Source organism: Psychroflexus tropicus DSM 15496, assembly GCF_000378765.1.
GTDB classification, from domain to species: domain Bacteria; phylum Bacteroidota; class Bacteroidia; order Flavobacteriales; family Flavobacteriaceae; genus Psychroflexus; species Psychroflexus tropicus.
On record NZ_KB905346.1, the window covers coordinates 57,672 to 113,742 of the forward strand.

At 36.3% G+C, this 56,071-nt stretch carries 67 protein-coding genes (2 of these 67 only partly in view); 47 read left to right on the forward strand and 20 right to left on the reverse strand.

Annotated features, from left to right (window positions below):
• Positions 1–220, reverse strand: the start of a protein-coding gene (locus tag F598_RS0112735; protein WP_019039456.1) for an exodeoxyribonuclease III. 545 nt of this gene lie to the left of the window's left edge; 220 of the gene's 765 nt are visible here — the first part of the coding sequence; it begins with the start codon at positions 218–220; its stop codon lies off the left edge, out of view.
• A gap of 339 nt (positions 221–559) precedes the next feature.
• Positions 560–1,855 (reverse strand): tyrosine--tRNA ligase, encoded by a 1,296-nt coding sequence (gene tyrS, locus F598_RS0112740; protein ID WP_019039457.1) that lies wholly within the window; start codon positions 1,853–1,855, stop codon positions 560–562.
• A 74-nt stretch (positions 1,856–1,929) separates the two neighbouring features.
• Here tyrS and F598_RS0112745 point away from each other — a divergent pair, with 74 nt between their 5' ends.
• Entirely contained in the window at positions 1,930–2,928 is a 999-nt protein-coding gene (locus tag F598_RS0112745; RefSeq protein ID WP_019039458.1) for an NAD-dependent epimerase/dehydratase family protein, read from the forward strand.
• Here the strand turns inward: F598_RS0112745 and F598_RS0112750 are convergent.
• The 3 genes from F598_RS0112750 to F598_RS0112760 are packed head-to-tail and all read right to left on the reverse strand — an operon-like array spanning position 2,925 to position 5,451.
• Positions 2,925–3,380: a DUF4296 domain-containing protein gene (locus F598_RS0112750; RefSeq protein ID WP_019039459.1), complete on the reverse strand. Its 456-nt coding sequence runs from the start codon at positions 3,378–3,380 to the stop codon at positions 2,925–2,927. The two genes, F598_RS0112745 and F598_RS0112750, sit on opposite strands and share 4 nt — an antisense overlap.
• Position 3,381: 1 nt before the next feature.
• Positions 3,382–4,722: a dihydroorotase gene (locus tag F598_RS0112755; RefSeq protein WP_019039460.1), complete on the reverse strand. Its 1,341-nt coding sequence runs from the start codon at positions 4,720–4,722 to the stop codon at positions 3,382–3,384.
• A 3-nt stretch (positions 4,723–4,725) separates the two neighbouring features.
• Positions 4,726–5,451: a polyprenol monophosphomannose synthase gene (locus F598_RS0112760; protein WP_019039461.1), complete on the reverse strand. Its 726-nt coding sequence runs from the start codon at positions 5,449–5,451 to the stop codon at positions 4,726–4,728.
• A 97-nt stretch (positions 5,452–5,548) separates the two neighbouring features.
• Here F598_RS0112760 and F598_RS0112765 point away from each other — a divergent pair, with 97 nt between their 5' ends.
• Positions 5,549–6,196, forward strand: a complete 648-nt coding sequence (locus tag F598_RS0112765; RefSeq protein ID WP_026302716.1) for a DUF4271 domain-containing protein — start codon at positions 5,549–5,551, stop codon at positions 6,194–6,196.
• Between the two features lie 31 nt (positions 6,197–6,227).
• A complete protein-coding gene (locus F598_RS0112770) occupies positions 6,228–6,965 on the forward strand; it encodes a uroporphyrinogen-III synthase (RefSeq protein WP_019039463.1) in 738 nt (245 codons plus the stop codon).
• Positions 6,966–7,038: 73 nt separating this feature from the next.
• Here the strand turns inward: F598_RS0112770 and pckA are convergent, their stop codons facing one another.
• Together pckA and F598_RS0112780 are read right to left on the reverse strand one after the other, a co-directional pair.
• Positions 7,039–8,634, reverse strand: a complete 1,596-nt coding sequence (pckA, locus tag F598_RS0112775) for a phosphoenolpyruvate carboxykinase (ATP) (RefSeq protein ID WP_019039464.1) — start codon at positions 8,632–8,634, stop codon at positions 7,039–7,041.
• Positions 8,635–8,702: 68 nt separating this feature from the next.
• Positions 8,703–9,101 carry a DUF423 domain-containing protein gene (locus F598_RS0112780; protein WP_019039465.1) on the reverse strand — a complete coding sequence of 133 codons (399 nt, stop codon included), beginning with the start codon at positions 9,099–9,101 and terminating at the stop codon, positions 8,703–8,705.
• Between the two features lie 69 nt (positions 9,102–9,170).
• On the opposite strand from F598_RS0112780, the gene F598_RS0112785 reads away from it, so the two are divergent.
• Complete coding sequence (locus F598_RS0112785) at positions 9,171–10,538, forward strand: saccharopine dehydrogenase family protein (protein ID WP_019039466.1); 1,368 nt, start codon at positions 9,171–9,173, stop codon at positions 10,536–10,538.
• Here the strand turns inward: F598_RS0112785 and F598_RS0112790 are convergent.
• Together F598_RS0112790 and F598_RS0112795 are read right to left on the reverse strand one after the other, a co-directional pair.
• A complete protein-coding gene (locus F598_RS0112790; RefSeq protein ID WP_019039467.1) occupies positions 10,531–11,244 on the reverse strand; it encodes a phosphoglycerol geranylgeranyltransferase in 714 nt (237 codons plus the stop codon). The two genes, F598_RS0112785 and F598_RS0112790, sit on opposite strands and share 8 nt — an antisense overlap.
• A complete protein-coding gene (locus F598_RS0112795) occupies positions 11,237–11,869 on the reverse strand; it encodes a 4'-phosphopantetheinyl transferase family protein (RefSeq protein WP_019039468.1) in 633 nt (210 codons plus the stop codon). Before F598_RS0112795 ends, F598_RS0112790 begins: the two co-directional genes overlap by 8 nt.
• Before the next feature lie 54 nt (positions 11,870–11,923).
• Here F598_RS0112795 and ahcY point away from each other — a divergent pair, with 54 nt between their 5' ends.
• On the forward strand, positions 11,924–13,240 hold the full coding sequence (gene ahcY, locus F598_RS0112800; protein ID WP_019039469.1) for an adenosylhomocysteinase: 1,317 nt from the start codon (positions 11,924–11,926) through the stop codon (positions 13,238–13,240).
• Positions 13,241–13,437: 197 nt separating this feature from the next.
• Positions 13,438–14,793 (forward strand): UDP-N-acetylmuramate--L-alanine ligase, encoded by a 1,356-nt coding sequence (locus F598_RS0112805; RefSeq protein ID WP_019039470.1) that lies wholly within the window; start codon positions 13,438–13,440, stop codon positions 14,791–14,793.
• A 6-nt stretch (positions 14,794–14,799) separates the two neighbouring features.
• Here the strand turns inward: F598_RS0112805 and F598_RS0112810 are convergent, their stop codons facing one another.
• Complete coding sequence (locus tag F598_RS0112810; protein WP_019039471.1) at positions 14,800–15,381, reverse strand: FMN-binding negative transcriptional regulator; 582 nt, start codon at positions 15,379–15,381, stop codon at positions 14,800–14,802.
• Positions 15,382–15,506: 125 nt separating this feature from the next.
• On the opposite strand from F598_RS0112810, the gene radC reads away from it, so the two are divergent.
• The 4 genes from radC to F598_RS0112830 are packed head-to-tail and all read left to right on the forward strand — an operon-like array spanning position 15,507 to position 18,953.
• The gene (radC, locus tag F598_RS0112815) at positions 15,507–16,205 is read left to right on the forward strand and encodes a RadC family protein (protein WP_026302717.1); all 699 of its coding nucleotides are present in this window, start codon (positions 15,507–15,509) and stop codon (positions 16,203–16,205) included.
• Between the two features lie 3 nt (positions 16,206–16,208).
• Positions 16,209–17,492, forward strand: a complete 1,284-nt coding sequence (locus tag F598_RS0112820) for a polysaccharide deacetylase family protein (protein ID WP_019039473.1) — start codon at positions 16,209–16,211, stop codon at positions 17,490–17,492.
• Positions 17,493–18,167: a YjjG family noncanonical pyrimidine nucleotidase gene (locus tag F598_RS0112825; protein WP_019039474.1), complete on the forward strand. Its 675-nt coding sequence runs from the start codon at positions 17,493–17,495 to the stop codon at positions 18,165–18,167.
• Positions 18,168–18,953 carry a hypothetical protein gene (locus tag F598_RS0112830; RefSeq protein WP_019039475.1) on the forward strand — a complete coding sequence of 262 codons (786 nt, stop codon included), beginning with the start codon at positions 18,168–18,170 and terminating at the stop codon, positions 18,951–18,953.
• On the opposite strand, the gene F598_RS0112835 is transcribed toward F598_RS0112830, so the two are convergent.
• Positions 18,947–20,224 (reverse strand): replication-associated recombination protein A, encoded by a 1,278-nt coding sequence (locus F598_RS0112835; RefSeq protein ID WP_019039476.1) that lies wholly within the window; start codon positions 20,222–20,224, stop codon positions 18,947–18,949. The genes F598_RS0112830 and F598_RS0112835 overlap by 7 nt on opposite strands.
• A gap of 96 nt (positions 20,225–20,320) precedes the next feature.
• Between F598_RS0112835 and F598_RS0112840 the strand changes: the two genes are divergently transcribed.
• Positions 20,321–21,040: a rhomboid family intramembrane serine protease gene (locus F598_RS0112840; RefSeq protein ID WP_019039477.1), complete on the forward strand. Its 720-nt coding sequence runs from the start codon at positions 20,321–20,323 to the stop codon at positions 21,038–21,040.
• A gap of 9 nt (positions 21,041–21,049) precedes the next feature.
• Here F598_RS0112840 and rlmB read toward each other — a convergent pair whose 3' ends face one another.
• The 6 genes from rlmB to F598_RS0112870 form a co-directional block, all read right to left on the reverse strand.
• Positions 21,050–21,793 carry a 23S rRNA (guanosine(2251)-2'-O)-methyltransferase RlmB gene (rlmB, locus tag F598_RS0112845; protein WP_019039478.1) on the reverse strand — a complete coding sequence of 248 codons (744 nt, stop codon included), beginning with the start codon at positions 21,791–21,793 and terminating at the stop codon, positions 21,050–21,052.
• A gap of 68 nt (positions 21,794–21,861) precedes the next feature.
• Positions 21,862–23,709: a S8 family serine peptidase gene (locus F598_RS0112850; RefSeq protein WP_019039479.1), complete on the reverse strand. Its 1,848-nt coding sequence runs from the start codon at positions 23,707–23,709 to the stop codon at positions 21,862–21,864.
• 115 nt (positions 23,710–23,824) lie between these two features.
• Complete coding sequence (locus F598_RS0112855) at positions 23,825–24,784, reverse strand: hypothetical protein (protein WP_019039480.1); 960 nt, start codon at positions 24,782–24,784, stop codon at positions 23,825–23,827.
• An 11-nt stretch (positions 24,785–24,795) separates the two neighbouring features.
• Positions 24,796–26,463 carry a SusD/RagB family nutrient-binding outer membrane lipoprotein gene (locus F598_RS0112860; protein ID WP_026302718.1) on the reverse strand — a complete coding sequence of 556 codons (1,668 nt, stop codon included), beginning with the start codon at positions 26,461–26,463 and terminating at the stop codon, positions 24,796–24,798.
• 12 nt (positions 26,464–26,475) lie between these two features.
• The gene (locus F598_RS0112865) at positions 26,476–29,700 is read right to left on the reverse strand and encodes a SusC/RagA family TonB-linked outer membrane protein (RefSeq protein ID WP_019039482.1); all 3,225 of its coding nucleotides are present in this window, start codon (positions 29,698–29,700) and stop codon (positions 26,476–26,478) included.
• A 118-nt stretch (positions 29,701–29,818) separates the two neighbouring features.
• A complete protein-coding gene (locus tag F598_RS0112870; protein ID WP_019039483.1) occupies positions 29,819–31,414 on the reverse strand; it encodes a BamA/TamA family outer membrane protein in 1,596 nt (531 codons plus the stop codon).
• A 271-nt stretch (positions 31,415–31,685) separates the two neighbouring features.
• Between F598_RS0112870 and rpsL the strand changes: the two genes are divergently transcribed.
• The 33 genes from rpsL to carA all read left to right on the forward strand — a co-directional run bounded on the left by rpsL (position 31,686) and on the right by carA (position 49,741).
• Positions 31,686–32,060, forward strand: a complete 375-nt coding sequence (rpsL, locus tag F598_RS0112875; RefSeq protein WP_019039484.1) for a 30S ribosomal protein S12 — start codon at positions 31,686–31,688, stop codon at positions 32,058–32,060.
• A gap of 19 nt (positions 32,061–32,079) precedes the next feature.
• Entirely contained in the window at positions 32,080–32,556 is a 477-nt protein-coding gene (gene rpsG, locus F598_RS0112880; protein ID WP_019039485.1) for a 30S ribosomal protein S7, read from the forward strand.
• A gap of 3 nt (positions 32,557–32,559) precedes the next feature.
• Entirely contained in the window at positions 32,560–34,668 is a 2,109-nt protein-coding gene (fusA, locus tag F598_RS0112885; RefSeq protein WP_019039486.1) for an elongation factor G, read from the forward strand.
• 12 nt (positions 34,669–34,680) lie between these two features.
• On the forward strand, positions 34,681–34,986 hold the full coding sequence (gene rpsJ / locus F598_RS0112890) for a 30S ribosomal protein S10 (protein WP_019039487.1): 306 nt from the start codon (positions 34,681–34,683) through the stop codon (positions 34,984–34,986).
• A 164-nt stretch (positions 34,987–35,150) separates the two neighbouring features.
• Entirely contained in the window at positions 35,151–35,765 is a 615-nt protein-coding gene (gene rplC / locus F598_RS0112895; protein WP_019039488.1) for a 50S ribosomal protein L3, read from the forward strand.
• Positions 35,765–36,394 carry a 50S ribosomal protein L4 gene (rplD, locus tag F598_RS0112900; protein WP_019039489.1) on the forward strand — a complete coding sequence of 210 codons (630 nt, stop codon included), beginning with the start codon at positions 35,765–35,767 and terminating at the stop codon, positions 36,392–36,394. Before rplC ends, rplD begins: the two co-directional genes overlap by 1 nt.
• A 5-nt stretch (positions 36,395–36,399) precedes the next feature.
• Positions 36,400–36,690, forward strand: a complete 291-nt coding sequence (gene rplW, locus F598_RS0112905) for a 50S ribosomal protein L23 (RefSeq protein ID WP_019039490.1) — start codon at positions 36,400–36,402, stop codon at positions 36,688–36,690.
• A gap of 9 nt (positions 36,691–36,699) precedes the next feature.
• Positions 36,700–37,527 carry a 50S ribosomal protein L2 gene (gene rplB / locus F598_RS0112910; protein ID WP_019039491.1) on the forward strand — a complete coding sequence of 276 codons (828 nt, stop codon included), beginning with the start codon at positions 36,700–36,702 and terminating at the stop codon, positions 37,525–37,527.
• A gap of 3 nt (positions 37,528–37,530) precedes the next feature.
• On the forward strand, positions 37,531–37,809 hold the full coding sequence (gene rpsS / locus F598_RS0112915) for a 30S ribosomal protein S19 (protein ID WP_019039492.1): 279 nt from the start codon (positions 37,531–37,533) through the stop codon (positions 37,807–37,809).
• Positions 37,810–37,816: 7 nt separating this feature from the next.
• Complete coding sequence (rplV, locus tag F598_RS0112920) at positions 37,817–38,224, forward strand: 50S ribosomal protein L22 (protein WP_019039493.1); 408 nt, start codon at positions 37,817–37,819, stop codon at positions 38,222–38,224.
• A 7-nt stretch (positions 38,225–38,231) separates the two neighbouring features.
• Positions 38,232–38,942 (forward strand): 30S ribosomal protein S3, encoded by a 711-nt coding sequence (rpsC, locus tag F598_RS0112925; protein ID WP_019039494.1) that lies wholly within the window; start codon positions 38,232–38,234, stop codon positions 38,940–38,942.
• Between the two features lie 22 nt (positions 38,943–38,964).
• Positions 38,965–39,384, forward strand: coding sequence for a 50S ribosomal protein L16 (rplP, locus tag F598_RS0112930; protein ID WP_019039495.1), 420 nt, complete (start codon positions 38,965–38,967; stop codon positions 39,382–39,384).
• A gap of 6 nt (positions 39,385–39,390) precedes the next feature.
• A complete protein-coding gene (gene rpmC, locus F598_RS0112935) occupies positions 39,391–39,582 on the forward strand; it encodes a 50S ribosomal protein L29 (protein ID WP_019039496.1) in 192 nt (63 codons plus the stop codon).
• An 11-nt stretch (positions 39,583–39,593) separates the two neighbouring features.
• The gene (rpsQ, locus tag F598_RS0112940) at positions 39,594–39,851 is read left to right on the forward strand and encodes a 30S ribosomal protein S17 (protein ID WP_019039497.1); all 258 of its coding nucleotides are present in this window, start codon (positions 39,594–39,596) and stop codon (positions 39,849–39,851) included.
• Between the two features lie 2 nt (positions 39,852–39,853).
• A complete protein-coding gene (rplN, locus tag F598_RS0112945) occupies positions 39,854–40,222 on the forward strand; it encodes a 50S ribosomal protein L14 (protein WP_019039498.1) in 369 nt (122 codons plus the stop codon).
• Between the two features lie 9 nt (positions 40,223–40,231).
• Positions 40,232–40,543, forward strand: coding sequence for a 50S ribosomal protein L24 (gene rplX / locus F598_RS0112950; protein WP_019039499.1), 312 nt, complete (start codon positions 40,232–40,234; stop codon positions 40,541–40,543).
• A gap of 2 nt (positions 40,544–40,545) precedes the next feature.
• Positions 40,546–41,097 carry a 50S ribosomal protein L5 gene (gene rplE, locus F598_RS0112955; RefSeq protein ID WP_019039500.1) on the forward strand — a complete coding sequence of 184 codons (552 nt, stop codon included), beginning with the start codon at positions 40,546–40,548 and terminating at the stop codon, positions 41,095–41,097.
• A gap of 2 nt (positions 41,098–41,099) precedes the next feature.
• Positions 41,100–41,369, forward strand: coding sequence for a 30S ribosomal protein S14 (gene rpsN, locus F598_RS0112960; RefSeq protein WP_019039501.1), 270 nt, complete (start codon positions 41,100–41,102; stop codon positions 41,367–41,369).
• Between the two features lie 21 nt (positions 41,370–41,390).
• A complete protein-coding gene (gene rpsH, locus F598_RS0112965; RefSeq protein ID WP_019039502.1) occupies positions 41,391–41,789 on the forward strand; it encodes a 30S ribosomal protein S8 in 399 nt (132 codons plus the stop codon).
• 18 nt (positions 41,790–41,807) lie between these two features.
• Positions 41,808–42,350 carry a 50S ribosomal protein L6 gene (gene rplF / locus F598_RS0112970; protein WP_019039503.1) on the forward strand — a complete coding sequence of 181 codons (543 nt, stop codon included), beginning with the start codon at positions 41,808–41,810 and terminating at the stop codon, positions 42,348–42,350.
• Positions 42,351–42,352: 2 nt separating this feature from the next.
• Positions 42,353–42,709 (forward strand): 50S ribosomal protein L18, encoded by a 357-nt coding sequence (rplR, locus tag F598_RS0112975; RefSeq protein WP_019039504.1) that lies wholly within the window; start codon positions 42,353–42,355, stop codon positions 42,707–42,709.
• 3 nt (positions 42,710–42,712) lie between these two features.
• Positions 42,713–43,237 (forward strand): 30S ribosomal protein S5, encoded by a 525-nt coding sequence (rpsE, locus tag F598_RS0112980; protein ID WP_019039505.1) that lies wholly within the window; start codon positions 42,713–42,715, stop codon positions 43,235–43,237.
• 10 nt (positions 43,238–43,247) lie between these two features.
• Positions 43,248–43,430 carry a 50S ribosomal protein L30 gene (gene rpmD, locus F598_RS0112985; protein ID WP_019039506.1) on the forward strand — a complete coding sequence of 61 codons (183 nt, stop codon included), beginning with the start codon at positions 43,248–43,250 and terminating at the stop codon, positions 43,428–43,430.
• A 4-nt stretch (positions 43,431–43,434) separates the two neighbouring features.
• Positions 43,435–43,887, forward strand: coding sequence for a 50S ribosomal protein L15 (gene rplO, locus F598_RS0112990; RefSeq protein WP_019039507.1), 453 nt, complete (start codon positions 43,435–43,437; stop codon positions 43,885–43,887).
• Positions 43,888–43,898: 11 nt separating this feature from the next.
• Positions 43,899–45,239, forward strand: a complete 1,341-nt coding sequence (secY, locus tag F598_RS0112995; protein ID WP_019039508.1) for a preprotein translocase subunit SecY — start codon at positions 43,899–43,901, stop codon at positions 45,237–45,239.
• 2 nt (positions 45,240–45,241) lie between these two features.
• The gene (infA, locus tag F598_RS0113000) at positions 45,242–45,457 is read left to right on the forward strand and encodes a translation initiation factor IF-1 (protein WP_003442661.1); all 216 of its coding nucleotides are present in this window, start codon (positions 45,242–45,244) and stop codon (positions 45,455–45,457) included.
• 4 nt (positions 45,458–45,461) lie between these two features.
• Entirely contained in the window at positions 45,462–45,578 is a 117-nt protein-coding gene (gene ykgO, locus F598_RS14640) for a type B 50S ribosomal protein L36 (protein ID WP_015361145.1), read from the forward strand.
• Positions 45,579–45,580: 2 nt separating this feature from the next.
• Positions 45,581–45,955: a 30S ribosomal protein S13 gene (rpsM, locus tag F598_RS0113005; protein WP_019039509.1), complete on the forward strand. Its 375-nt coding sequence runs from the start codon at positions 45,581–45,583 to the stop codon at positions 45,953–45,955.
• An 8-nt stretch (positions 45,956–45,963) separates the two neighbouring features.
• Positions 45,964–46,347, forward strand: coding sequence for a 30S ribosomal protein S11 (gene rpsK / locus F598_RS0113010; protein ID WP_019039510.1), 384 nt, complete (start codon positions 45,964–45,966; stop codon positions 46,345–46,347).
• 75 nt (positions 46,348–46,422) lie between these two features.
• Positions 46,423–47,028, forward strand: a complete 606-nt coding sequence (rpsD, locus tag F598_RS0113015; RefSeq protein ID WP_019039511.1) for a 30S ribosomal protein S4 — start codon at positions 46,423–46,425, stop codon at positions 47,026–47,028.
• Positions 47,029–47,050: 22 nt separating this feature from the next.
• Positions 47,051–48,043, forward strand: coding sequence for a DNA-directed RNA polymerase subunit alpha (locus F598_RS0113020; RefSeq protein ID WP_019039512.1), 993 nt, complete (start codon positions 47,051–47,053; stop codon positions 48,041–48,043).
• A 27-nt stretch (positions 48,044–48,070) separates the two neighbouring features.
• Positions 48,071–48,553 carry a 50S ribosomal protein L17 gene (gene rplQ, locus F598_RS0113025; protein ID WP_019039513.1) on the forward strand — a complete coding sequence of 161 codons (483 nt, stop codon included), beginning with the start codon at positions 48,071–48,073 and terminating at the stop codon, positions 48,551–48,553.
• A 69-nt stretch (positions 48,554–48,622) separates the two neighbouring features.
• Positions 48,623–49,741, forward strand: coding sequence for a glutamine-hydrolyzing carbamoyl-phosphate synthase small subunit (gene carA / locus F598_RS0113030; RefSeq protein WP_019039514.1), 1,119 nt, complete (start codon positions 48,623–48,625; stop codon positions 49,739–49,741).
• A 44-nt stretch (positions 49,742–49,785) separates the two neighbouring features.
• Here carA and F598_RS0113035 read toward each other — a convergent pair whose 3' ends face one another.
• Positions 49,786–50,331 (reverse strand): fasciclin domain-containing protein, encoded by a 546-nt coding sequence (locus tag F598_RS0113035; protein ID WP_019039515.1) that lies wholly within the window; start codon positions 50,329–50,331, stop codon positions 49,786–49,788.
• Between the two features lie 229 nt (positions 50,332–50,560).
• Here F598_RS0113035 and eno point away from each other — a divergent pair, with 229 nt between their 5' ends.
• From eno to azu, 3 genes are all read left to right on the forward strand, one after another.
• Positions 50,561–51,853, forward strand: a complete 1,293-nt coding sequence (eno, locus tag F598_RS0113040) for a phosphopyruvate hydratase (protein WP_019039516.1) — start codon at positions 50,561–50,563, stop codon at positions 51,851–51,853.
• 138 nt (positions 51,854–51,991) lie between these two features.
• Positions 51,992–53,272 carry a citrate synthase gene (locus tag F598_RS0113045; protein ID WP_019039517.1) on the forward strand — a complete coding sequence of 427 codons (1,281 nt, stop codon included), beginning with the start codon at positions 51,992–51,994 and terminating at the stop codon, positions 53,270–53,272.
• Positions 53,273–53,294: 22 nt separating this feature from the next.
• Entirely contained in the window at positions 53,295–53,810 is a 516-nt protein-coding gene (gene azu, locus F598_RS0113050; protein ID WP_026302720.1) for an azurin, read from the forward strand.
• Between the two features lie 76 nt (positions 53,811–53,886).
• Here the strand turns inward: azu and F598_RS0113055 are convergent, their stop codons facing one another.
• Positions 53,887–55,377 (reverse strand): S10 family peptidase, encoded by a 1,491-nt coding sequence (locus F598_RS0113055; protein ID WP_026302721.1) that lies wholly within the window; start codon positions 55,375–55,377, stop codon positions 53,887–53,889.
• Positions 55,378–55,624: 247 nt separating this feature from the next.
• Positions 55,625–56,071: the end of a chaperonin GroEL gene (gene groL, locus F598_RS0113060; protein WP_019039520.1), read on the reverse strand. The gene runs 1,188 nt beyond the window's last position; 447 of the gene's 1,635 nt are visible here — the last part of the coding sequence; the start codon falls outside the window, past its right edge — the gene reads right to left on this strand; the stop codon is at positions 55,625–55,627.

Genomic DNA, 56,071 nt, shown 5'->3' on the forward strand with positions numbered 1-56,071 from the left:
TAGAAATGATTCCTACACTACTGTAGCCTTTTTTCTCAGCCGAGTACCAATAACAATAATTGTAGCCTAAGTCTTCAAAAATGGAATTATCAATCTGTTCTGGTTGGGCTTTGGTTTCTTGAAAACAAACAACATCTGCATCGGTGGAATCGATCCAATCTATCAATCCTTTCTTGAGTGCAGCACGAATACCATTGACATTATAAGAGATTATTTTCATACAGGTTTTTAAACCAAAAGTATAAATAAGTAATCAACTGAATTTGTCAGTTTTTGATTTTTTAAGACGAATCCTCTGGTGGGGAAAAATCCGAAAATAATATGTTGATTTTCAGCGCTATGAAATTTATCCTGTTAATAATTTACAAAAAATCATCAATTTATTTTTGAGAGATGAATATCTACCGTACATTTGTATTAGGATGAAGTTTTTTCATAATAGATTGGTTAGTTAAGAAAAGCCTTGAGCACTCGTTCAAGGCTTTTCTGTTTTATATACTTTCCTGTTAACAAAAAAGACTTTCCCTACGGAAAGCCTTTTAAATACTTTTTTTAACTACTAATTGAACTTAATGAGGTAAGTGTTTTTCTTTCCTTTGTTAATCAATACATATCTTTCGTTAATTAGATCCTTATCAGTAATCTTAAAGTCTAAATTGACTTTAGTTTTATTCACTGATATGGAATTTTCTTTTAACGCTCTTCTGGCTTCACCATTAGATTTTAAAAATCCTGTCTCTGCGGAAAGCGCTGCTATCATGTCAAAATCTGTATTTAGCAAATCTCTACTTAGCTCTTTTAATGGAACACCTTCAAAAACGTCAAGAAATGTCGCTTCATCAAGTCTTGCAAGATCTTCTTCAGTACTTTTTCCAAATAAAACTTTAGAGGCTTCTTTAGCTTTCTCTAAAGCCTCTTTGGAGTGAACTGTCGCTGTGATTTCATCTGCTAATCTATTTTGAAGCCGTCTCAAGTGAGGTTCTTTACTATGAGATAAGATTAAGCTATCGATTTCATCTTGTGATAAAAAAGTAAATATTTTGATAAATTTTTCAGCATCTTCATCACTGGTATTGATCCAGTATTGGTAGAACTTGTAAGGGGATGTTTTTGCTGGATCCAGCCAAATATTACCCGAAGCTGTCTTCCCAAATTTTGTTCCGTCTGCCTTTGTAATGAGAGGGCAGGTGAGGGCAAAGCCTTTACCTTGATCTATTCGTCTTATGAGCTCTGTTCCTGTGGTAATATTTCCCCACTGGTCACTTCCACCCATTTGTAATGTACAATGTTGAGTTCTGAATAAATGAAGAAAATCGTAACCCTGAACCAATTGGTAGGTGAATTCAGTAAAGCTCATTCCTTCTTTAGACTCTGATGATAATCGTTTCTTTACAGAATCCTTGGACATCATATAATTCACAGTGATGTGTTTCCCTACATCTCTAATAAAGTCTAAGAATGAAAATTCTTTCATCCAGTCGTAATTATTAACTAACTGGGCTGAATTATCATCTGATGTATTAAAATCTAAAAACTTCGAAAGTTGGTTTTTAATCGCATTTTGGTTATGCCTTAGGGTCTCTTCGTCCAAAAGATTTCTTTCTTGAGATTTTCCAGAAGGATCGCCAATCATACCGGTAGCACCTCCTATTAAGGCTACTGGCCGATGTCCAGCCAATTGAAAATGACGAAGCATCATTACGCCCACCAAATGACCTATGTGTAAGGAGTCTGCTGTGGGATCGATACCAACATAAGCAGCTCTAGAGGATTCATTCAGATGTTCTTGAGTACCCGGCATCAAATCGTGGACCATGCCTCTCCAGGTCACTTCCTGTATAAAATCTTTTTTCATATTTATCTTATGATTTCGCACAAAGATATTATAATGAAAAAATTATCAACTTTCGATTTTCGTATATTTACCAAATGAATTTACTAACGGGAGCAACAGGACTTGTTGGTGCACACTTGCTAGCATACCTTATTTCTAAAAAAGTCAAAACTCGTGCTTTGTTTAGAACCGAAAACAAGAAGCAACAAGCCATCAACGTACTACTGAAATACGACATATCAGATGATCAGTTGGAGAAGTATATAGAATGGTATAGGTGCGATATCTTAGATCTTCCTGCTTTAGAATTAGCTTTTGAGGGTGTAACTCATGTTTACCATTGCGCTGGATTCATTAGTAACAGTCCTTCAGATTACAAGCTTATGCGTAAGGTGAATATTGAAGGCACAGCCCATATGGTTAATCTATCAATCCATTTTGGTATTGAAAAATTTGGGCATGTTAGTTCTATTGCAACACTTGGGAAGCCTATCTCACCGCAAACTGAGATTACTGAGAAGACTCCTCTAGCAGAAGATCAAAAACCCTCTGCTTACGAAATTAGTAAGTACGGGGCCGAAATGGAAGTATGGAGAGCTTCTCAGGAGGGCTTAAAAGTCGTTATCCTTAATCCTGGAATCATTCTTGGCGATGGATTCTATAGCACAGGAAGTGGGAAGCTTCTCTCGAAAATGAAAAATGGGGTGAAAATATTTCCACCAAAGATTACTGGTTTCGTTGGGGTTTATGATGTGTGCAAGGCCATGATCAAATTGATGGACAGCAACATCATCAATGAAAGGTACATCTTAGTATCAGAGAATTTATCTTTTTATCATGTTATGAGCCTTTTTGCATCAAAATTCAATAAACCTGCTCCTGACATAGAACTAAAACCCTGGATGTTGTATATCACATGGTTTTTCGAAATTCTAAGGTCTTTTTTTACAAGCTATAAACGCCAGCTTACCTTAGAAGTCATCCCAGATTTATTTAAAAATGCTTTGTACTCTTCCAATAAAATTAAAAATGAACTAGATTTTGAATTTGAACCTATAGAAGTGTATCTGGATAGAATTTATCAAAGGTATTAATCAATACTTTTATCCCGGGTAATCATTATTTTCTTCGGGATCGTATCAAGTTTACGAATTGAATCTTGTTTCTTTTTTTCCACTCTTCTTAGACTATCTGTAACTTCCGAAATGGAATCATAGGCTTTTTCTAAACGTGTAATACTGTCTTTTACTTTTTGATAGATCTCTAAATTTTCATCAAATTTCAAGTTGTAGTAAAGTAGATTCTGTTTGAGATCTGTACTGTCTATCTTGTATTTAAGGGATAAAAATTCAAGCATTTCAACATCTAATTCCTCAAGCCTTTTCTCATTGACTCCAGTAGCTGCATCGAGCAAAACCATATCGTAAATCAGATCTTTCATTTCTGATTTTGTCAACAAAGTATTGGGTTTCTCAACCTCCTTAACATCCTGACAACTCAAGAGTAAGAAAAGATTTAACAGCCCTAAAGCAAATATCAGTTTCATATTATCGATCAAATTCTAAGCGTTCACCAAACAGTCCATCATTGAATTTAAAATTCTCAAATACAAGGTGTCCATTTACAAAAGTGTGAGTCACTCTGGACTTGAAACTTGTTCCTTCGAAAGGGGACCAGCCGCATTTATAAAAAATATTTCTCGAGTTGACGGTCCAAGGTGCCAAAGTGTCGACCAATACCAAATCTGCTTTATAGCCTTCTTTAATAAATCCTCTTAGGTGAATATCAAATAATAGAGCCGGATTGTGGCACATTTTTTCTACAATTTTTTCTAAAGATAGCTTCCCCTGATGATAAAATTCCAGCATTGCCGGTAAAGCGTGTTGGACAAGGGGTCCCCCGCTAGGGGCTTTTGTGTATACATTATCTTTTTCTTCCTTAGTATGAGGAGCATGATCTGTAGCAACAACGTCGAGTAAGTTCTTATTCAGAGCTTTGAGTAATTCTTGTTTATCCTTAGCTGTTTTTACCGCTGGATTCCACTTGATATGAGTTCCTTTTTTATTATAATCGGACTCGTCAAACCACAAATGGTGTATACATACTTCTGCGGTTATCTTTTTCTTCTTTAGAGGTAGCTTATTAGAGAATAATTTCAATTCTTTAGCGGTAGACAAGTGAAATACATGTAGTCTAGCTCCTGTCTTTTTAGCTAAAGCAACTGCTTTGGAAGAGGAAAGGTAGCAGGCTTCTTCACTTCTGATTTTGGGGTGCAGATGGATAGGAATATCTTCTCCATATTCTTCAAGATGTGCTTGTAAATTTCTTTGAATTGTATCTTCATCTTCGCAGTGTGTGGCTATGATAAGTGGAGAATGTTTAAAAATATCCTCCAGAACTTTTTCATCGTCCACAAGCATGTTGCCTGTAGATGAACCTAGGAATAATTTTAAGGCTGCTGTTGTTTTTGGGTTCACTTTCTTGATCTCCTCTAAATTGTCATTTGTGCCTCCAAACATAAAGGAGTAATTAGCATAAGAGTTATCTTTTGCCATATCAAACTTCTCCTCTAATTTTTCAATTGTCGTGGTTTGGGGGTTGGTGTTTGGCATTTCGAAGTAGGAGGTAATGCCTCCAGAAACCGCAGCTTTAGACCCAGTTAATATGGTTTCTTTATGGGTTAGCCCAGGCTCTCTAAAATGAACTTGGTCATCTATAATTCCGGGGATTAAATGCTTGCCGCCAGCATCAATAATCTTAATATCACTTGATTTTGCACTTATAGATGAAGAGACTTCTACTATGATATCATTTTTGATATGAACATCGCCTTCAAAGATTTTATTTTCATTGACGATTTTTGCATTTTTAATCAGATACTCTGTCATAAATTAAATTTTTCCAAAGAGGCTTTTAAGCTTCAAGGTGATAACTCCAAATACAGCTTCCTTAATGATTCCACTACTCATTTTAGATTTACCTTTTGTTCGATCTGTAAAGATAACAGGGATCTCTTTGAGTTTAAATCCTTTTTGGAAAGCTTTAAATTTCATTTCTATCTGAAACGCATATCCAACAAATTTTATTTTATCTAAATCTATAGTTTCTAACACCTTGCGCTTATAACAGATAAAACCAGCCGTAGTATCCTCAATTGGCATCCTTGTTATAGCTTTAACGTATTTGGAAGCCATCCATGATAGTAATACGCGTTTCATAGGCCAATTAATCACATTTACACCAGTGATATACCTGGAGCCAATCGTTACATCGTAATTTTCCTTAAGACAGGAGTTGTAAAGCCGGATTAAATCATTTGGGTTGTGTGAGAAATCTGCATCCATCTCAAAAATATAATCGTACTTTCTCTTTAAAGCCCATTGAAAGCCGTGTAAATAAGCTTTTCCCAATCCGCTTTTAGAAGTTCTTATTTCCAGGTGCAACTTTTCAGGGTACTCTTCCTGTAATTTATGAACTAAAGACCAGGTACCGTCTGGAGATGAATCATCAACAACTAGAATTTCAAAATCAACGGGTTGAGAAAAAATATTTTTAACTATTTTCTCAATATTTTCAATTTCGTTGTATGTGGGGATGATGACTAATTTTTGAGGCATCAAGTGTGGTTGAAAGTTGATTCACAAATATAGATTTTACCAACTAAAAGTCATCCATAAAAGGCTGTTTTAATTTACATTTGCTTTAAAAACGTTTTTGTTTCAATCGTTAAGACCACATATAGATCACCATTGGACCGTAGCCACATTCTTTTTTGTGCTCATTATCTTAGTGGTTGTTAAGTGGAACAAGACTAGCTATTTTTTTTCCTATCTCAACTCCCTTTACACGTCAAATTTTTATTCGAAAAAATTTCTTGAAAAAAGAAGGATAGAACTTTCAGAAGTTCTCTTATTCATAGGTAGTTTGTTCGGTTTGTCGTACTTTATTATGATCATTACTGAAAGTTTAGACTTCTCCATTCTAACTCATCTTCAAATTCTATTTTTAATTTCGATTTTTGTACTAAGTAAATACCTGGTCGAGAAAATGCTTGGAGATCTATTTGAAATAGATCAAATATTGAACAAATACTTGTTTTATAAGCAGGGAGTTCTCAGCTGGTTAGCGTTATTTTTTTTATTTCCTGCCGGACTTTTTTTATACTTTCAAGGTAGCTACAGTCCAATAATAGTTTTAGGGATTGTAACCGTGGCTGTGTTGGTGTACGCGTTCAAATTATTTTCCTTTGTCGGTTTATATCAAAAACACATTTTAGCATATTGGTTTTATTTTATTTTGTACCTTTGCGCTTTTGAAATTGCACCCTATTTGATTCTTTTTAAGGTTTTAAAAATCAATTGAATAAGCAAGGTGTAGTATAAAACTAAGCTATATGAAAGTGAAAAATATTCTTATTTCACAACCCAAACCTAATGTAGAAAATTCACCTTATTCAGAATTAGAAGAAAAACTGAAAGTTAAGATTGATTTTATTCCTTTCATTCATGTTGAGCCTGTAGATTCAAAACAGGTAAGGCAACAAAAAATCGATATTACCAAGTTTTCTGCAATTATCCTAACCAGCAGGAATGCCGTAGATCACTTCTTCAGGATTGCCGAAGAAATGAGGTATAAAATTCCAGATACTCTCAAATATTTTTGTCTTAGTGAAGCTGTTGCCTATTACTTACAAAAATATGTGGTGTATAGAAAGCGTAAAATTTATGTAGGGAAACGAACATTCCAAGAACTAGAAGCTAGTATTAAAAAGCATAAAGACGAGAAGTTTTTGTTACCTTCTTCAGATATGTTAAAACCTATTATACCACAGCAATTAGATAAACTTGGTGTGGATTGGACCAGAGGTATTTTTTACAAAACTGTGGTTAGTGATTTATCACATTTAAGAGAAGTATCTTATGATGTAGTGGTGTTTTTTAGTCCGAGTGGAATTAAGTCGCTTTATGAGAACTTCCCGGACTTCGAGCAAAAAGATACCAGGATAGCTGCTTTTGGAAATTCTACCATCAAAGCTGCCGAAGAAAAGGGACTTAAAGTGCAGATTCAGGCACCTACTCCAGAAAATCCATCTATGACCATGGCCATAGAAAATTACATTAAAGAGAATTAAGCTTCTCATTAAGTAATCATATAAAAAAGCCGGAAATTTATTTCCGGCTTTTTTGTGAATGGAGCTGTGCCGCTTAAGCGTTAGGTGCCCCTTTTATGATCTCAGAATCTGCATAATCCTCAAACTTTTTAAAGTTATCTCTAAATGATTTAGCAAGTGTTTTTGCTTTCACATCATAAGCTTCCTTATCTGCCCATGTGTCTTTTGGATTTAAGACTTCACTTGGAACTTCTGGGCAAGACATTGGCACTGCAATATTAAAGACTTCATGAGTTTTATAATCTACGTGATCGAGTTTGCCTTCCAGCGCTGCTGAAATCATGGCTCTGGTGTATTTCAGTTTCATTCGTCTTCCTGTCCCATAAGGACCACCAGTCCATCCTGTATTAATCAACCAAACGTTAACACCAGAATCTTTCATTTTCTTACTTAGCATTTCTCCATAGCGGGTAGGGTGAAGTGGCATAAAAGGAGCGCCAAAACAAGCAGAGAAGCTAGGGATTGGCTCAGTAACACCAGCTTCAGTTCCTGCAACTTTCGCTGTGTAACCACTTATAAAATGAAAAGCAGCCTGACCAGGTGTTAATTTACTTATAGGTGGCAGTACTCCAAAAGCATCTGCTGTGAGAAAGAAAATATTTTTGGGATTTTTTCCAACTGAACCTGGTTGTATATTGTCTATATGATAGATCGGGTAACTAACCCTGGTGTTTTGAGTAATACTACTGTCTAAAAAGTCTACTTTTCCATTTTTAATCACCACATTTTCCAAAATGGCACCCGGTTTAATAGCTCTATAGATGTCTGGTTCTTTCTCTTCAGATAAATCTATCACTTTAGCGTAGCAGCCTCCTTCAAAATTGAATACTGTGTTCTCATTTGTCCAGCCATGCTCATCATCACCTATTAATCTGCGGTCTGGATCTGCAGATAAAGTAGTTTTACCTGTGCCAGAGAGTCCAAAAAAGATGGCCGTGTCTCCATCTTTTCCAACATTTGCAGAGCAGTGCATTGGGAGGGTATTTTTCATCACTGGAAGGATAAAATTCAGAGCAGAAAAAATTCCTTTTTTGATTTCTCCGGTATAGCCGGTGCCGCCTATTAGGGCAATTTTTTTAGTGAAGTTTAATATAGCAAAATTGTGAGCTCTTGTTCCGTCAACTTCAGGATCTGCCATAAATCCCGGAGCATTTATAACCGTCCACTCTGGAGAAAAATCTTTTAGATCTTCTTCTGTGGGCCTCAAGAACATATTATATGTGAACATGTTGCTCCATGGAAGCTCATTTATATGTCTGATATTTAATCTGTAGTTATCATCGGCACAAGCGTAAGCATCTCTTACGAAGAGTTCTTTATCTCCTAAATAATTTACTACTTTATCGTAAAGTTTATCAAAATCACCAGGGTCGAAAGCTAAGTTGATGTCGCTCCACCACACTTCGTCTTTAGTGATATCATCTTTAACAATGAAGCGGTCTTTAGGTGAACGACCTGTAAATTCACCGGTGTTGATTGCTAAAGCGCCAGAATCAACTTCGACACCCTGTCCTTTTTCAATAGTAATTGCGTGTAATTCGTCCGAGGAAAGCTGATAATTAATTTGTTTAGAATGAATACCATAATTGGTCAACTCAATCGTTTTCGTAACTCCTTTTAAATTACTCATATTTTGTTGTGTTGTTGTTTATGGTGTACAAAGCTAACGAGTTTCATCTTAACTAAAGAACTTAATCTTTATAAATTCTTAGGTTTTTTTAAAACGTTCAAGAAGATGAGAATCCAGCTGAAGATGAAAAGCGCTCCACCTATGGGAGTTATCCAGGCGATGGTTTTGAAATCAAAACCTGAAAGTTCATTTGTAGAAAGTCCATAGATAGATCCTGAAAAGAAAAGGGTTCCTAAAAGAATGAGCCAGAATAAAATCTTATTCAGTTTTTCTGTGGTAAAGCTTTGAGAAGATAAAAATACAAGTAGTAAAGCGTGATAAATTTGATACTTAACACCAGTTTCAAAGGTTGCTATTGCCTCTTCGGAGATCAATTTTTCTAAGCCATGAGCAGCAAAGGCTCCAAGTATTATCCCAATAAAACCGAGGCTGGTTCCCAGTAAAATTAATTTCCTTCTAGCTTTCATTTGTATCTAATTTATATTATGTAAATTCAAAATTCAACCAAAATTAATCATTAAAAGTTAAAATCAAATATGAGGTCAATATTAATCATAGGGGCAGGAAAATCTACCTCTTCTTTAGTTAGATTTTTACTTCAAGAATCCAAAGTAAAAGAGTTTAAGCTAGTCATAGCTGATAAAGACTTGCAGTCAGCTCAAAACCTGACTCAAAATCATTCACAGGCTACTGCGATGGCTCTGGATATTTTCGATGCGGATCAAAGGGAAGATGCAATTCAAAAGGCAGATATCGTTATTTCAATGTTGCCTGCCAGGTTTCATATTGAAGTTGCCAAGGACTGTGTAAAATTCAATAAAAATATGTTGACAGCTTCATATGTTTCTGATGAGATGCAGGCTTTGGATACTGAAGTAAGAGAAAAGGGTTTGACTTTTATGAATGAAATAGGTGTAGATCCTGGTATAGATCATATGAGTGCAATGCAAGTCATCGATAGAATACGATCAAATGGAGGAAAAATGCTATTATTTGAATCCTTCACAGGAGGCTTGGTAGCTCCTGAAAGTGATGATAATCTTTGGAATTACAAGTTTACCTGGAATCCTAGAAATGTGGTTGTAGCAGGTCAAGGCGGGGCTGCAGAATTTATTCAGGAAGGACAATACAAGTATATCCCTTACCAGCGACTCTTCAGAAGAACCGAGTTTCTTCAAATTCCACAATATGGTAGATTTGAAGGTCTGGCTAATAGAAATTCACTAGCCTACAGAAGTATTTACGGACTCGAAGATATTCCCACTATTTATAGAGGTACTCTAAGACGAATTGGGTTCAGTAAAGCCTGGAATGTATTTGTACAGTTGGGAATGACAGATGATACTTATTCCATGCAAAATACAGAGCAGATGAGCTATAGGGCGTTTGTGAATTCATTTTTACCTTACTCTCCAACAGACTCTGTGGAATTGAAACTAAGATTAAGCCTTAAAATTGATCAGGATGATCTCATCTGGGATAAGCTACTGGAATTAGATATTTTTAATGCTGATAAAAAAATAGGATTAAAGGATGCTACTCCAGCCCAGGCCTTACAAAAAATTCTGGAAGAAAAGTGGACCTTGAAACCTGAGGATAAAGATATGATTGTAATGTACCATAAATTCGGTTTTGAAATTGATGGCGAGAAAAAGCAAATCGATTCTACGATGGTGAGTGTAGGGGAGAACCAAACCTATACTGCTATGGCAAAAACCGTCGGTTTGCCCGTAGGTATAGCAGCTCTTAAAATTTTAAATGGTGAAATCGATAAGCCAGGAGTTCTTAGGCCTATCCACCCAGAAATTTATAATCCTATACTTAAAGCTTTAGAAGATTATGATATCAGGTTTAAAGAACAAGAACGAGAATTTAAAGGATATAATCCAGATCAGCTTACATAGATCGTTCAAAAGCATTGCCCATCACCACCATATCGGCACCTGCTTTAAAGGCAGACTCTCGTTGATGCTCTGTTTTAATTCCGCCTCCAACTATTAAAGGAACGGAAATAGAATCTTTTACCGCTGATATTATTTCTGGTGAAACAGGATGTTTAGCCCCGCTGCCAGCTTCAAGATATATCAATTGCTTGCCAGAAAATTGCCCGGCTAAGGCCGTATGAATAATTTTGGATAACTCGTGTTGCGGAATGGCTTTGGTCTGACTTATTTCTAAAACAGATGTTACAGAACCTCCATCTATTAATATATAACCGGTTGGAATGATTTCTAAAGGAGAAAATTGAAGTTTAGTAATAGACTTTACTTGCTGATCAATTAAATATTCTGGATTTCTACCAGAAAGTAAACTCAAGAATAACAGGCAATCTGCTTCGTCTGTGATTTGATTTACATCTCCTGGAAAAAGCACAATTGGTAAATGAGTGCGTTTTTTTAATTCTCTCACCACAACATCGGTTTTACCGTCATTCACCTTGCTGCCTCCAACAAAGAGAAACCGAGTTGAGTAGGGTAAATTTTCCAAAAAGTTCATGGTGATAGTGGTCTCAAATTTGTCAGGATCTATTAGAACGCTGAGTAATTTATCCTGATTTTGGACAGCTTCGAGGATAGATTTATAGACCAAATTTCGGTTTGTCTTAATCATAAGCTAAAGCGTAAACACAGGTAAAATTTTCAAATTCGAAAAAATTTAAAGTATAATTGGTTACTTCTTGTTGGTAGGTTACTCTTGCCGTGGTTTTGGATGTTGAAATTTTAAAATCTTCTACAAAGATATCATGAAGGAACAGCAACCCTTTTTTACCATATAATTTATACAGAGACTCTTTAGCACCCCACACAATGGTAAGCTTTCTCACCAAATCTTTTCCATTACCTAAAGCCTTATACTCTTCTAGAGGTGTAAATTTTGGAGCGATGAGTTTTATTTTATCTCTTTGCTTTTCTATATCAATCCCTACTCTTTTGTTGGATATAATCACAGCTGTAAATTCAAAGGAATGAGTTATTGAAATATGTTGACCATCTTTAAGATGAGGTTTACCTTTTTCGTCATAGTAAAGATCGATATCGGTATAGCCAAATTCTTTGAGGAGGTGTCTTATACTTATAAAGCCTTTTTTATGAATTAAAGACTTCATGCCATCATAACGCTCTTTGCAATAGGGAGATAAGTCTATGCCCTCTTCAAGTGTCGAGAGTTCTTCTTCAATTTTCCAAATGAGTGCAACTGTAGATTCATCTACTGTTATTCTTTTGTAAATCGGCATAAAGTTATATAGGGTTTACTTAATTTTGTGTTCAAAAATATAATAAAATAAATTATGAGTACGGAAACACTACCTTATACCCCTTATAAAGTCAAAGATATTACTTTGGCAGAGTGGGGACGACGAGAAATAGAGCTGGCAGAGTCTGAGATGCCTGGATTGATGGCCTTAAGAGAGGAATTTGGAGAAGAAAAGCCGCTTAAGGGTGCTCGCATTGCTGGTTGTTTGCATATGACTATTCAAACTGCTGTCTTAATAGAAACTCTTGTAGAATTGGGTGCTGAGGTCACGTGGAGTTCTTGTAATATATTTTCAACTCAAGATCACGCTGCTGCAGCCATTGCAGAAGCAGGTGTTGCAGTTTATGCCTGGAAAGGAATGACAGAGGAAGAGTTTAACTGGTGTATCGAGCAAACCTTATTTTTTGGAGAAGACCGAAAGCCATTAAATATGATTTTGGATGATGGAGGAGATTTAACCAATATGGTGTTAGATGAATATCCAGAATTGGCAGAAGCAATCAAAGGTCTTTCAGAAGAAACCACTACAGGTGTTCATAGGCTCTATGAGCGAATGAAAAACGGAACGCTTCCAATGCCTGCTATCAATGTAAATGACAGTGTCACAAAATCAAAATTCGATAATAAATACGGTTGTAGAGAAAGTGCAGTAGATGCGATAAGAAGAGCTACAGACTTAATGCTAGCTGGAAAGCGGGTTGTTGTTTGCGGATATGGAGATGTGGGTAAAGGGACAGCAGCATCTTTTAAAGGAGCTGGATCTATTGTTACTATTACAGAGATCGATCCTATTTGTGCATTGCAGGCTGCTATGGATGGATTTGAAGTGAAGCGATTAGAAACTGTAGCCCCAACTGCTGATATTGTTATAACCACGACGGGAAATAAAGATATTATTAGAGGTGAGCACTTTGAAGCTTTTAAAGACAAAACTTTGGTGTGTAATATTGGTCATTTTGATAATGAAATTGATGTTGCCTGGTTAAAACAGAATCATGGAAGTACTAGGGTTGAGATTAAGCCTCAGGTTGATAAATACACCATTGATGGAAAGGATATTATCCTTCTTGCAGAGGGTAGACTTGTAAATCTCGGTTGTGCAACTGGGCATCCAAGTTTTGTGATGAGTAACTCCTTCACCAACCAAACTTTGGCACAGATGGAGCTATGGCAAAACACAGATAAATACAAAAATGAAGTATATATGTTGCCTAAACATTTAGATGAAAAAGTTGCTAAACTTCATTTAGAACGTATTGGAGTTGAATTGACTGAACTTAAGAAAGATCAGGCTGACTATATTGGTGTAAAAGCTGAAGGTCCATTCAAACCAGAATACTACAGGTACTAATTGATGATACCACAATTTTTAAAAAACCAAGTCTGTTGAAGACTTGGTTTTTTTCATTTAACATCAATTTAAATTAAAATACAACCATAGGCTAATTAAAAAACCGGGCTTTGAGTTATGTTATTGGCTAGCTGTGCCGTAACTAAAATTTTCAACTCGAGCTGAAACCATTATCTTTGAATTAAATTAAAATAAACATGCATTTACATTTTATAGCAATAGGAGGCAGTGCCATGCATAATCTTGCTTTAGCACTTCATGAGAAAGGAGATACCATTACAGGTAGTGATGATGAAATATTTGAACCTTCCAGATCCAGATTGCAAAAAAAAGGCCTACTTCCAGATCAGATGGGTTGGTTTCCCGAGAAACTGTCCTCAGATATCGATGCTGTGATCTTAGGTATGCATGCTAAGGCAAACAATCCAGAGCTTATAAAAGCTAAAGAATTAGGCTTGAAAATTTACTCATATCCTGAGTATCTCTATGAGCATTCCAAAAAGAAAACAAGGGTGGTTATTGGTGGTTCCCACGGAAAAACAACCATTACGGCAATGGTTTTGCATGTCATGCACTACCATAGTAAAGAAGTAGATTACATGGTTGGAGCACAGCTAGAGGGTTTTGACACCATGGTCCACCTTACAGAAGAAAATGATTTTATTTTATTAGAGGGAGATGAGTATTTAAGCTCTGCACTCGATCGTAGGCCGAAGTTCCATCTTTATGAGCCTAATATCGCTTTACTAAGTGGTATAGCCTGGGATCACATCAATGTATTTCCAACTTTTGAAAATTATGTGGAGCAATTTGAAATATTCCTGGACAGCATGACCAATGGTAGTACATTAGTTTATAATGAAGAAGACGACATCTTAAGTCAGTTGGCTCAAGATGCTAAAAAGCCAACTCGAAAACACGCCTATTCAACCCCTGCACATTTCATAGAAGATGGTGAAACTTATCTGGAAACCGATGAAGGTCCAATGCCTGTAGAAGTATTCGGAAAGCATAATCTTCAAAATATAGCTGGAGCTAAATGGATTTCACAGCATATGGGTGTAGATGAGGATGATTTCTATGAAGCTATTACCTCATTCAAAGGTGCTTCCAAACGATTGGAACACATCGCTCAGTCTGAAAAGGCAACCGTATTTAAAGACTACGCCCATTCACCGTCCAAGGTCTTGGCAACAACTAAAGCTGTAAAAGCTCAATTTCCATCTAAAATCTTACTGGCCTGTTTGGAACTTCATACGTACAGTAGTTTGAATGTAGAATTTCTTGCAGAATATAAAGAAGCTTTGAATGCCGCAGACGAAGCTGTCGTGTTTTATTCTCCAAAAGCTCTAGAGATTAAGCAGCTGGAAAGCATTACAGAAGATCAAATATTTGAGGCATTTGGAAGAAAGGACTTAAAAGTTTTTACAGACCCAAAGGCTTTTCAAGACTTTTTGAAATCTAAAACCTATATGGACCATGTTCTTTTATTAATGAGTTCTGGAAATTATGGAGGCCTTGACTTTACTGAAGTTGAAAACTGGATTCAGTAGGGTTAATTATTTTTTTTCCAATTGATTTAAAAGCCAGTTCATTCTGGCTTTTTGAGTTTTAGAAAACAGGTCCTTAGCCTTTTCAAAATGATGCTGAGACTTATCTTGACTCATCTTGAATCGACCATTTACATCTTCAATTTTTACTTCAAGGCCCTGGATAAAATGTTTTAATTGATCAATCTTAGGATGGTCCTTGGTTAATTCAAAAGCATCATCAAATCTTGATGTCATCTCAACTAAACTGCTAACAAGCCTGTTTTCATCAACAAATCTTGCCTGTCCTTTGATATGTACCTTTGCAAAATTGAAAGTAGGAAGTTCATCAGTGTCAAATGCAGCAGGCGAAATATAACTATCTCCACCATGAAAGACCAGCTCTACTTTAGATAAATGGAGATGCTGAAACTGGGGGTTGTCTTTATTAATATGCCCTAAAAGTCTGTCCTCTTCAATAATAAAAGGGATGTGCGAAGTAAATAGTTCACTATTGTAAGTTGTGATGAGGGTCGCTAGTGGGAACTGTTCAATAAAACGTTTTAAAGTGTCCCAGCTATTGTTAGTGAAGTGATCTGGAAGATAACTCATAGGTTAATTTTGACTGAATGAGCTTCAAATTTACAATCAAATCGGCTTTGGTGTATGTCGAGGGCCCATTATTTTATGCTGTCATCAATCCATCTTTAATTATATTTATAGAAATATTGGTAAGCATGACTACTTCATCCAAAGCGTTCAGTATCAAAGACTGGGCAGAAGACGATAGGCCGAGGGAAAAACTGATTCATAAAGGGAAATCCAGCCTTAGTAACGCGGAGTTATTAGCTATACTCATAGGTTCTGGCAATAGAGAAGAGAGCGCTGTAGAGCTTTGTAAGCGTATTTTACATGCCTCAGACAAGAGTTTACATAAGTTAGCCAAATTCAACCTTAAAGAGTTGCAAAAATTCAAAGGTATTGGAGAAGCAAAAGCTATAAGTATCATAGCAGCTCTGGAACTTGGGAGTAGGAGAGGGGCAGAACCCCATGAGGAACTTTCAAAAATCACATCAAGTCAGGATGTTTTTCAAATCATGCGGCCCTTCTTGGGAGATTTGGATCATGAACAGTTTTGGATCTTAATGCTCAACAATTCCAATAAAATCATTTATAAATTTCCTCTCAGTAAAGGTGGGATTACAGCAACCATGGTGGATACTCGCTTGGTATTTAAAAGCGCTCTGTCTCAAGGGGCAACCTCACTTATATTAGTACACAACCACCCTTCCGGCACTTTACAGCCTAGCAGGGCCGATAAAACAATTACCCAAAAAATAAAAAGCGCAGGAGAACTGCTGGACATTAAAGTCCTGGATCACCTTATTGTGACAGAAAAAACTTACTTTAGCTTCGCTGATGAAAGCCTACTTTAAGTTATGGAATTACTGGTTTATATCCCAAAACAAACCCCTAGAATTAATTATATCTTTAGACACATTTGTGGAAGGATTTTAGGTTTTAAAGTAAAATTCACTTCAAAAGTAGAAGATTTTATAGCCTTTGAAGGGGTGAAGTTTTCTTACGCTAAAAAAAAGTTAGGTAATGAAGTTTTTGTACAAAAGTTTGGTTTGCTAGAAGAGCTTGGTATCAATGATTTAAACTTTAGTATGGATTTGTGGGAGGAGGTGCCGTGCTTTTTTAGAGTTTCTTCAGAAAGTGATATTCCCTTCGATATCTTTTCGGCTTCTTTCTATTTAGTAACTCGCTATGAAGAGTACCAGCCTCATGTAAAAAATGATGTAGATTCCTATCCTATTGAAGAGAGCCTAGCCTCCCAACACGACTTTTTGAGAACACCCGTAGTCGATATATGGGCTTATAAGTTAAAGGAGATTCTTGAAAATAAATTTTCTGACCTCAAATTCCCTCAAAAACGCTTCAGCAGTCACTTTTTTATTGCAGTACCCAAAGCCTTTAAGTATAGGCACAACGGATTCGTGAGATTTATAGGCGCTTCTTTAAGAGATGCGTTCCAGTTAGATATTAAATCCTTATTTGAACGTTTTAAAACCATGCTTAGGCTCCAAAAAGATCCTTATGATGTATATGATGAGGTCATCAGTTTTGCTAAAAGTAACACATTACAATTAGATTTTTTCTTCCAGTTGAGTAACTATTCACGTTACTCCAAAAGCATAAGCTACAATAAACGGATATATCATAAACTGATTAAATCCATGGGGGATTACGGAGAGCTTGGGCTTTTGCCTGGCTTTGAATCTCTTTATAGCATTGAAATTCTTAAAAAAGAGAAAAAACGCTGGGAAGGGATTGTTAATAGAAGTTTGTCTAAGGCTTTGATCAAAAACTACCATCTGAATTTTCCTGATGCTTATCTGAATTTCAACAAGTTGGAAATCGAAGAAGATTATTCAATGGGCTACCAGAGGAATATTGGTTTTAGAGCAGGAACTTGTACAGCATTTCAATTTTATGACCTCAACCTTGAGCAAGTTTCTGGGTTGGTCATTAAACCATACGTCCTAAATTCTAATGTTTTGAAGGGTAAAGACATTTACAAACAGATTGAAGAGCTAAAAACTTTAAAATCTTCTGTAAAGTCTGTTAACGGTCGGATGAATTTCGTGTTTGAAAACTCAGATTTTGAAAATAGCGAGCATAAAAATGCCATATTTGCAATGATGAAAGAAATGTTATAAATGAAAGAGATTACAGATATATTTTTTGATTTAGACCACACGCTATGGGATTTTGATAAAAACTCCGAACTTACTTTTAAAAGAATTTTCTCAGATTACAACATAGAAATTCCACTTCAGGAATTTCTCGAAGTCTATTTGCCGGTCAATAGAAAATACTGGAGAATGTTTAGAGAAGGTAAGATAGAGCAGAAAAACTTAAGGTTTCAAAGGCTTAATGAAGTATTTGAAACTTTGAACTATAGAACCTCAGATCAAATGATAGATCTTCTCTCTCAGGCGTATATTGATAATCTATCCAATCATACCCATCTTTTCCCTAATACTTTTCCGGTATTGGATTACCTAAAAACTAATTATAAACTCCATATTATCACTAACGGCTTTTATGATGTTCAACACAAGAAATTAGGGAACTCAAAATTATCCCCCTATTTCCATACGATCACTACTTCTGAGGATGCTGGTGTAAAAAAACCCAATAGAATTATTTTTGAATATGCTTTAGATTTAGCTAAAACAAAATCCAACAGTAGCCTCATGATAGGAGATAACCTTGAAGCTGATGTTGAAGGAGCTAAAGCTTTTGGCATGGAAGCTATATTTTTTGGTAAAGATGATAATTATAAAGGTTTACAAATACAGGATTTAAAAGAACTTAAAATAATTTTATAAATGAAAAAGACTAGTTTACTCTTAATTGCTTTACTCTGTTTTCAGTTGGCGAGCAGTCAGACTTCAAATATTAATGCATTTGAGTATGTTATCATTCCCATGCAGTTTGATTTTCAAAGTGAACCCAATAAATATCAGCTTAATATCCTTTCTAGAGTCTTATTAAAAGAGGAAGGGTTTAAGGTTTTTATGTCAACAGAAGAAAGACCTCTGGACTATAGAGGAAATACCTGTAAGCCTTTATTTTTTGAAGTGGAAGATACAAGCGGGTATTTGAGTATTAGTGTTGTAGCCAGATTAAAAGACTGTTATGATAATGTGCTTTTCGAGTCTGAGGAGGGGAAAACAAAAATCAAAGATTTTAAAGAGGGTTACCAGGATGCTTTGAAGAAAGCCTTAAGCTCGTTGTCTGAAATGAATTACAGGTATAACTCCAGCTTAGAAAAATATCCAGAAAGGGAAAATGATCAACTAAGCCTTAACCCAGCCTCCTCTTCCGAAGACAAAGTAATCGAAAACGCTTACTCAGATAAAAGAGTTTATAAACTTGGAGGAAAAACTTACTGGCTTGTAAGTGTTGATCAAGGAGATTACAAGCTACTTTCCAACTCTGGTAAAGTGAATTACGCGACCCTTTCTAAAGCAGATAAAGGAAGTTATATTTTCAATTCTATATCCATCAGCGGAGCTGCCTATTTTGATGCAGAAGGTAATTTAAACGTAGAATATATGGATAAAGACCTAAACGAACTTCAGTACATGACTTTTAAAGAAGTGAATCAATAATCATATTTACCAGTCCATTTTTCTTTCAAAAACTGCCTTAATTGGTCTTCTCTCTTATTATGCCCAGGTTCATAAATCACCTTGTTTTTTAGATCTTCAGGCATAAATTCCGCCTGAGTAAAGTTATTTTGATAATTATGGGCGTACTTATAATTATCCCCGTAGCCTAGGTCTTTCATAAGCTTGGTTGGTGCATTTCTTATGGAAAGTGGTACGGACAAATCGCCCGTTTCTTTTACTATTGCTTGAGCCTCATTAATCGCTTGGTATGAGGCATTACTTTTAGGTGAAGTAGCTAAGTAAATAACGCATTGACTCAAAATAATCCTTGCTTCTGGAAAACCAATGGTCGTTACTGCCTGAAATGTGTTATTAGCCATAATTAGGGCTGTTGGGTTAGCATTACCGATATCCTCACTAGCCAAAATTAATAGTCGTCTGGCTATAAATTTTACATCTTCACCACCTTCAATCATTCTTGCCAACCAATATACTGCCGCATTTGGATCGCTACCTCTAATGGATTTGATAAACGCCGATATAATGTCATAATGCTGCTCACCAGTTTTATCATATCGAGCAGTTTTTTGTTGTACTTTATCCTCTACCAAATCATCGGTAATTGAGATTGAATCTCCTTCTACTGAATTAACGACGAGTTCAAACATATTCAAAAGCTTTCTGGCATCGCCTCCACTCAACCTTAATAAAGAGGTAGTTTCTTTTAAATGGATTTCTTTTTTGGACAGGAAAGTATCTTTTTTAATAGCTCTGTCCAGTAGTTGGATAAGGTCTTCTTTTGAAAATTCATTCAATACGTAAACCTGGCATCTCGACAATAAAGCTGGTATTACCTCAAAGCTTGGATTTTCGGTTGTAGCACCAATAAGTGTAATCCAGCCTTGCTCAACCGCCCCCAATAAAGAATCTTGCTGAGATTTACTAAATCGGTGAATCTCATCTATAAATAAAATAGGGTTCTTCTTCTCAAATAAGCCTTGATCTTGTTTGGCTTTTTGTATGACTTCTCTCACCTCCTTTACACCGCTACTTATAGCCGATAAGGTGAAGAAATTGCGTTTGGTTTCCTTAGCTATTAAATTGGCTAGTGTGGTTTTACCAATCCCTGGTGGTCCCCATAAAATTAATGAGGGAACCATATCTCTTTTTATCATTTGAGAAATCGTACCCTGTTTTCCAACGAGATGTCCCTGACTTAAATAATCTGATAAGCTTTTAGGTCTTAATCTTTCCGCTAGTGGTGCTTTCATGACCCAAAATTAGGAATTAATTTCCGACCTAAAGAATTGTCTGCGAATCTTGTTAGTAAGATTCGCAGACAATTCTTTTTTCTATATTTTTGGTATATGACTCAAAAGGAACTGATCGTCCAGCATCATCAAAAATCTGTATTCTCTGCTGTTTTATGGCCTGTACTCATTACATTAATGCTTTGGTTGGTCTATTGGGTGGAAATTAAATTTCGAATTAATCTTACGCCCTATGGTGTTTATCCAAGAACTATAAAAGGGCTTGTTGGAATTATAGCCTCTCCATTTATTCATAGTGGGATAGAACATTTGTACAAGAATTCTATTCCCATCCTAATTTTATCTTCTGCACTTTTTTACTTCTATAAGGATATTGCCTGGAAAAGCCTATTATATGGCGGCTTAGGTTCTGGGTTACTTACCTGGATGATTGCAAGACCTTCTTTTCATATTGGGGCAAGTGGCATAGTATATTTTTTAGCTTCTTTCTTATTCTTCAAAGGGATAAGATCTAAGAATTTAAGGCTAATTGCCTTATCCTTAATTGTTGTTTTTCTTTATGGGAGCTTAGTCTGGGGAACACTGCCCGGAAAGCCTGGGGTTTCCTGGGAAGGTCATCTTTCAGGTTTTATTTCAGGATTCTTATTGAGCTTCACTTTAAAGTCAACTCACTTCAAAGCTTTTCAAATCAAACGTCAACACCTTGAAAAATCAGATCAAGAAGACGAATTTATGCAACAGTTTGACGAAAACGGAAACTTTAGGCCTTTGGAACCCGAAGAAAAAGAAAATGAGAATGATGAGCTAGATCTTTAGTAAAATAGACTATAGTTTGAATTGTTTTTGACGTATGGCTTCATATAAAATAACACCACAAGCCACAGATACATTTAAAGATTCTATGTCGCCAAGTAAGGGAAGTTTTCCTTGTTGATCTGCCATCTTCAAAATGCTAGGGTGTATTCCATCACCTTCACCACCCATAATTAATGCTGCTGGCTTGTTGAAATTTAGCTCATAAATGCAGTGGTCTGTCTTCTCTGTCGCTGCAATAAGTTCTACTCCCGAAGATTTGAGGTAGAATATAGCATCTTTCAAATGATCTACCTTACAAATCGGAATATGGAATGCTGCCCCAGCTGAGGTTTTTATGGTTTCATTATTGACCTGGGCGCTTCCACTTTTAGGTAGAATTACAGCATCTACACCGGTACATTCTGCGGTTCTTAGGATAGCTCCCAAGTTTCTCACGTCAGTTATGCCGTCGAGTAATAAAAATAACGGAGCAGTCTTAGATTCTAAACTTGCCTCTACGATAGACTCAAAATTCTGATAAGTGATTTGAGAGGAATAAGCAATCACACCCTGGTGATTGAAACTTTCAAACTTTCTAAATTTCTGTATTGGTACGTAAGACACCTTGATGGTGCTTTGTTTAGCTAGGCCTTCAATTTCTTTGAGCTTTGGGTTGTCAGAATCTTTAAGCAGATTTATTTTTTCAATATCCTTATCCTGCTTTAAAGCTTCTATGACACTGTGTATACCAAATATGATGTGCGAATCTTCCATTGTTTATAAACTTAAAAAGGGATTGGCAAAATTATGCCAATCCCTTTAATTATTCTATTGATATGGATTTATTCTTTAATAATTCTTTTTTGAATACTTTGATTGCCATCTGTAAGACTTAAGATGTATAATCCTCTAGATAATGTACTTACATCAATAGTAAGGTTGGATGTTGACTCTAAATCATTTAAGTCTATCAATTTTCTTCCTGTAAGATCATAAATTGAAACCTGTAAATCTTTACTGAAGTTTATTTCAGAAGATGAAATATTCAATTTATTTTTAACAGGATTTGGCCAAAAAGCAATTGGGGTTTCATCAAAATTTGCATTAGATAAGGTTTCTTCGTCTCCATTTAATACAATGAGAGAATAAACTTGTTCCCCATCATCTAAATCTCCTTTATGTGTTATCGAAATATCAAATGTACCTTGTCCTTCTAACTCAATAATCTCGATGTTGTCTACAATATTATCACCTTTAAAAGCAGGTTCTGAAACTACTCTTGAATTTAATAACCAAGGATTAAATACAATTTCTGGGTTTTCAATGTTATTAATTCTTAAATCAAGATCGTTTACTAAAACAGGTGTGGGATCATTAAAAACGCCATTAGGAGCTGCAGTTCCTGCTGGATCATTCCAGGCAATCGCAACTCTCATGGCTTTTTGAGAGTTTGTAGAAATTCTCATGGTTTCAGTCCTTCCCTGAATTAAAGTTTTTTCTAGAATAATATCTCCATCTCCATTGTTTATGATAGCTTCAGCTGCTCTTTTTGAATTCATCACTCCCCACCCAAAAAAAGGATCTGGACCTACAGGGCCAGCATCATCTGCTGTCACAGAAATAAGACCCTTCAAAGTAGACGACAACATAAAATCTTCATTTAAATTTCCATAAAGTTCCTGAAGTAACAAAGCAGAGCCTGCAACATTTGGTGAGGCCATAGAGGTTCCCGTAGCTGTTCCATATTGGTTACCTGGTGCAGTGGAAACAATACTAGTTCCCAATCCTGCAATATCAGGTTTAATTCTACCATCGTCTGTTGGACCTTGGGAACTACCTGAGTTTATAATGGCATTAGTCATTACACCAGTATCCCCATCTAGAACTACATTAGCAGCATTAGCTACAATCAATAAATTTTTTGAATTCGAATTAGTAGTTAATTTATCATAACCTGGCGCCAATCCGCCTTCATATTCAACGTTTCCATCGTTACCACCTGCATATACTGGAAGATAGTAAGGATATAGGTTAGTAACGTTATCCCAAACTCTAGCCGTATTATTGTAGGCTCCGGCTAACCATTCGTTCCCTTCAATATTAGCAATTGGAACACCATAAGAATGATTTGAGATCAACAATTCATTGTCTCTTGCTTCTCGCAAAGCCTCACTTAAATCAGACGGACTATCATAAGCACTTAGGGTAGCAGCTATCGCCATCCCTTGGGCTTGTGGTAATTCCCCTCTTGCAATTAATGTACCAGCGACATGAGTGGCGTGAAAACTAGTTTCAATAGAATCTACTACTTTTATTCTAGATTCGTTTGCACGATCACCATATTCAATATGGTCTGGTTGTGGAATGCCTCCAACTTCCCAAATTCCAATATCAAAACCTGTTCCGGCAAGATTTAATCCTAAATCACCTTCAGGTTTAATGAAGTCTGTTCTGGTCGATCTTGCGGCTCTCACATTTAAATCTTCTATATAAATAGGTAGACCATTAATTACGTCCCACAAACGAACACCTTGTTGTTCTGCAAGGCTTTTTGTAGAATTAGCCTTAAACTCATCAACTCTTAATTCCTGTTGTTTTTCGTATTCAAATATTTCTAAAGTTTTAGGATTTTGTGCTAGTAGAACATTAGAGATACAATAAAATAATACTAAAGTAAATATATATTTCATAATCAATTTTTTATAAATGTATGAAATTTAGACATTTAACGCAAGTTATAATTCTCACAAACAAAAAAAGCCGCTTCGAAAGAAGCGGCTTTAGTACTAAAAGTTAGCTTAAATTTTAGTTACCAGTTTGTTTAGTGAATCTAAGTGTTACAGGGTAACTTCCAGTTCCACATCCTGCGTCTGGTTCGAAATCTAAAATATCAATGATAATTTCAGTATCATTTTCTAGATCATAAGTCGAAGGGACTTCAGGAGTACCTTGACCAATAGAGCCATCACCGCAACCCAACGTTCCAGAAACTGCACCACCATTTACGAAAATTTCGTTACAAATTAAAGAAAGGACCATTTGCTGGTTAAAATCAAATCCACCTGGGAAGTAGGTGAATTCAAATACTCTATCTGCGCCATTTCTTGTAATGGTTACAACTTCACCCTCTTGAGTGAATGAATCTCCGAATGGACTTTCCTGGTCACTAATACGCTCCATAAGGTATTCGCCTACAAAATAATCTTGAGGAACGAAACAAGTCACATTGATAGCGTATAAGAAAGGAGAACGGAAAAAGGCTCCACCAGACACAACATTATTAACATTGTTACTAGAGAAAACTCTTCCATCATTCATAACTAGAGCCAACCTAACGTCAAATCTATCTCCACCAGTATAGTCTTCACTAGTTAAACCCAAAGTAGAATTGATATCTTCTGTGTTAAAATTTAGATCTAAAACAGGGTACTCTCCACTTTGGTCAAAGTCTGCCTTAGGTATAGACACAGCCAAGACTTCATCTTTGCTATTGTCTCCATCTTCTGGATTGTTATCGATGAATGATAAAAAGACATCTACTTTTTCGAAGTCTTGTCCTCTTTGGTCAATCACTTCTGCGCCAATAGTGACTAAGTTTTCTACACCAACATTAAATTCTAAGCTGGTCTGGTCATCAATCGTCCTTAATACAGTTCCACGAGTTGTGTTATCAAAGAAAGTATCGATAGGTCTTTCGTTATCATCACATCCTATGACTACTGCTATAAGAACCAGTAAACATATCTTACTTATTAGTGTTTTCATTTTATTTATTTTTAGTTATTTTCTGGAAATCCTGAAACTGGGTTATTATCCCAAAATACTCTCACGGTTAAATCTTCCTTCTGAGAAACATTAGGGTTTGCCTGTACTTCAGAAGTTGGATAGAAAAAAGATCTTGGAAATGGTCCTGGATTCGGTTCAATATTCGGCTGAATATCTGTTGGAGCACCAACTCTTCTGTAGAAATTGTAAGCATCCGTTCCATTTCCAATTAAAGAAATAAAGAATTGTTCGGCGTGTATATTCAATTTCTCTTGAGTTGTTCCCGCATTAAAGGCAGTAATTACAGAATTGATGTAGTCTGCATCTACAGAAGGATCTGGTATAAATGTTTCATCAAAAGTCGCAGCACTTCTAGAGGTAAACGTTCTTACATAGTTAATGTGTTTGGTGATTGCGCTTTCAAGAAATTGGTCTGCAGCACCAGCACCACCCACTAAAGCAGCTTCAGCTCTCCAAAAATCTACTGTGGAAGCTAAAATAATTGGAGATACTCCATTACCTTCAGCACCGTAGTTATTGTCATCGATAATTTCAAAAGAATCATCGTCAAAACGACCTCCAGCTGGATAGATGCCAAATGCAGTTCTTAAGAATCCGTCTGGTGGAATACCGTCCTGGCTACCGTGGTCTCTACCCCATAGACCGTTGTTATTATCGATAACACAATATACTACACCGTTATTTGCATAATGAGGAGGAATGGTTTGAACCACACATCTTTTTTCTTCTCCAGTTTCAGGGTTTACATTAGATAATACATCATCTACCTGTCTGTAAAAATAATATCTAATTCTTGGATCTGGAACATCTTGGCTATTAACCATACGGTCCATTAGCCAGTTAGACATGTAATGAACTGCTGGTCCACCTGGAGCATATTGATCGTTGTATAGTGGGTGTCTAGAGTTTGGATTATCTAAGTTAGATCCCCATTCAAATACGAAATCCTCACCTTCCTGAATAAAGTTACCACTAGAAGCAATAGCTTCAAAATTGCTTAAAGCATTAGGATCAACAAGTCTAGATTGAATGTAAATTTTCATCTTGATTGTGTTTGCTAATCGCTCCCAAACTTCATAATCATTGTCGTAATAGAAATCATTTGCAAGTTCAACAGTTGTAGGTTGTTGAAATTTTACGATGGCATCATCAAGCAAATCTAAAGCTGCCTGATAAACGTCACTACCTTGGTCGATTGCTGGCGTTAGGTTAGTTTCACTTAAACCTTCAGAATAAGGAATGTCTCCAAAATAGTCAACTAATGTAACAATCACATAAGCTTCTACTACCTCACCTACAGCTCTATGCTTCTCAAATTCACCTTCAAGGCCATCAATTTGAGCATTCATTGCTCTGATTTCGTTTAGAATATCTGCATAAGCTAAGTTCCACTGACCACTGAAAGTCGCAGGGCTATAAACATTAGCATAATTGTTCCCGAACATGTTTCTAATTCTTGTGAACTCAGAACCATATTCGCCTACTTGTTCTGTGAAGGACCCAAGCCTAATGAGTATTGCATTCATAGATAGATCTATGTCTGCTTGAGATGGGGTCAATTCGTTAGGATTCTCGCGCTTGTCCAAATCTATCGTTTCACAAGAGTGAAAAGTGAATAGACCTATCGCAAGAATAAGTATAAATTTTATATTTTTCATTTTCATATTGTTTTAAAATGTTGCTCTTAAGGTAAAACCATAACGTCTTCCACTTGGACCATTGATAAAATCAAGACCTCTACCATTACCTACTCCTGTACCGATAATATTCGGATCGAAATTAACTCCTTCTGGAGTATTAGGGGCATCAAAGTATAAGTTATAACCTGCTAAAGATAAAGATAAATTACCAAAAGGAGTTGATTCTAACCAATCTTTAGGAAAAGTATAAGTTAAAGAAACCTCTTGTAAACGAATAAAAGAGCCGTCGTATACTTTCAATTCATCAGGTCCTTGCAAGCCTACCACATCAAAGTAATAAGATGAATTATTAATTTGTGTTGTGTTTACAGCTCCTGTCGCATCAGATACACCTGGTAAAATATAAGTATCTAATCTATTGTCTGTATCAGTCGTAAGACCTCTTCCTAGAAGCGTACCAATGGTCTCAGAATAAATATCCCCACCATGCTGATAACTGATCAAGGCATTAAGAGATATATTTTTATAAGACAAAGTTGTTGAATAGTTAGTTATAAAATCTGGTGTTGCATCTCCTATAACATTTGGTCCTTGATCGATAACGTATAATCCAGAGGCATTTACTAGTGGGTTACCATCTTCGTCTCTAGCAATAGATGATCCAGTGATAGAACTAAAAGGGAATCCTTCTACAGCAGAGTTACCTACAGCATTTGTGAAACCTGCATATACAATCGCATTTTCTTCTGGATCTGCTCCAGGTTCTAAGTTAAGATCTGTTACGTCAGAACGGTATAAAGTATAATTGAAATTGACATCCCAGTTAAAGCCATTAGCTTCGTTTTGAATCACTCTTAAACCAACATCACCTTCAATACCATAGCCTTCTATTTTACCAATGTTAAATTGGGTTTGAGTAAACCCTGTACTTGGTGGAAGAGGTCTGTTGATAATTAAATCTGTAGTATTTCTTTCATAGTAAGATAAATCGAAAGTTAAACGATTATCTAACGCTCTACCTTCAATGCCAAATTCAATTTCTTCAAATAGTTCAGGTCTTAACTCTCTGTTTGCTAATATTCTGGAAACAGAATTTTGAGCTACAGGAGAAGCACTTCCCTGTGGAGTGAAAAATCTTGCATCTAATGGTAATGTATTTACTGTTGGAAAGCCTTGTGCAAATCCAGCAGAAGTACCATAACCGGCTCTTAATTTTAAAAAGTTTAAGCCGTTTTTAGTTCTTAAACCTTCGAAAGCCGATGTTGGTAAAAACGATATACTGGTACTTGGGTAAAACTGGGAGTTATCAATTTGATTGGATACCCAGTCGTTTCTAGCAGAAAGGTTAAAGTATAAGTAATCTTTATACTCTAAATCTGCTGTACCATATAATCCTACGATATTTTGAAAGGTCTGAAATTGCTGAGGTGTTTGTTCTCTAAAGTTGAAGTGTCTAAAGACATCAAAAACAATTTGACCTGAACTATTCACTCCATCCTGATCAAATTTTTCATAACGGGCATTAGCACCTGCTGTAAAATTTAAATTGATGTCATCGGTTAAATCGTAATTTCCGTTTACTTGAAAGTTATGATCCCAGAAAATATTAGTGTTAGTAAAAGATCTGTAGTTTCCTAAAATACTTCCTGCATTAGCACCAATATTTTGTCCCGTTTCATTTAATTCTGAATATACATCAAGTCCAGCACGATATAGTAGATTGAGATTATCATTCACATCGTAGGTTATTGTATTAGATGAATTAAATCTAGAAGTCACCTGGTTTACAAAACTGTTGTTAACTATCCAGTTTGGATTTACAATGCCTTCATCATTTCTGTAATACACACTAGCCCCTGTAATTGGATTTTGAAATGGTAAGTCCATTAAAGGCAGGTTTCTTGGCGTGTAGAATATATCTGCAAAAACAGAAAGTCCAGTTCCAGTAACACCAGAACCACTACTCAATGCTACAGGTGGTGTTTTGAAGTCTGTTCTGCTCACATTTATAGTACTATTTACAGTAAATTTGTTAGAAAGCAAAGCACGACCACCTACAGAAAAGTTGGTTCTTGTCGTATTGTTGCCAGGCGTAAATCCATCATCATCTAAATGACCAAAATTTACATTGTAAGAAATTTTACCATCGTCTGAAGAACTCGCAATGTTTACAGAAGTGTTTCTTACAACTCCTGTTCTAAAGAAGTCTTTTACATTATCTGGTTCAGCTTGCCATGGCAAAGTTTGTCCCTGAAATTCTGGAAAAACATTAGCTAAATTGGCTCTGTTGTAAGGGTGAGGGTACGTTCCATCTGGACTAATACCACTGGTTGAGGCACCCCAACCGCCAAAACCTTCTTCGTAAAATCCTGGTCCCCAGTTAGAAAAAAAGTTACCAAAAGCTCCATCAAATCCGTTACCAAATCGTTCTGAATAATCTGGTAGTGAAGCAATTTCGTTGAAGAAAATTCCTTGAGATACTGTAATTTCATTTTTCTTTTTCGTCACCCCTGCTGCACCTGCTTTGGTGGTGATCAAGATTACACCATTTCTACCTGCAGATCCATATACTGTCGCTGCAGCAAATCCTTTAAGGACAGAAACGCTCTCGATAGCGTTTGGATCTAAATCTAAAGATCTGGAAGACCCAGAGTTACCGTTAACGAAGTTTCCAGTTGCGTTGGTGTCATTCGAAATTGGAACACCATCCACAATAAATAATGGCTGGTTTGAGTTATTGATAGATAAAAACCCTCTAATATTGATGTTGGTTGCAGAACCAGAGATACCACTGGTATTGTTAATAACAACACCTGAGGCCTTACCGTTAAGAACACGACCTAGATCGCCCTCTGCACGTTGTTCCAAGCCTTCAGATTCAACCTGACTTACCGCATACCCCAAAGACTTCTTTTCTCTGGAAGTACCAAAGCCAACAACAACAACTTCATCCAGAGATTCTCCTGGACTTAATTGCACATCGATGACCGATTTGTTACCTACTACAACAGATTCTGTACCGAACCCAATGTATGTAAACTCTAGCGTTTGATCTGCAGAAGCCTCGATAGAATATTTACCGTCAAAGTCGGTTTGAGTTCCTGTTGCAGTCCCCTTTACTAACACGTTTGCTCCTGGAAGGGGTAGCCCGGAGTCGTCAGTCACCGTTCCGGTCACTGTTTTGGTTTGTGCAATGGTTACTTGCACAACCAACGCTAGAAATAGCGTTAAAATTCCACTTAACTTTGTTCTCATTTTTTTGTTTATTTGAATTAGCCAAGCCAAAAATCAAAAAATAAAGTTAATCTCACAACTTAATTTGGGTTTATTTTAATATTTGGCTTGTTAAAAATTAACATGGAGGTAACATATTTTAGAAAAAAGATGTAAAACTAATGTGGATTTTTGAATTAGAGAAAGTCGATTCTTGGTTTGTAGATACCGCGTTAGCTAAGACTAATCTAAATAATCCTCCTCTTGATCTCAAGCCTAGACCAATTCCATATCCTAAAATATTTTCGTTAAAATCATCCAGTTTATTTTCATAATTTCCAAAATCTACCACTGTATTAGCAAATAAATTGGAATCTAAAATGTATCGATACTCTGTTTGTAGCACAGCAAATCGGTTGGCAATAAGTGAATTTTCTGAAAATCCTCGAATCGAATTCACTCCGCCAAATCTGAATAATTCATTGTTAACATATCTATCTGAAATCAAATACTGACTGTTAATATTAACAAAAATCTTATTTCTTCTGTTGAGGCTGATGAGATGTTGGCCCGATAGCGATAATTTGTATTGCTCGGTCTCTTGTTCTGTCCTTCGTTTTCCAATTCCTCCTCTAATGGATAAAAAAGTATCTTCTTCCAAATTGGCTCTCGATCTAATTTTAATAAAATCAAATCCGATTTCATAAAAAATAGAATTGTAATTCTGAATATCAGGATTAGTGTTGCTTGACTCTATTTCCAGACTGGTAGAATTAGTCGACTCTACGCCAGCTAAAACACTCAGTTTTTCGTTGAGTTGATAATTTAGATTAACAGCCTGGGAGCTGTTTGAAAAAGCGGAGTCTCTCCTGAATAATCTAAGATTGGCGTTAAGACTTAAAGGGCTACTCAGGATGAAAGGGAGTTTGAGATTTCCTTCGAAAGTTTGCTGACCTATGCCGTCATTTTTATAAACTATACTTAAGCGCTCTCCAAAATTGAGATTGTTAAGCAGAACGACATTAAGGTAGCCATTTAGTTGAAAGTCATCTTCTTCTGTACTTCCAAACCCAAGAAACCCATCAAAGCTATTGGATTTTACCTTTTCGAGGTATAAAAAAAGTTCAGTTGAGTCCTTTTGAAACAAGACTTCAGTTGGCTTTTTTACATTTACAAAAGGTATGTTGTTGAGTTGTTCTGTTTTGTCTTGAACTTCAGTTTCTACAAATGCCTCTCCAATTTTCAAATTTGAAAATCGCCTAATGTAGGTGTCCGATAGTTTGGGATAGCCTTTAATGGTGATTTTGTCTATTGTCCTTTTGTTACCGCGTTCTATAATTAAGTCGGCCCTCATGATATTGTGCTCTGATCTTATATTATTAAGAAAAGCCTTTCCAAAAGAGGAGCCTTGGTTTTGAAGTTTGATGATGATGAAATTCTGTAAGCTTGAGTAGTCGGTGAAGGCTATCTTGATGTTTTTGTCGAGTATCTGGGTTTTAGGGAGTAAATCAAAATCTTCTTCATTGACTCCTATATATAAGGAGTCAATTTTTTGATTGAGGTTGACAAAAACTTTTAGCTTATAGTTTTGAAGCTCAACTTGATTGGTAAGAAAAGGATAGCCTGCTTCTCTTAAACTGTCTAGTTTAAAGTTCAAAAACTCCTTAGCATCTTGAAGTGAAGAAAAATCAAATGTTTTATTTGTAGTTGTTAAATCTGCCTCAGTGTTCAAATCTAGTCTGATACTTTGAGACATCACTTGATGAGTTAATGCAATGCAGAACAAAAACAAATAAAACGGTTTTAGCATATAGTGTTGGTTGGTCTTATTTTTTCATAATTGTGTTTGTAAACGCTGATTTTTCTTTCATATTTCAATAATTGATGAAATGAGTTTCAATAAGGTAAGGGAAGCCTTTCTGTTATCTACTGAAAATTAATTGATTAATATTTGTTTTTTATGATTAATTATCTACATTTGCAAACCTTAAAAATAAGAGATTTTTTAAAACAATTTAAGTAAAACTATGCCAACAATTTCACAGTTAGTAAGAAAAGGAAGACGCAAGATGACTAAGAAGAGCAAATCGGCGGCTTTAGATTCTTGTCCTCAAAGACGTGGAGTTTGTACGCGAGTTTACACAACTACACCAAAAAAACCAAACTCAGCGATGCGTAAAGTTGCTCGTGTGAGGTTGACTAATGGTAAGGAAGTAAACGCATACATTCCAGGTGAAGGACACAATCTACAGGAGCACTCGATAGTATTAGTTAGAGGCGGGAGAGTTAAAGATTTACCTGGTGTAAGGTACCATATTGTTCGTGGTGCTTTGGATACAGCAGGAGTAGAAGGTCGTCTACAACGTAGATCCAAGTATGGTGCAAAAAGACCTAAAAAATAATCAGAGTTAAAGTAAAGACATGAGAAAAAGACAGGCCAAAAAACGTCCTTTATTACCAGATCCTAAATTTAACGATCAGTTAGTGACTAGATTCGTTAATATGATGATGTGGGACGGAAAAAAATCAATTGCTTTCAAAATCTTCTATGATGCGATGGATATCATTGAAGACAAAAAGCAGGACGACGAAAAATCTTCTCTAGAAATTTGGAAAGAAGGTTTATCTAATGTAATGCCTCACGTTGAAGTTAGAAGTAGACGAGTAGGTGGTGCTACATTTCAGATCCCTTCTCAAATTCGTCCAGATAGAAAGATTTCAATCGCTATGAAGTGGTTGATTAGTTATTCTAGAAAGAGAAACGAAAAAACGATGGCAGCTAAACTGGCTGCAGAAGTAATGGCGGCTGCAAAAGAAGAAGGTGCAGCGGTTAAGAAGAGATTAGATACGCACAAGATGGCTGAAGCCAACAAAGCATTTTCACATTTTAGATTCTAAATAATGGCACAAAGAGATTTAAAATTTACTAGAAATATTGGAATTGCCGCTCATATTGATGCTGGTAAAACAACGACAACAGAGCGTATTCTTTATTATACTGGTATAAGTCACAAAATAGGAGAGGTTCATGATGGCGCTGCTACTATGGACTGGATGGAGCAAGAGCAGGAAAGAGGTATTACCATTACTTCTGCTGCGACACATTGTACATGGCCTTACAGAGATCACGAGTACATTGTTAATATTATCGATACTCCAGGACACGTTGACTTCACTGTTGAAGTTGAGCGATCGCTAAGAGTACTTGATGGTGTTGTTGCCTTGTTTAGTGCAGTTGATGGTGTTGAGCCACAATCTGAAACCGTTTGGAGACAAGCTGATAAATATAAAGTGCCCCGTCTTGGTTTCGTTAATAAAATGGACAGACAAGGTGCTAATTTCTTTAACGTGTGCAAGCAGGTAAAAGAAATGCTTGGTGGAAATCCAGTGCCACTTCAGGTTCCTATCGGAGATGAGATTGACTTTAAAGGTGTAGTAGACTTAATTTCTAAAAAAGCCATCATCTGGAATGAAGAAGATTTCGGTATGACTTACGAAGAAATCGATATTCCTGCAGAACTTGAAGCTGACGTAACAAAATACAGAACTGAGCTTGTAGAGGCTGTTGCCGAGTATGATGAGGAGTTGATGGAGAAATTTTTCGAAGACGAAAATTCTATCACAGAAGATGAAATCATAGCTGCATTAAGAGCTGCTACTATCGATATGTCTATCATACCGATGATGTGTGGTTCTGCATTTAAAAATAAAGGTGTTCAGGCTATGCTTGATGCCGTAATGAGATATCTTCCATCTCCAGTAGACGTTGAAGCTATTGAAGGTGAAAACCCTCAAACTGGTGAGGTAGAAACACGTAAGCCGCATGTGGATTCTCCATTTTCTGCGCTTGCTTTTAAAATCGCAACCGATCCGTTCGTAGGGCGTTTGGCTTTCTTTAGATCATATTCTGGTAGATTAGAGGCTGGATCATATGTTCTTAATAACCGTTCTGGTAAAAAAGAGCGTATTTCTAGAATGTATCAGATGCACTCCAATAAACAAGAGCCAATCGAATTTATCGAAGCTGGAGATATTGGTGCAGCAGTTGGATTTAAAGACATTAAAACAGGCGATACGCTTACTGCATTAGACGCTCCTATCGTACTTGAATCTATGTCTTTCCCTGATCCTGTAATCGGTATTGCAGTGGAGCCTAAAACAAAAGCTGATGTTGAAAAACTTGGTGTTGCCTTAGGTAAGTTAGCTGAAGAAGATCCAACATTCCAGGTAAAAACTGATGATGCTTCAGGTCAAACTATTATTTCTGGTATGGGTGAACTTCATATCGAAATCTTAGTGGATCGTTTAAAGCGTGAATTCAAAGTAGAGGTGAATGAAGGCGAACCTCAAGTAGAATATAAGGAAGCAGTAACAAGATCTGCAGACCATAGAGAAGTGTATAAAAAACAATCTGGTGGTCGTGGTAAATTTGCTGATATAGTATTTGAAATGGGTCCTGTTGATGAAGATTTCGAAGGGCCAGGTTTACAATTTGTAGATCAGATCAAAGGCGGTCGAATTCCTAAAGAATTTGTTCCTTCTGTTGAAAAAGGATTCCAGGAAGCGATGAAAAATGGACCTTTAGCTGGATTTAGAATGGATACATTGAAAGTAACCTTAAAGGATGGGTCTTTTCACCCTGTGGATTCCGATCAATTATCGTTCGAACTTGCTGCTAAATTAGGTTTTAAAGCTGCTGCTAAAAGCGCAGGTGCTATTGTACTAGAACCAATCATGAAAGTAGAGGTGGTAACTCCAGAAGAAAACATGGGTGACATCGTTGGTGACTTGAACCGAAGAAGAGGTCAGGTAAACAACATGTCAGACAGATCTGGAGCCAAAATCATCAAAGCTGATGTGCCGCTATCTGAAATGTTTGGTTATGTGACTACTTTAAGAACATTATCTTCTGGTAGAGCGACCTCCACTATGGAATTTTTAAAATTTGAAGAAACACCAGCGAGCATTTCTGAGAAAGTAATCAAAAGTGCTAAAGGTTTAAACGAATAATTAGAGCTTATTATGAGTCAAAAAATAAGAATCAAACTAAAATCATACGACTACAACTTGGTAGACAAGTCTGCTGAGAAAATCGTAAAGACCGTAAAGACGACTGGTGCTGTAGTTACTGGACCAATTCCATTACCTACAAAACGTAAAATCTTTACTGTGTTGAGATCTCCTCACGTTAACAAAAAAGCTAGAGAGCAATTTCAATTAGACTCTTTCAAGAGATTACTTGATATCTATAGCTCTTCATCAAAAACAATTGATGCTTTGATGAAGCTTGAGTTGCCTAGCGGTGTAGAAGTAGAGATTAAAGTATAAGCAGATTCCCGTGAAAACGGGAATCTCAATAACATTCTCACGAGCTGAGAATAGACATGTCCCGAGCGTTTGTCGAGGGAAAAACGGAAGAAAAATACATTCAGGACGAAGTATTTTTTGTCCTGAATTTTTTTTAAATAAATAGTAATAATCAAAAATTAATTATGTCTGGGTTAATAGGAAAAAAAATCGGCATGACTAGTCTCTTCGACGAGAACGGAAAAAACATTCCGTGTACTGTAATAGAAGCTGGTCCATGTGTAGTTACCCAAGTCAGAACCAACGAGGTTGACGGGTATGAAGCGCTTCAACTTGGTTTCGATGACAAAACAGACAAAAATGCCACTAAAGCAGACTTAGGTCACTTTAAGAAAGCTGGTACTTCTGTCAAGCGTAAAGTCATGGAATTCCAAGGATTTAATGAAGAGTATAAGTTAGGTGATGAAATCACTGTAGACTTATTCAAAGAAAACGAATTTGTAGACGTGAGTGCTACATCTAAAGGAAAAGGATTCCAAGGGGTTGTAAAACGTCATGGCTTTGCAGGTTCTGAGAGAACTCACGGACAGCAAAGTATGCTAAGAGCTCCTGGTTCTGTTGGTGCTGCCTCATATCCTGCTCGAATCTTCAAAGGAATGAAGATGGGTGGACAAATGGGAAGTAAAAAAGTAAAAGTTCAAAATCTAAGAGTGTTGAAAGTGGTTCCAGAGAAGAACTTACTTGTGATCAAAGGATGTGTTCCTGGTCATAATAACACTTATGTAACTATTCAGAAGTAATGAAAGTATCAGTTTTAGATATAAAAGGAAAAGAAACAGGTAGAGAGGTCGAACTTTCTGAATCTGTTTTTGGATTGGAACCTAATGATCATGTGGTTTATCTTGATGTTAAGCAGCACTTAGCAAATAAGCGTCAAGGAACTCACAAAGCTAAAGAAAGAGCTGAAATCGTTGGTAGTACAAGAAAGATAAAGAAACAAAAGGGTACAGGTACCGCACGTGCTGGAAGTATCAAATCTCCAATTTTTAAAGGTGGTGGTAGAGTTTTCGGTCCAAGACCAAGAGATTACCATTTCAAGCTCAATAAAAAGTTGAAGAGATTGGCTAGGAAAACAGTACTGTCTCAGAAATTTAAAAACGATCAATTGATGATTGTTGAAGATTTCGGATTCGACGCTCCTAAAACAAAGGATTTTTTAAATGTTCTTGATAATCTGAACATTAGAGATAAAAAATCACTCCTTGTCTTGGATGAGTCGAATAAAAACGTATATTTGTCGTCCCGTAATTTGAAATTTGCAAATGTTGTAAATGTCTCGGAATTAAACACTTACAATATATTAAACAGCAATGTTTTATTGATTTCAGAAAGCAGATTAGAAGAATTACAAAATAATCTCAACAAATAGAAGCTATGAGCATTTTGGTAAAACCAATTATTACAGAGAAAGCAACAAATGATAGCGAACTAAGAAACGCGTTTTCATTTGTCGTAGATCGTAATGCCAACAAAATCCAAATTAAGGAGGCTGTTGAGTCTGCTTATGGCGTTACGGTGGAAGGAGTACGCACATTGAATGTGATTCCAAAAATTAAATCTCGATACACGAAAACGGGAATGGTGACTGGAAAAACTTCGGCGTATAAAAAAGCTATTATAAAAGTAGCTGAAGGAGAAACAATTGATTTGTATAGTAATCTATAAGCTTAAAACATGTCGGTTAAAAAATTAAAACCAAATACACCAGGACAGCGATTTAAGATAGCTAATGGTTTTGATGCCATTACAGCTAGCAAGCCGGAGAAATCTTTGCTTACCTCTCGCAAACGTTCAGGTGGACGAAATAACTCGGGTAAAATGACCATGCGCTACATTGGTGGTGGTCACAAGAAGCGTTACAGAATCATCGACTTCAAAAGAGATAAGAAAGATATCCAAGCTGAAGTCATGACTGTAGAGTATGATCCTAATAGAACAGCATTTATTGCTCTATTAAAGTATGATGATGGAGAGAAGAGATATATTATTGCACCAAGCGGTATTCAGGTTGGTCAAAAAATAGTATCAGGTTCTTCACAGGTACCAACTGAAATTGGTAATGCTATGCCATTATCACAAATTCCTTTCGGTACTATCATTTCTTGTGTTGAGTTAAGACCAGAGCAAGGAGCCGTAATGGCTAGAAGTGCTGGTACTTTTGCTCAGCTAATGGCTAAGGAAGGTAAATATGTTACCATCAAGCTACCTTCTGGAGAAACTAGAATGGTATTAGCGACTTGTATTGCAACTGTGGGTGCTGTTTCAAATAGTGACCATCAGTTAACGATATCTGGTAAAGCTGGTAGAAGTAGATGGTTAGGTAGAAGACCTAGAACTAGACCTGTAGTGATGAACCCAGTAGATCACCCAATGGGTGGTGGTGAAGGTAAGTCTTCAGGTGGTCATCCAAGATCTAGAAACGGAATACCTGCTAAAGGTTATAAAACACGTTCTAAAACTAAGTCTAGTAATAAGCACATTATAGAGCGTAAAAAGAAATAAGATATGGCACGTTCATTAAAAAAAGGACCTTTTGTCCATTATAAATTAGATAGAAAAGTAGCTCAAAACCTTGATTCAGGTAAGAAATCTGTGATCAAAACATGGTCTAGAGCTTCTACAATTACTCCAGATTTCGTGGGTCAGACCTTCGGAGTGCACAATGGAAGACAATTTGTTCCAGTTTTTGTAACAGAAAACATGGTAGGGCATAAACTTGGAGAGTTTTCTCCAACACGTACTTTCAGAGGTCACCAGGGTTCCAAGAATAAAGGAAAAAAATAATTGAACAATGGGAGTAAGAAAAAGAAATAGAGCAGAAATGCTCAAAGAACAGAAAAGTCAACTTGCTATTGCAAAATTGAACAACTGTCCAACCTCACCACGTAAAATGAGACTTGTTGCTGATTTAGTGAGAGGAAAGGACGTAGCTCATGCATTGCAAATCTTGAAGTTTAGTACTAAAGCTGCTTCAGGTCGATTAGAAAAATTATTGCTTTCTGCTATTTCAAATTGGCAAGCAAAGAATGAAGATTCTGACCTCGAACAAGCTGGCGTTTTTATAAAAGAAATAAAAGTAGATAGTGGAAGTATGTTGAAGCGTTTACGTCCAGCACCACAAGGTCGTGCACATAGAATACGTAAGCGTTCTAATCACGTCACTATGATACTAGGAGAAAAAAATAACACTGAAAGCTAGATAGACTATGGGACAAAAAACAAATCCAATCGGCAATAGACTTGGTATCATTAAAGGATGGGAATCCAATTGGTACGGAGGAAACGATTACGGTGATAATCTTGCAGAAGATCACAAGATTAGAAAGTATATCCATGCTCGTTTAGCTAAAGCCAGTGTTTCGCGCGTAATTATTGAGCGTACGCTTAAACTTGTAACCGTTACTATCACTACTGCCAGACCAGGTATTATTATCGGGAAAGGTGGCCAAGAGGTAGACAAGTTGAAAGAAGAGCTCAAAAAAATTACGGATAAGGAAGTTCAGGTTAATATCTTTGAAATCAAAAGACCCGAATTAGATGCGCATCTTGTTGCTACCAGTGTGGCAAGACAAGTTGAAAACAGGATTTCTTATAGGAGAGCTACTAAGATGGCTATCGCGGCAGCTATGAGAATGAATGCTGAGGGAATTAAGATTCAGGTATCTGGACGTTTGAACGGAGCTGAAATGGCCCGTGTAGAGACTTATAAAGAAGGACGTATTCCTTTGTCTACATTTAGAGCAGATATTGATTACGCTTTGGTAGAATCTCACACTACTTACGGTAGATTGGGTATCAAAGTATGGATCATGAAAGGCGAAGTTTATGGAAAAAGAGAGTTATCTCCATTAGTTGGCCTAGCAAAGAATGAAAGTAAAGGAAAAGCGAGACGACCTAAAGCACGTCGTAGAAAATAATCATTAAAGATTAAGATAAGAGATGTTACAGCCTAAAAGAACAAAATTTCGTAAGCAGCAAAAGGGACGTATGAAAGGTATGTCGCAAAGAGGGCACAGACTTTCAAATGGAACTTTTGGAATCAAATCTTTAGATTCTTCTTTTGTTACTGCAAGACAAATTGAGGCTGCACGTATCGCAGCAACGCGTTACATGAAAAGGGAAGGTTCTATCTGGATTAAAATATTTCCAGACAAACCTATCACCAAGAAGCCTCTTGAAGTCCGTATGGGTAAAGGTAAAGGTTCAGTAGAGTATTGGGCAGCTGTTGTAAAGCCAGGTCGTATTTTATTTGAAATTGGAGGTGTTCCTCAAAGTGTTGCAAAAGAAGCACTTAGATTGGCAGCCCAAAAATTACCTGTTAAAACAAAATTTATAGTCGCTAGAGATTATCAAGAATAAATAAAGATGAGACAATCTGAAGTAAAAGAGCTTTCGGTAGAAGAATTGCACGAAGAGTTAACAAATCACCAGACAAAATTGTCCGATTTGAAGATGACTCACGTCCTTTCTCCTTTAGAAAACCCTTCTGAAATTAAAAAAGTTAGAAGATCAATTGCGAGAATCGCTACCGAAATCAATAAAAGAGAATTAGATTAATTCTACTTACAATGGAAAAAAGAAATTTAAGAAAAGAACGTATCGGTGTTGTGACAAGCAACAAAATGGACAAGTCCATTGTCGTTTCTGAAGTCAAAAAAATTAAGCATCCAATGTATGGTAAGTTCGTTTTAAAAACGAAAAAATACGTTGCGCATGATGAAAAAAATGACTGCAATGACGGAGATACAGTAAGAATTATGGAAACTCGACCTCTTAGCAAGACAAAACGCTGGAGATTGGTTGATATAATTGAAAGAGCTAAATAATTATGGTACAACAAGAATCAAGATTAAGAGTAGCAGACAATACTGGTGCAAAATCAGTTTTAGTTATTCGTGTCCTTGGAGGAACGAATAGAAGATATGCTTCGGTTGGCGATAAAGTTGTAGTCAGCGTTAAAGAAGCTACTCCTAATGGTAACATAAAAAAAGGTGCTGTATCTACAGCTGTAGTGGTTAGAACAAGTAAAGAGGTAAGACGTCCAGATGGATCTTACATCCGCTTTGATGATAACGCCTGTGTTTTATTGAACCCAACAGGAGAAATGAGAGGTACACGTGTATTTGGACCAGTTGCCAAAGAACTTCGTGAAAATCAGTTTATGAAAATTGTTTCACTTGCACCAGAGGTGCTTTAATCTATCACTATGAAAAGAAGTAGAATTAAAAAAGGTGATCAGGTAAGAGTCATTGCTGGCGATCATAAAGGACAAGAAGGCAAAGTATTAGATATACTTGTAAAGAAAGATAAGGCGATCGTTGAAGAAATCAACATGATTTCAAAACACCAGAAGCCTTCAGCAACAAATCCACAAGGTGGAATTACTAAAAAAGAAGCTCCTATTCATATTTCTAATCTTTCACTTATCACAAAAGATGGTAAGACGACAAGGTTAGGAACTAAAGTAGAAGACGGTAAAAAGGTAAGAGTTGCTAAGAAAACTAATGAAGTGATTTAATTATGAGTTACGTACCAAGATTAAAAGAAGAATATAACAGTAAAGTACTTCCAGCTCTACGTGAAGAGTTTAGCTACTCAAACACTATGGAAGTTCCTAGACTTAAAAAGATTGTTTTAAGTAGAGGTGTTGGTGCAGCGATTGCTGATAAGAAATTGATAGATCACTCTATCGAAGAATTCTCAACGATAACTGGCCAAAAAGCTGTTCAGACTATTTCTAAAAAGGATGTTGCTTCTTTCAAGTTAAGAAAGGGAATGCCAATTGGCGTTAAAGTGACACTTAGAGGTTATAGAATGTATGAATTTCTAGATAGATTAATAACTTCAGCTTTACCTAGAGTTAGAGATTTCAATGGCATTAATCCAGATGGATTTGATGGTAGAGGAAACTACAATTTAGGTATTACTGAGCAAATTATCTTTCCTGAAATTAATATCGATAAAGTAAATAGAATCTCAGGTCTAGATATCAGCTTTGTGACTTCAGCTAACACTGATCAAGAAGCTAAATCATTATTAACCGAACTGGGATTACCATTTAAAAAGAAATAATTATGGCAAAGGAATCAATGAAGGCCCGTGAGGTCAAACGCCAGAAAATGGTTGAGAAATATGCTGAAAAAAGGAAAGCTTTGAAAGAAGCTGGAGATTATGAGGCTTTACAAAAACTACCTAAAAATGCTTCTCCTGTGAGAATGCATAACCGATGTAAGCTTACAGGTAGACCAAAAGGATATATGAGACAATTTGGTCTTTCTAGAGTTACCTTTAGAGAAATGGCTAACAACGGTCTTATTCCAGGAGTTAAAAAAGCAAGTTGGTAATTAATTTAAAAATGCAATAAAATGAATATTGATCCAGTTGCAGATTATTTAACTAGAGTTAGAAACGCAGTTTTGGCTTCTCATAGAGTTGTCGAAATACCGGCTTCTAACCTAAAGAAGGAGATCACAAAAATTTTGTTCGATCAAGGATATATTTTAAGTTATAAATTCATCGAGGATGATACTCAGGGAATTATTAAAATAGCTTTAAAATATGATAAATATACAAACGACCCTGTAATTAAAAAATTACAGAGAGTGAGTAAGCCAGGTTTGAGAAAGTATTCCGGTTCTGACGAAATCCCTAGAGTCCTTAACGGTCTTGGTATTTCAATAGTATCTACTTCGAAAGGAGTGATGACAGGAAAACAAGCTCAGAGAGAACATGTTGGAGGTGAAATCCTTTGTTACGTATACTAATATAAAAAGACAAAAATTATGTCAAGAATAGGTTACAGTCCAATTAGTATTCCAGAAGGCGTTACAGTTGATCTAACCGATGATACTATCACAGTAAAAGGAAAGTTAGGTGAACTTAAGCAAACGTTTGAAGATATTACTATCAAAATTGAGGATAATGAAATCAATTTTGAAAGACCTTCAGATAAAAAAGTACACAAAGCCAAACATGGTTTATACAGATCTTTGGTCTTTAATATGATACAGGGAGTTACTGAAGGTTATACTAAAGAATTAGAACTTGTAGGAGTTGGTTACAGAGCTTCTAATCAAGGTCAAAAATTAGATATTGCCGTTGGTTTTTCTCATAACATTGTTATAGATTTGGCGCCTGAAATAAAAGTGGAAACAGTTTCAGAAAAAGGTAAAAATCCGATTATAAAATTATCGTCATTTGACAAACAACTTGTATCACAAGTAGCTGCTAAAATTCGTTCATTTAGACGACCTGAGCCTTACAAAGGAAAAGGTATCAGATACGTAGGTGAATATATAAGAAGAAAAGCAGGTAAATCAGCTTAATTATGGGATTTTCTAAAGAAAAAAGAAGACTTAAAATACGCAAGCGTGTTAGAAAAACGATTACTGGAACTCCAGAAAAGCCTAGGCTTTCTGTGTTCAGAAGTAATAATGAAATATACGCTCAATTGATTGACGATGTAAATGGAGTTACAATTGCTTCAGCATCCTCAAGAGATAAAGATGTGGACGTGGCCAACAAAACGAAGTCTGAAGCTTCAATTATTGTTGGAGAGGCTATCGCTAAAAAAGCGTTAGACCAAAACATAGATTCAATATCTTTTGATAGAAGTGGTTATTTATACCACGGTAGAGTAAAATCACTAGCCGAAGGTGCTCGTAAGGGTGGCTTAAAATTTTAAAATATGTATCAAGATTATAAAAATGTTGAAACAGTAAAACCAGGTGGACTTGATCTTAAAGATCGTTTAGTTGGCGTTCAACGTGTTACTAAAGTTACGAAAGGTGGTAGAGCATTTGGTTTTTCTGCTATCGTTGTTGTAGGTGATGAGAATGGTGTTGTAGGACATGGTTTAGGTAAATCTAAAGAGGTTGCCGATGCTATTTCTAAAGCCGTTGAAGATGCTAAGAAAAACTTAGTAAGAATTCCACTTCACAAATCTACATTGCCACATGAGCAATTAGGAAAGTATGGTGGTGCTAGAGTTTTCTTACTTCCAGCTTCAGAAGGTACTGGTGTTATTGCAGGTGGTCCAACCCGTATGGTTTTGGAATCTGTAGGTGTACACGACGTATTGTCTAAGAACCAAGGATCTTCTAACCCACACAACATGGTGAAGGCTACGTTTGATGCCCTTTTAAAATTAAGAGGTGCCGAGCAAATCGCTAAACAAAGAGGTATTACCCTCGAGAAATTATTTAACGGTTAAGATCCTTATTATGGCTAAGATAAAAGTTACAAAGACAAGGAGCGCAATTAAGCGTCCTAAAAATCAAAAGCTTACATTAGAAGCTTTAGGTTTAAGAAAAATCGGTCAATCTAATGAATTTGAAGTTTCAGATTCATTGATGGGTATGATTAGTAAAGTTAAACATTTAGTTTCTGTTCAAGAATTAAACTAATACTATGGAATTACATAATTTAAAACCTGCCAAAGGTTCTGTTAAGACCACTAGCAAAAGACTCGGTAGAGGTGAGGCTACTGGTAATGGTGGAACTGCTGGAAGAGGTCATAAAGGTGCAAAATCCCGTTCTGGATATTCCAGAAAAATTGGATTTGAAGGTGGTCAAATGCCTTTGCAAAGACGTGTCCCAAAGTTTGGATTTACCAATCCTAACAGAGTCGAGTATCAAACCATCAATTTAGATCGTCTGCAGGAGTTAGTCGATCATAAATTAATTACTGATTCTGTTGATTTTGGTACATTACATGCTATGGATCAGGTTAACAAAAACTTACCTCTTAAAGTTTTAGGGAGAGGTGAATTGAAAGCAAAATTAAAAGTTTCTGCTCACAAGTTTTCTGCGTCTGCAAAGTCTGCAATTGAAGCTGCTGGTGGAGAAGCTATTACTATTTAATTAATCACCTTATGAAGTTTTTTGAAACACTAAAGAATATTTGGAAAATAGAAGAATTGAAAAATAGAATTCTTCTTACGTTAGGTTTGTTATTGGTGTATAGATTTGGTGCACAAATCGTATTACCTGGTATAGATGCAGCTCAATTGGCAAGTCTATCTTCACAAACCGATGGGGGAATTCTTGGTTTGCTTAACGCTTTCACAGGTGGTGCCTTTTCTAATGCATCTGTTTTTGCTTTAGGTATAATGCCTTACATTTCAGCTTCTATTGTAGTTCAATTAATGACAATTGCTATACCTTATCTTCAGAAACTTCAGAAAGAAGGGGAGAGTGGAAGAAAAAAAATCACTCAGATTACAAGATGGTTAACGATTGCGATAACTTTAGTTCAAGGTCCTGGTTATATCATTAATCTTTATAACATATTGCCTTCATCAGCTTTCTTAATGGATAGCACGTTTACTTTCGTAGCTTCATCTGTAATCATTCTTACCACTGGTTGTATCTTCGCTATGTGGCTGGGAGAGAAAATAACTGATAAAGGTATTGGAAATGGTATCTCGCTTTTAATTATGGTGGGTATTATCGCTACTCTTCCTCAGGCATTCATTCAAGAATTTATTTCAAGAGTGACAGAATCTAATGGTGGATTAATTTTAATCTTAATTGAGTTGGTGATCTGGTTTGTTATCATTTTAGCATCTGTGATGCTGGTTAGAGCAGTAAGACAAATACCAGTTCAGTATGCTAGAAAAAACGCTTCCGGAAAATTTGAAAAAGCTTCCGTTGGTGGTGCTAGACAATTTATACCCTTAAGATTAAATGCTTCTGGTGTAATGCCTATTATTTTTGCACAGGCTATTATGTTTATACCTGCAGCAGTGGCTGGTTTGTCCGATACTGAAATGGCCCAAGGGATAACCGCAGCCTTTCAAGATATGTTTGGTTTTTGGTACAATCTTGTATTTGGGATACTAATCATTGTATTTACTTATTTCTATACAGCGATTACAGTACCTACCAACAAGATGGCCGATGATCTTAAACGAAGCGGTGGATTTATTCCAGGGATTCGACCTGGTGCAGAAACCTCAGAATATTTAGATAGAATCATGTCTCAAATAACACTTCCTGGATCTGTCTTTTTGGCACTTATAGCTATATTTCCAGCAATAGTGGTTTCTCTGCTTAATGTTCAACAAGGTTGGGCTTTATTTTTTGGAGGAACTTCTCTGCTAATTATGGTAGGTGTAGCAATAGATACCATCCAGCAGGTGAATTCATATTTATTGAATAGACATTATGATGGATTAATGAAATCTGGTAAAAATAGAAAAGCAGTAGCGTAATTATGGCAAAACAACCCTCAATTGAACAAGATGGCACAATTATAGAAGCATTGTCTAATGCGATGTTTCGTGTGGAACTTGAAAATGAGCATATTGTTACCGCTCATATATCTGGTAAGATGAGAATGCATTACATTAAACTTTTACCAGGAGACAAAGTAAAATTAGAAATGAGTCCTTACGATTTAACTAAGGCTCGTATAACTTATAGATATTAATACTATGAAAGTAAGAGCATCAATAAAAAAGAGAAGTGCTGACTGTAAGATCGTTCGTAGAAAAGGACGTCTTTATGTCATCAACAAAAAGAATCCTAAATTTAAACAAAGACAAGGATAATTATGGCTAGAATTGCAGGTGTAGATATACCAAAACAAAAACGCGGAGTTATAGCTTTAACTTATATCTTCGGTGTCGGAAAGAGCAGAGCTCAAAAAATTCTTAAAAATGCCGGTGTAGATGAAAGCATCAAAGTTTCAGACTGGAACGATGATCAAATCGGAAAAATAAGAGAAGAAGTTGGTAAGCACACTATTGAGGGTGAGCTTAGATCTGAAGTGCAAATCAACATTAAGAGGTTAATGGATATTGGTTGCTACAGAGGAATTAGACACAGAGCTGGACTTCCTTTAAGAGGACAACGTACTAAGAATAACTCTCGTACCAGAAAAGGTAGAAGAAAAACAGTTGCTAACAAGAAAAAAGTAACTAAATAATAAATCAAATGGCAAAGTCAACAGCAAAAAAACGTAAAGTAGTTGTAGATGCGTATGGGGAAGCTCATATTTCTGCCTCTTTTAATAATATCATTGTGTCTTTAACGAACAAAAATGGTGATATTATATCATGGTCATCTTCTGGTAAGATGGGCTTTAGAGGAAGTAAGAAGAATACTCCTTATGCTGCACAATTATCTGCAGAAGATGCAAGTAAAGTTGCACACGAAGCAGGTTTACGTAAAGTAAAAGTATATGTAAAAGGTCCTGGTAATGGTAGAGAGTCTGCTATTAGATCTTTACATAACTCAGGAATTGAAGTTACTGAGATCATCGATGTAACTCCTATCCCACACAATGGATGTAGACCTCCTAAAAGAAGAAGAGTCTAATTATATAAATCATAGCTTACTATTATCGAAGGATAAGACCTTAATTCATAATAGACAAACGATAAATACATAACAATGGCAAGATATACCGGTCCTAAAACCAAAATAGCAAGAAAATTTGGCGAATCTATATTTGGAGACGACAAATCTTTCGAAAAAAGAAATTACCCTCCTGGACAACACGGGAATAACAGAAGAAGAGGCAAAAAGTCTGAGTACGCTGTTCAACTTATGGAAAAGCAAAAAGCTAAGTATACCTACGGTATTTTAGAAAAGCAGTTCCGTAACATGTTTAACAAAGCCAACAGGTCTTCTGGAATTACAGGTGAGATCTTACTTCAACTTTGTGAATCCAGACTCGATAATGTAGTGTTTAGATTAGGTGTAGCACCATCTAGAAGCGCTGCAAGACAGCTTGTTTCTCATAAGCATATTACAGTAAATGGTGAACTTGTAAACATCCCGTCTTACCACGTTAAGCCAAATGATGTTGTCGGTATTAGAGAAAAGTCTAAATCTCTAAGTGTGATTCAAGAATCACTTTCAAATAATAAATCCGTGCACGAATGGATGACTTGGAATAGTGAAAAAATGGAAGGCACGTTTGTAAATGTTCCAGAAAGAACACAAATTCCAGAAAAAATTAATGAGCAGTTCATCGTCGAATTGTACTCTAAATAATAACTGACAACACTCAAAATTTATGGCATTATTTAATTTTCAAAAGCCCGATAAAGTAATCATGATCGATTCTACCGATTTTGAGGGCACTTTCGAATTTAGACCATTAGAACCAGGTTACGGTCTTACAGTAGGTAACGCTTTGCGTAGAGTGCTGTTATCTTCTTTAGAGGGATTTGCAATCACTTCTGTAAGAATAGAAGGTGTTGATCATGAGTTTTCTACCATCGAAGGAGTTGTTGAAGATGTGACAGAAGTCATATTAAATCTTAAGCAGATCAGATTTAAGAAAAGAGCAGAAGATGTAGATAACGAAACAGTTTCTATCTCATTCTCTGGTAACGACAAGATGACTGCTGGAGATTTTCAAAAATATCTAACTGGATTCGATATCCTTAACCCAGATCTTGAAATCTGTACAATGGATAAGAAAGTTTCTCTTAACCTTGAACTAGCTATCCAAAAGGGTAGAGGTTATGTTCCAGCTGAAGAGAATAAAACTTCTAAAGCTCCAATTGGTACAATCTTCACAGATTCTGTGTTTACACCTATCAAAAACGTTAAATACAGTATCGAGAACTTTAGGGTTGAACAAAAAACTGACTATGAAAAGCTTGTCTTTGAAATCAGTAGTGATGGTTCTATTCATCCTAAGGATGCTTTAACAGAAGCTGCTAAAACATTAATTCATCACTTCATGTTATTCTCTGATGAAAGAATAACTCTTGAAACTGAAGAAATGTCTCAAGCAGAAACTTACGATGAAGAATCACTTCATATGAGACAGTTGCTAAAGACTAAGCTCGTAGACCTTGATCTTTCGGTAAGAGCGCTTAATTGTCTAAAAGCAGCAGAAGTCGAAACCTTAGGTGATTTAGTTTCACATAACAAAAGTGATTTGATGAAGTTTAGAAACTTTGGTAAAAAATCACTTACTGAATTAGAAGAACTTGTTGAAAATAAAGGTCTTGATTTTGGAATGGACCTTTCGAAATATAAACTTGACAAAGACTAGCTTTGTGAAGCTCAAAATACATTAAACATGAGACATAGAAAGAAATTTAATCATTTAGGAAGAACATCCTCGCATAGAAAAGCAATGCTTTCTAACATGGCATGTTCTCTAATTGAACATAAAAGAATAAATACTACTGTTGCTAAGGCAAAAGCTTTAAGACAATTTGTAGAACCTTTGATTACCAAATCAAAATTAGACACTACTCATAATCGTAGATTGGTCTTTTCTAAATTGAAGGATAAATACATGGTAGCTGAGCTTTTTAGAGAGGTAGCTCCTAAAATTGGAGAAAGACCAGGAGGTTACACCAGAATTATCAAGCTTGGTAATAGACTTGGAGATGCTGCCGAAATGGCAATGATTGAACTTGTTGATTTTAATGAGGTTTATACGCCAGGTAAAAAGCAAACCAAGAAGAAATCTACGAGACGTGCTGGTAAAAAAGCGAAAACTGAAGATAAAGTTGAATCTACAAATGATACTGAAACTAAATCAGATGAGGCTTAATACCACATTTATTTAATTATACCAAAGGGATAAACTTTATTAGTTTGTCCCTTTTTTTATATTACCACTATGAAATACAATCTAAAAACACCAGCAGTAATCCTTCTAGCAGACGGCACCGTCTTTCATGGAAAGACCACCCAGCCTTTCGATTCTAATCGAAAGGGAGAAATTTGTTTTAATACCGGTATGACCGGATACCAGGAAATTTTTACAGACCCTTCCTATTTCGGTCAGATTATGGTGACCACCAATGCTCACATCGGTAATTATGGCGTTAATACAGACGAAAGCGAATCAGATTCGGTTAAAATTTCTGGTTTGGTTTGTAAGAATTTTTCATTCACACCTTCCAGACCTAATTCTGACCAGTCCCTGGAACAGTTCTTAAGTGATGCAGTTTTACCCGTTATCTTTGATGTGGACACCAGAGCCTTAGTCTCTCACATTCGTAAACATGGAGCAATGAACGCTATTATGTCTACCCAAATTGATGATTTGAAAACACTTGCTGAAGAATTAAGTCAACATCCCTCGATGAAAGGCTTAGAGCTATCTTCTAAAGTCTCTACTAAAGAAGCCTATACCATTGGTGATAAGCTGTCAGATCACCGTATAGCAGTGCTTGACTTAGGGGTTAAAAAAAATATCTTAAGACGATTGACTTCTAGAGGAGGCTACGTTAAGGTATTTCCTTATAATACCTCATTTGATGAAATGATGGATTGGAATCCAACAGGAATTGTGTTATCAAATGGCCCGGGCGATCCAGAACCCTTACCTTCTGCCATAGAAGTAGCTAAACAATGTATTAAGAATGAAATTCCCACTTTTGGGATTTGTCTTGGTCATCAAATAATCGCCTTATCTGTGGAGATACCCACTTTAAAAATGCATAACGGACATCGTGGAATTAATCACCCGATTCAAAATTTGAGCACTGGCAAGAGTGAAATTACATCTCAAAACCACGGTTTCACAATTGATAAATCGTCAACAGTAAACAATCCAGATGTGGAGATCTCGCATGTTCACCTCAATGACCAGTCGGTAGCAGGCATAAGGATTAAAAATAAACCTTGTTTTTCCGTTCAATATCACCCGGAGGCAGGACCAGGCCCTAATGATGCTACTTATCTATTTGATGATTTCTTTAGTCTGATGTCGACTGCAAAAGTAAAAGCATAAAAAAAGTGGGCAAACGCCCACTTTTATGTTTATAGTGTATTATACTATGGTAATAAGACGGTATCAATGACATGGATGACTCCATTAGATTGGTTGACGTCAGCAATGGTTACTGTAGATATATTCCCTTTAGAGTCTTTTATTTTTACACTCTTTCCGTCAAGCATAGCAGTTAGCGTTCCGCCACTTACTGTTTTTAATTCTGCCATTCCATTACCTTTTTCTATAGCAGCTATGACGTCTTTTGCATTGAATTTACCAGCAACAACGTGATAAGTCAACACCGTTTGTAGCTGTTTTTTGTTTTCTGGTTTCAGAAGGGTTTCAACAGTACCTTCTGGTAAGTTGCCAAAAGCAGAGTTTGTTGGTGCAAATACAGTAAAAGGTCCTTTACTTGAAAGAGTTTCTACCAGATCCGCAGCTTTAACTGCTGCAACCAAAGTTGTGTGATCTTTAGAATTTACTGCATTTTCTACAATGTTTTTAGTTGGATACATTTTTGCACCTCCTACCATTTTGGTTTGAGCATAAGAGAAGCCTGTAACCAAGATACTCATTACTAATACTAATTGAAATTTTAAATTTTTCATGATATTTATTTTATGTGTGTGTTTAAATTTACGTAAGTAAGGAACTTAGGGTTTAACAGCTCTTCATATTTAACTTGATATTGTAAGAGTATAACTTATAATGTTAGTTACAAATCGGCGTCCTTACTCAATCGTTTGAGTGGGTAATTGACTTGAAGTCAAATATTTAAACTCAATTCAAATAGGCTTAAATTTCGTAAATTGCAACAAACTTTAAATTATCATAAAAATGAGTGCAATTTTAGACATACATGCAAGGCAAATATTCGACTCTCGAGGTAACCCAGCACTAGAGGTTGATGTCATTACAGAAACAGGAACTTTAGGAAGGTTTGCAGTGCCTTCTGGAGCTTCCACTGGAGTTCATGAAGCTGTAGAGTTAAGAGATGGTGGAACAGATTATATGGGTAAAGGAGTTTCTAAAGCTATTGAAAACGTCAACACTACTATAGCAGATCATTTGTTAGGGATTTCGGTTTACGAACAATCAGAAATAGATCAGATCATGATCGATCTTGATGGTACCGAAAATAAATCAAAATTAGGAGCCAACGCTATATTGGGGGTTTCGCTAGCTGCCGCAAAAGCAGCAGCTAATGAATTGAATTTACCACTTTATCGTTACGTGGGAGGTGTATCTACCAATAAGCTTCCAGTGCCAATGATGAATATCATCAATGGCGGTTCACACAGTGATGCTCCAATAGCTTTTCAGGAATTTATGGTGATGCCAGTTAAGGCGGAAAGCTTTAGTCACGCCCTAAAAATGGGGACTGAGATCTTCCATCATTTAAAAAAAGTATTGAAAGGCAGAGGATTGAGTACAGCTGTAGGGGACGAAGGAGGTTTTGCGCCTAAATTAGAAGGAACTGAAGATGCCTTGGATAGTATCAAAACAGCTGTAGAAAAGGCGGGCTACAAATTCGGTGATGAAGTGATGATCGCTTTAGATTGTGCTGCAGCAGAGTTTTATGAAGACGGACATTATAATTATAAGAAGTTTGAAGGTGATCATGCCAAGACGATGACCTCTGAAGAACAAGCTAACTATTTGGCAGAGCTATCTCAGAACTATCCAATTATTTCGATTGAAGATGGTATGGATGAAGACGACTGGGAAGGATGGAAAATTCTTACTGAAAAAATTGGGGATAAGGTTCAACTGGTTGGTGATGATTTATTCGTAACCAACGTCACAAGACTGGAAAAAGGAATTTCTAATGCTATTGCAAATTCAATCTTGATTAAGGTTAATCAAATTGGTACGTTAACAGAAACCATTGCTGCTGTTAATTTAGCACATAATGCTGGATATACTTCGGTCATGTCTCACAGATCTGGAGAAACTGAAGATAACACCATCGCTGATTTAGCTGTAGCTTTATCAACAGGACAGATTAAAACAGGCTCAGCATCCAGAAGTGATCGTATGGCCAAATACAATCAATTAATAAGGATTGAAGAAGAATTAGGAGAAAATGCCTATTTTCCGCAAATGCATGCTTTCAAAATAAAAAAATAAGAGGATTAATTTAAGAAATATATAACGTATTAAATTAACTAAAACTTAAGCGTTAGCAGTCCTTTACAAAGATCTGTTAACGCTTTTTTTGTATATTTTTTCTTAAATTTGAAGCTAACAAAAAGAAAAATATATTATATGGATGCTAAAATAAGTTTTGATGGAAAAGATTATTCTTTTCCAGTTACAAAAGGTAGCGAAAATGAATACGCGATCGATATCTCTAAACTAAGAGGTTCTACAGAGGGATTAATTACCTTGGATAGAGGTTTCAAAAATACCGGATCATGTGAGAGTGCAATTACATTCTTAAATGGTGAAGAAGGTATTTTAAGATATAGAGGATACGCTATTGAAGATCTAGCGGAAAATGCAAGTTTTTTAGAAGTTGCTTTTCTTTTGATTTTTGGTGAGTTACCTAATCAAGAAGAACTTGATAATTTCCATGCAGACATAAAAAAAGAATCTCATGTTGATGAAGATGTTAAAAAGATTTTAGATGGTTTTCCTAAATCTGCACACCCAATGGGCGTTGTCTCTTCTTTAACGAGTTCTCTAATCGCTTTTAACCCATCTTCAGTCAACGTTGATTCTGAAGAAGATATGTATAAGGCTATAGTAAAAATATTGGCTAAATTTCCAGTGATTTGTGCTTGGGCTCTTCGTAAGTCTAAAGGTCAGCCTTTAGATTATGGAGATAACAGTTTAGATTACGTTGAAAATGTATTGAAGATGATGTTTAAAAAGCCAAACGAAGATTACAAAATCGACCCAGTCGTTTCTTCTGCGCTTAATAAATTATTGATTCTTCATGCAGACCACGAACAGAATTGTTCTACATCTACTGTAAGAATTGTGGGTTCTTCTCATGCTGGATTATTCGCTTCTATATCTGCAGGAGTTTCAGCTTTATGGGGGCCACTTCATGGTGGTGCTAATCAAGCAGTAATCGATATGCTCGAAGGCATCAAAGAAGATGGAGGAGACACAAAAAAATACATGTCTAAAGCTAAAGATAAAGAAGATCCATTTAGACTTATGGGATTTGGACACAGAGTTTATAAAAATTTCGACCCTAGAGCCAAAATCATTAAAAAGTCAGCTGATGAAGTATTAGGTAATCTTGGAGTTCAGGATCCAGTCTTAGATATTGCTAAAGGTCTTGAAAAAGAAGCGCTGGAAGATGATTACTTCGTCAAAAGAAAGCTATATCCTAATGTAGACTTTTATTCTGGTATCATTTACAGAGCCTTAGATATTCCTACCAATATGTTTACAGTAATGTTTGCACTGGGAAGACTTCCAGGTTGGATTGCTCAGTGGAGAGAAATGAGATTGATGAAAGAACCTATCGGTAGGCCAAGACAGGTTTATACCGGGGAAACGCATAGAGAATTAAAACCTATTGAAAACAGATAATCAAATTAAAAATAAGATCAAAATGAAGAAGATATTTGTATTATTTCTATCTGCAACGCTTTTAGTAAGTTGCGGAGGAGATGGTAAAAAAGAAGAAGAAAAGAATGATTCACTAAAAATTGGTAACTCCGCAGAAACTACAGATGAAGTAGAAGATGAGGAAGGAGTGACTAAAGTATACTTAACAGGGAGTGATCAAATGAAGTTCAATAAAAATCAAATCACAGTGAATGCTGGTGATGAAGTTGTTTTGACCTTTGAACACGTAGGTAAACTTCCTAAGGAAACTATGGGGCATAATTTTGTTCTTTTAAAGAAAGGAACAAATGTTCAGGAGTTTGGTCAGGAAGCCTTAGAATATAAGGAGAATGATTATATTCCAGAAAATACAGATGCTATAATTGTTCACACCAAAATGCTAGGTGGAGGTGAAAAAACACAAATTACCTTCCAAGCTCCAGAAAAGGGTAATTACGATTACATCTGTTCATTTCCAGGTCACGTCGCCTTGATGAAAGGAATCCTTACGGTTAAGTAAAACCAGTGAATTTCAAAAAAAAAAGCCTTGCAGATTCTGCAAGGCTTTTTTTATAGGATAAAACTAATGACTATAATTAATATTTGATAGGCTCACCGTCTTTTGGCAGACTGTTTTCGATGAAGGCTCTAATGTCGTCATTTGCATTTTTTAAATCTTCTTGCCTTAGGTACATCATGTGGCCACTTTCGTAGGTTTTAAAATAGAGCCTGTCTTTCATTTTACCGCTTTCGTCAATATGCCACATCGTATATTTAGCATTGAAATAAGTTGTAGCTCCGTCAAACAGTCCTGTTTGGATCATAACTTTCATGCTTGGATTCTGAGCCATAGCCTGTCTCAATTGTTTTCCGGAATTATTACGTGTTCTATCCCAGGGATACACGTTTCCAAACATGTTATATTTTAAGTCTGTTTTAAAGTTGAGCTCATGCTTCAGATAATGATTGATGGCTGGAGTGAATGACTGCAACCAGGAAGTTAATTCTGCATTATAATTTGGTCGAGTTCCTGCTTCTTTTTCATCAAGACCCAGGTATCTGGAATCCAGTCGGCCAACCGTATAGCCGTCATCGATTTTAAGGGTTTTCCAAAAGGTATTAAAGGGAACTTCTAAGTTATTCTGAAGAAATACCTTTTCTTCAATACTGGAGTAATACGACATTTTTTCGACGATTTCTTTTTTCTTCTCTTCATCAAGAAACCCACCTTTACTGAGGGCAGGAATCAGTTCCTGAATAGTAAATGCTTCTACTTCATCTAGCATTTCAAGAATAGGTTGGTTTTGCAACTCTGGGGCCAGCAGGTCGTGATACCAGGCTGCAGCAGCAAAATAAGGGAGTCTGTTCGCTACTTCCACCGGTCCATCTCTTTCTATACCGAGTTCAGTAGGCGAAACCAATATCACACCATTGATGTACATCCAGTGCGAATTCTGCAGTGCATTAGCCAGACCAGAAACTCTCGTTGTTCCATAGCTTTCACCTATTAGGTATTTCGGTGCAAGCCATTTGTCTTTTCTGCTCACAAAGGTATTGATCCATTCTGCTAAATAATCAATATCGGCATTGACTCCAAAAAAAGTCTCTTTATCAAAATTTCCTTTTTCATCAAGCACAGGTCTTGAATGACCAGTATTTACAGGATTAACGTAAACAATATCTGCTACATCAAGAATACTATGAGGGTTTTCTGAAAATCCATAAGGCTGAACTGGGAAGCCTTCGTCACTAATGTTTAAAATTCTAGGTCCTGTATAAGCAAGATGCATCCACACCGAAGCCGAACCAGGGCCTCCATTAAAAGAGATGACCAGGGGTCTTAAATCTTTACCATCGTTATTTCTTTTAGTATCGGCCTTGTAGTAGGTAAACTGCAAACCTGCAATAGGATGTCCTTGGTCATCCCAAACGGGCTGCATGCCTGTTTCAGCAGTATAATCAATGGTTTTTCCATTGATGGTAACACTATGTTTGGTGGTTATGGTTTCATCCACGTTGAATTCAACAGATTGAGCAAGTACCAGCGAAGTACTTAAAATTGAAATAATTGTAAATAGTCTTTTCATCTTTAAAAATTTTGCTCTAATATAATTAATACCACTTTCAATTTTGTAGAATAACCCAGAAAACAAGTTTTTTTAGTGCAGCAAGAAAATCACCAATAGACCTGTGAGGTTTTTAAAACCTCACAGGTCTGGAATTGTAATTTTTTTATTTTCCAAAACTTGTAATGATCCCGAGTAGAATTTGTTCCACAAAAAAAGCCGTTTCTTTTTTAAGAAACGGCTTTGATTAATTCATTAAAAGTGATGATTACATCATGCCTGGCATTCCGCCTCCCATAGGTGGCATTCCGCCTCCGCCTCCGTTGTCTTCTTCTTTAATGTCGACAAGGGCGCACTCAGTCGTCAAAATCATTCCTGAAACAGAAGCCGCATTTTCTAAAGCAATACGGGTCACTTTTTTAGGATCGATGATTCCAGCTTTCAGCATATCCACGTACGTACCAGTTTTTGCATCGTAACCTTTGCTTCCTTCCAGAACTTTATTGATGACTACAGAACCTTCACCTCCAGCATTTTCTACAATAGTTCGCATTGGAGACTCTACTGCTTTCGCTATGATGTTGATTCCAGTTTGTTCGTCAGCGTTGTCTGCTTTAAGGTTTTCAAGAGCTTTCAGTGTTCTGATGAGTGCAACACCACCACCAGCTACTATTCCTTCTTCAACAGCAGCTCTTGTAGCGTGTAATGCATCATC

Bases quoted from the DNA above. Each gene is read 5' to 3' on its own strand.
- tyrS (WP_019039457.1), bottom strand. From the start codon at position 1,855: ATGAAAAAAGATTTTATACAGGAAGTGACCTGGAGAGGCATGGTCCAC.
- F598_RS0112745 (WP_019039458.1), top strand. From the start codon at position 1,930: ATGAATTTACTAACGGGAGCAACAGGACTTGTTGGTGCACACTTGCTA.
- F598_RS0112750 (WP_019039459.1), bottom strand. From the start codon at position 3,380: ATGAAACTGATATTTGCTTTAGGGCTGTTAAATCTTTTCTTACTCTTG.
- F598_RS0112755 (WP_019039460.1), bottom strand. From the start codon at position 4,722: ATGACAGAGTATCTGATTAAAAATGCAAAAATCGTCAATGAAAATAAA.
- F598_RS0112760 (WP_019039461.1), bottom strand. From the start codon at position 5,451: ATGCCTCAAAAATTAGTCATCATCCCCACATACAACGAAATTGAAAAT.
- F598_RS0112770 (WP_019039463.1), top strand. From the start codon at position 6,228: ATGAAAGTGAAAAATATTCTTATTTCACAACCCAAACCTAATGTAGAA.
- pckA (WP_019039464.1), bottom strand. From the start codon at position 8,634: ATGAGTAATTTAAAAGGAGTTACGAAAACGATTGAGTTGACCAATTAT.
- F598_RS0112780 (WP_019039465.1), bottom strand. From the start codon at position 9,101: ATGAAAGCTAGAAGGAAATTAATTTTACTGGGAACCAGCCTCGGTTTT.
- F598_RS0112785 (WP_019039466.1), top strand. From the start codon at position 9,171: ATGAGGTCAATATTAATCATAGGGGCAGGAAAATCTACCTCTTCTTTA.
- F598_RS0112790 (WP_019039467.1), bottom strand. From the start codon at position 11,244: ATGATTAAGACAAACCGAAATTTGGTCTATAAATCTATCCTCGAAGCT.
- F598_RS0112795 (WP_019039468.1), bottom strand. From the start codon at position 11,869: ATGCCGATTTACAAAAGAATAACAGTAGATGAATCTACAGTTGCACTC.
- ahcY (WP_019039469.1), top strand. From the start codon at position 11,924: ATGAGTACGGAAACACTACCTTATACCCCTTATAAAGTCAAAGATATT.
- F598_RS0112805 (WP_019039470.1), top strand. From the start codon at position 13,438: ATGCATTTACATTTTATAGCAATAGGAGGCAGTGCCATGCATAATCTT.
- F598_RS0112810 (WP_019039471.1), bottom strand. From the start codon at position 15,381: ATGAGTTATCTTCCAGATCACTTCACTAACAATAGCTGGGACACTTTA.
- radC (WP_026302717.1), top strand. From the start codon at position 15,507: ATGACTACTTCATCCAAAGCGTTCAGTATCAAAGACTGGGCAGAAGAC.
- F598_RS0112820 (WP_019039473.1), top strand. From the start codon at position 16,209: ATGGAATTACTGGTTTATATCCCAAAACAAACCCCTAGAATTAATTAT.
- F598_RS0112825 (WP_019039474.1), top strand. From the start codon at position 17,493: ATGAAAGAGATTACAGATATATTTTTTGATTTAGACCACACGCTATGG.
- F598_RS0112830 (WP_019039475.1), top strand. From the start codon at position 18,168: ATGAAAAAGACTAGTTTACTCTTAATTGCTTTACTCTGTTTTCAGTTG.
- F598_RS0112835 (WP_019039476.1), bottom strand. From the start codon at position 20,224: ATGAAAGCACCACTAGCGGAAAGATTAAGACCTAAAAGCTTATCAGAT.
- F598_RS0112840 (WP_019039477.1), top strand. From the start codon at position 20,321: ATGACTCAAAAGGAACTGATCGTCCAGCATCATCAAAAATCTGTATTC.
- rlmB (WP_019039478.1), bottom strand. From the start codon at position 21,793: ATGGAAGATTCGCACATCATATTTGGTATACACAGTGTCATAGAAGCT.
- F598_RS0112850 (WP_019039479.1), bottom strand. From the start codon at position 23,709: ATGAAATATATATTTACTTTAGTATTATTTTATTGTATCTCTAATGTT.
- F598_RS0112855 (WP_019039480.1), bottom strand. From the start codon at position 24,784: ATGAAAACACTAATAAGTAAGATATGTTTACTGGTTCTTATAGCAGTA.
- F598_RS0112860 (WP_026302718.1), bottom strand. From the start codon at position 26,463: ATGAAAAATATAAAATTTATACTTATTCTTGCGATAGGTCTATTCACT.
- F598_RS0112865 (WP_019039482.1), bottom strand. From the start codon at position 29,700: ATGAGAACAAAGTTAAGTGGAATTTTAACGCTATTTCTAGCGTTGGTT.
- F598_RS0112870 (WP_019039483.1), bottom strand. From the start codon at position 31,414: ATGTCTCAAAGTATCAGACTAGATTTGAACACTGAGGCAGATTTAACA.
- rpsL (WP_019039484.1), top strand. From the start codon at position 31,686: ATGCCAACAATTTCACAGTTAGTAAGAAAAGGAAGACGCAAGATGACT.
- rpsG (WP_019039485.1), top strand. From the start codon at position 32,080: ATGAGAAAAAGACAGGCCAAAAAACGTCCTTTATTACCAGATCCTAAA.
- fusA (WP_019039486.1), top strand. From the start codon at position 32,560: ATGGCACAAAGAGATTTAAAATTTACTAGAAATATTGGAATTGCCGCT.
- rpsJ (WP_019039487.1), top strand. From the start codon at position 34,681: ATGAGTCAAAAAATAAGAATCAAACTAAAATCATACGACTACAACTTG.
- rplC (WP_019039488.1), top strand. From the start codon at position 35,151: ATGTCTGGGTTAATAGGAAAAAAAATCGGCATGACTAGTCTCTTCGAC.
- rplD (WP_019039489.1), top strand. From the start codon at position 35,765: ATGAAAGTATCAGTTTTAGATATAAAAGGAAAAGAAACAGGTAGAGAG.
- rplW (WP_019039490.1), top strand. From the start codon at position 36,400: ATGAGCATTTTGGTAAAACCAATTATTACAGAGAAAGCAACAAATGAT.
- rplB (WP_019039491.1), top strand. From the start codon at position 36,700: ATGTCGGTTAAAAAATTAAAACCAAATACACCAGGACAGCGATTTAAG.
- rpsS (WP_019039492.1), top strand. From the start codon at position 37,531: ATGGCACGTTCATTAAAAAAAGGACCTTTTGTCCATTATAAATTAGAT.
- rplV (WP_019039493.1), top strand. From the start codon at position 37,817: ATGGGAGTAAGAAAAAGAAATAGAGCAGAAATGCTCAAAGAACAGAAA.
- rpsC (WP_019039494.1), top strand. From the start codon at position 38,232: ATGGGACAAAAAACAAATCCAATCGGCAATAGACTTGGTATCATTAAA.
- rplP (WP_019039495.1), top strand. From the start codon at position 38,965: ATGTTACAGCCTAAAAGAACAAAATTTCGTAAGCAGCAAAAGGGACGT.
- rpmC (WP_019039496.1), top strand. From the start codon at position 39,391: ATGAGACAATCTGAAGTAAAAGAGCTTTCGGTAGAAGAATTGCACGAA.
- rpsQ (WP_019039497.1), top strand. From the start codon at position 39,594: ATGGAAAAAAGAAATTTAAGAAAAGAACGTATCGGTGTTGTGACAAGC.
- rplN (WP_019039498.1), top strand. From the start codon at position 39,854: ATGGTACAACAAGAATCAAGATTAAGAGTAGCAGACAATACTGGTGCA.
- rplX (WP_019039499.1), top strand. From the start codon at position 40,232: ATGAAAAGAAGTAGAATTAAAAAAGGTGATCAGGTAAGAGTCATTGCT.
- rplE (WP_019039500.1), top strand. From the start codon at position 40,546: ATGAGTTACGTACCAAGATTAAAAGAAGAATATAACAGTAAAGTACTT.
- rpsN (WP_019039501.1), top strand. From the start codon at position 41,100: ATGGCAAAGGAATCAATGAAGGCCCGTGAGGTCAAACGCCAGAAAATG.
- rpsH (WP_019039502.1), top strand. From the start codon at position 41,391: ATGAATATTGATCCAGTTGCAGATTATTTAACTAGAGTTAGAAACGCA.
- rplF (WP_019039503.1), top strand. From the start codon at position 41,808: ATGTCAAGAATAGGTTACAGTCCAATTAGTATTCCAGAAGGCGTTACA.
- rplR (WP_019039504.1), top strand. From the start codon at position 42,353: ATGGGATTTTCTAAAGAAAAAAGAAGACTTAAAATACGCAAGCGTGTT.
- rpsE (WP_019039505.1), top strand. From the start codon at position 42,713: ATGTATCAAGATTATAAAAATGTTGAAACAGTAAAACCAGGTGGACTT.
- rpmD (WP_019039506.1), top strand. From the start codon at position 43,248: ATGGCTAAGATAAAAGTTACAAAGACAAGGAGCGCAATTAAGCGTCCT.
- rplO (WP_019039507.1), top strand. From the start codon at position 43,435: ATGGAATTACATAATTTAAAACCTGCCAAAGGTTCTGTTAAGACCACT.
- secY (WP_019039508.1), top strand. From the start codon at position 43,899: ATGAAGTTTTTTGAAACACTAAAGAATATTTGGAAAATAGAAGAATTG.
- infA (WP_003442661.1), top strand. From the start codon at position 45,242: ATGGCAAAACAACCCTCAATTGAACAAGATGGCACAATTATAGAAGCA.
- ykgO (WP_015361145.1), top strand. From the start codon at position 45,462: ATGAAAGTAAGAGCATCAATAAAAAAGAGAAGTGCTGACTGTAAGATC.
- rpsM (WP_019039509.1), top strand. From the start codon at position 45,581: ATGGCTAGAATTGCAGGTGTAGATATACCAAAACAAAAACGCGGAGTT.
- rpsK (WP_019039510.1), top strand. From the start codon at position 45,964: ATGGCAAAGTCAACAGCAAAAAAACGTAAAGTAGTTGTAGATGCGTAT.
- rpsD (WP_019039511.1), top strand. From the start codon at position 46,423: ATGGCAAGATATACCGGTCCTAAAACCAAAATAGCAAGAAAATTTGGC.
- F598_RS0113020 (WP_019039512.1), top strand. From the start codon at position 47,051: ATGGCATTATTTAATTTTCAAAAGCCCGATAAAGTAATCATGATCGAT.
- rplQ (WP_019039513.1), top strand. From the start codon at position 48,071: ATGAGACATAGAAAGAAATTTAATCATTTAGGAAGAACATCCTCGCAT.
- carA (WP_019039514.1), top strand. From the start codon at position 48,623: ATGAAATACAATCTAAAAACACCAGCAGTAATCCTTCTAGCAGACGGC.
- F598_RS0113035 (WP_019039515.1), bottom strand. From the start codon at position 50,331: ATGAAAAATTTAAAATTTCAATTAGTATTAGTAATGAGTATCTTGGTT.
- eno (WP_019039516.1), top strand. From the start codon at position 50,561: ATGAGTGCAATTTTAGACATACATGCAAGGCAAATATTCGACTCTCGA.
- F598_RS0113045 (WP_019039517.1), top strand. From the start codon at position 51,992: ATGGATGCTAAAATAAGTTTTGATGGAAAAGATTATTCTTTTCCAGTT.
- azu (WP_026302720.1), top strand. From the start codon at position 53,295: ATGAAGAAGATATTTGTATTATTTCTATCTGCAACGCTTTTAGTAAGT.
- F598_RS0113055 (WP_026302721.1), bottom strand. From the start codon at position 55,377: ATGAAAAGACTATTTACAATTATTTCAATTTTAAGTACTTCGCTGGTA.